This is a genomic window from Vibrio sp. 1401 (genome assembly GCF_033340295.1).
Genome location: NZ_JAWOWF010000036.1, coordinates 1 through 54,128 on the forward strand (window position 1 = coordinate 1; position 54,128 = coordinate 54,128).

Annotated in this window: 57 protein-coding genes; 28 read left to right on the plus strand and 29 right to left on the minus strand. The window is 44.6% G+C overall.

The features are described from left to right. Nucleotides 1–192 precede the first annotated feature (192 nt). Complete coding sequence (gene truC, locus R7Z77_RS16880) at nucleotides 193–963, minus strand: tRNA pseudouridine(65) synthase TruC (protein ID WP_213967769.1); 771 nt, start codon at nucleotides 961–963, stop codon at nucleotides 193–195. Nucleotides 964–967: 4 nt separating this feature from the next. Next, complete coding sequence (locus R7Z77_RS16885) at nucleotides 968–1,282, minus strand: YqcC family protein (RefSeq protein WP_005385342.1); 315 nt, start codon at nucleotides 1,280–1,282, stop codon at nucleotides 968–970. 76 nt (nucleotides 1,283–1,358) lie between these two features. Here R7Z77_RS16885 and R7Z77_RS16890 point away from each other — a divergent pair, with 76 nt between their 5' ends. Then, nucleotides 1,359–2,396 carry a DUF3549 family protein gene (locus R7Z77_RS16890; protein ID WP_213967768.1) on the plus strand — a complete coding sequence of 346 codons (1,038 nt, stop codon included), beginning with the start codon at nucleotides 1,359–1,361 and terminating at the stop codon, nucleotides 2,394–2,396. Nucleotides 2,397–2,409: 13 nt separating this feature from the next. Next, nucleotides 2,410–2,709, plus strand: a complete 300-nt coding sequence (locus R7Z77_RS16895; protein ID WP_005380315.1) for a DUF3301 domain-containing protein — start codon at nucleotides 2,410–2,412, stop codon at nucleotides 2,707–2,709. Here R7Z77_RS16895 and R7Z77_RS16900 read toward each other — a convergent pair. Beyond that, nucleotides 2,669–3,154 carry a GNAT family N-acetyltransferase gene (locus tag R7Z77_RS16900; protein WP_005385338.1) on the minus strand — a complete coding sequence of 162 codons (486 nt, stop codon included), beginning with the start codon at nucleotides 3,152–3,154 and terminating at the stop codon, nucleotides 2,669–2,671. The two genes, R7Z77_RS16895 and R7Z77_RS16900, sit on opposite strands and share 41 nt — an antisense overlap. Nucleotides 3,155–4,086: 932 nt before the next feature. Between R7Z77_RS16900 and R7Z77_RS16905 the strand changes: the two genes are divergently transcribed. The 8 genes from R7Z77_RS16905 (at nucleotide 4,087) to R7Z77_RS16940 (ending at nucleotide 11,251) form a co-directional block, all read left to right on the plus strand. After that, nucleotides 4,087–4,380 (plus strand): hypothetical protein, encoded by a 294-nt coding sequence (locus R7Z77_RS16905; protein ID WP_213967767.1) that lies wholly within the window; start codon nucleotides 4,087–4,089, stop codon nucleotides 4,378–4,380. Further along, the gene (locus R7Z77_RS16910) at nucleotides 4,377–4,826 is read left to right on the plus strand and encodes a YaiI/YqxD family protein (protein WP_005380310.1); all 450 of its coding nucleotides are present in this window, start codon (nucleotides 4,377–4,379) and stop codon (nucleotides 4,824–4,826) included. Before R7Z77_RS16905 ends, R7Z77_RS16910 begins: the two co-directional genes overlap by 4 nt. Nucleotides 4,827–5,020: 194 nt before the next feature. After that, the gene (locus tag R7Z77_RS16915; protein ID WP_017636033.1) at nucleotides 5,021–6,010 is read left to right on the plus strand and encodes a ketoacyl-ACP synthase III; all 990 of its coding nucleotides are present in this window, start codon (nucleotides 5,021–5,023) and stop codon (nucleotides 6,008–6,010) included. Next, nucleotides 6,007–6,993, plus strand: a complete 987-nt coding sequence (locus tag R7Z77_RS16920; RefSeq protein ID WP_017636032.1) for an NAD-dependent epimerase/dehydratase family protein — start codon at nucleotides 6,007–6,009, stop codon at nucleotides 6,991–6,993. The genes R7Z77_RS16915 and R7Z77_RS16920 overlap by 4 nt, the downstream gene beginning before the upstream one ends. Continuing rightward, nucleotides 6,962–7,825, plus strand: coding sequence for an MBL fold metallo-hydrolase (locus R7Z77_RS16925; RefSeq protein ID WP_017636031.1), 864 nt, complete (start codon nucleotides 6,962–6,964; stop codon nucleotides 7,823–7,825). Before R7Z77_RS16920 ends, R7Z77_RS16925 begins: the two co-directional genes overlap by 32 nt. After that, nucleotides 7,813–9,081: a F390 synthetase-related protein gene (locus tag R7Z77_RS16930; RefSeq protein WP_213967766.1), complete on the plus strand. Its 1,269-nt coding sequence runs from the start codon at nucleotides 7,813–7,815 to the stop codon at nucleotides 9,079–9,081. Before R7Z77_RS16925 ends, R7Z77_RS16930 begins: the two co-directional genes overlap by 13 nt. Beyond that, nucleotides 9,069–10,181, plus strand: a complete 1,113-nt coding sequence (locus tag R7Z77_RS16935; RefSeq protein ID WP_017636029.1) for an ATP-grasp domain-containing protein — start codon at nucleotides 9,069–9,071, stop codon at nucleotides 10,179–10,181. Before R7Z77_RS16930 ends, R7Z77_RS16935 begins: the two co-directional genes overlap by 13 nt. Beyond that, nucleotides 10,178–11,251, plus strand: a complete 1,074-nt coding sequence (locus R7Z77_RS16940) for a hypothetical protein (RefSeq protein WP_149191561.1) — start codon at nucleotides 10,178–10,180, stop codon at nucleotides 11,249–11,251. Before R7Z77_RS16935 ends, R7Z77_RS16940 begins: the two co-directional genes overlap by 4 nt. 104 nt (nucleotides 11,252–11,355) lie before the next feature. Here R7Z77_RS16940 and R7Z77_RS16945 read toward each other — a convergent pair whose 3' ends face one another. From R7Z77_RS16945 to R7Z77_RS16955, 3 genes are all read right to left on the minus strand, one after another. Then, on the minus strand, nucleotides 11,356–12,942 hold the full coding sequence (locus R7Z77_RS16945) for an AbgT family transporter (RefSeq protein ID WP_005380301.1): 1,587 nt from the start codon (nucleotides 12,940–12,942) through the stop codon (nucleotides 11,356–11,358). A 229-nt stretch (nucleotides 12,943–13,171) separates the two neighbouring features. Continuing rightward, complete coding sequence (ykgO, locus tag R7Z77_RS16950; protein ID WP_005380299.1) at nucleotides 13,172–13,297, minus strand: type B 50S ribosomal protein L36; 126 nt, start codon at nucleotides 13,295–13,297, stop codon at nucleotides 13,172–13,174. A 3-nt stretch (nucleotides 13,298–13,300) separates the two neighbouring features. Then, nucleotides 13,301–13,561 carry a type B 50S ribosomal protein L31 gene (locus R7Z77_RS16955; protein ID WP_005380295.1) on the minus strand — a complete coding sequence of 87 codons (261 nt, stop codon included), beginning with the start codon at nucleotides 13,559–13,561 and terminating at the stop codon, nucleotides 13,301–13,303. Between the two features lie 123 nt (nucleotides 13,562–13,684). On the opposite strand from R7Z77_RS16955, the gene tsaA reads away from it, so the two are divergent. From tsaA to R7Z77_RS16980, 5 genes are all read left to right on the plus strand, one after another. Further along, a complete protein-coding gene (tsaA, locus tag R7Z77_RS16960; protein ID WP_064354297.1) occupies nucleotides 13,685–14,380 on the plus strand; it encodes a tRNA (N6-threonylcarbamoyladenosine(37)-N6)-methyltransferase TrmO in 696 nt (231 codons plus the stop codon). Nucleotides 14,381–14,491: 111 nt separating this feature from the next. Further along, nucleotides 14,492–16,207, plus strand: a complete 1,716-nt coding sequence (locus R7Z77_RS16965) for a proline--tRNA ligase (RefSeq protein WP_064354243.1) — start codon at nucleotides 14,492–14,494, stop codon at nucleotides 16,205–16,207. Nucleotides 16,208–16,384: 177 nt separating this feature from the next. Further along, the gene (locus R7Z77_RS16970) at nucleotides 16,385–17,053 is read left to right on the plus strand and encodes a tellurite resistance TerB family protein (protein ID WP_005380291.1); all 669 of its coding nucleotides are present in this window, start codon (nucleotides 16,385–16,387) and stop codon (nucleotides 17,051–17,053) included. Nucleotides 17,054–17,164: 111 nt separating this feature from the next. Then, nucleotides 17,165–17,371, plus strand: coding sequence for a YaeP family protein (locus tag R7Z77_RS16975; RefSeq protein WP_005391765.1), 207 nt, complete (start codon nucleotides 17,165–17,167; stop codon nucleotides 17,369–17,371). Further along, nucleotides 17,371–17,562 carry a DUF4250 domain-containing protein gene (locus R7Z77_RS16980; RefSeq protein ID WP_005380289.1) on the plus strand — a complete coding sequence of 64 codons (192 nt, stop codon included), beginning with the start codon at nucleotides 17,371–17,373 and terminating at the stop codon, nucleotides 17,560–17,562. The genes R7Z77_RS16975 and R7Z77_RS16980 overlap by 1 nt, the downstream gene beginning before the upstream one ends. 104 nt (nucleotides 17,563–17,666) lie before the next feature. Here R7Z77_RS16980 and R7Z77_RS16985 read toward each other — a convergent pair whose 3' ends face one another. Then, nucleotides 17,667–19,031, minus strand: coding sequence for a sodium-dependent transporter (locus R7Z77_RS16985; RefSeq protein ID WP_005391763.1), 1,365 nt, complete (start codon nucleotides 19,029–19,031; stop codon nucleotides 17,667–17,669). Between the two features lie 378 nt (nucleotides 19,032–19,409). Between R7Z77_RS16985 and R7Z77_RS16990 the strand changes: the two genes are divergently transcribed. Then, nucleotides 19,410–21,956 carry an Ig-like domain-containing protein gene (locus R7Z77_RS16990; protein WP_064354245.1) on the plus strand — a complete coding sequence of 849 codons (2,547 nt, stop codon included), beginning with the start codon at nucleotides 19,410–19,412 and terminating at the stop codon, nucleotides 21,954–21,956. A 90-nt stretch (nucleotides 21,957–22,046) separates the two neighbouring features. Here R7Z77_RS16990 and R7Z77_RS16995 read toward each other — a convergent pair whose 3' ends face one another. Next, nucleotides 22,047–22,790: a YggN family protein gene (locus tag R7Z77_RS16995; protein WP_005385316.1), complete on the minus strand. Its 744-nt coding sequence runs from the start codon at nucleotides 22,788–22,790 to the stop codon at nucleotides 22,047–22,049. A gap of 61 nt (nucleotides 22,791–22,851) precedes the next feature. Beyond that, complete coding sequence (locus R7Z77_RS17000; RefSeq protein WP_053306727.1) at nucleotides 22,852–23,331, minus strand: GreA/GreB family elongation factor; 480 nt, start codon at nucleotides 23,329–23,331, stop codon at nucleotides 22,852–22,854. A 76-nt stretch (nucleotides 23,332–23,407) separates the two neighbouring features. Between R7Z77_RS17000 and R7Z77_RS17005 the strand changes: the two genes are divergently transcribed. Further along, a complete protein-coding gene (locus R7Z77_RS17005; protein WP_064354298.1) occupies nucleotides 23,408–25,333 on the plus strand; it encodes an ATP-dependent DNA helicase RecQ in 1,926 nt (641 codons plus the stop codon). Here R7Z77_RS17005 and dinB read toward each other — a convergent pair. Both dinB and R7Z77_RS17015 read right to left on the minus strand, forming a co-directional pair. Beyond that, nucleotides 25,330–26,394 carry a DNA polymerase IV gene (gene dinB / locus R7Z77_RS17010; RefSeq protein WP_025768236.1) on the minus strand — a complete coding sequence of 355 codons (1,065 nt, stop codon included), beginning with the start codon at nucleotides 26,392–26,394 and terminating at the stop codon, nucleotides 25,330–25,332. The genes R7Z77_RS17005 and dinB overlap by 4 nt on opposite strands. A 76-nt stretch (nucleotides 26,395–26,470) precedes the next feature. Then, a complete protein-coding gene (locus R7Z77_RS17015) occupies nucleotides 26,471–26,704 on the minus strand; it encodes a DUF2789 domain-containing protein (protein WP_005380277.1) in 234 nt (77 codons plus the stop codon). A gap of 187 nt (nucleotides 26,705–26,891) precedes the next feature. Between R7Z77_RS17015 and R7Z77_RS17020 the strand changes: the two genes are divergently transcribed. Then, nucleotides 26,892–28,109 carry a response regulator gene (locus R7Z77_RS17020; RefSeq protein ID WP_005380276.1) on the plus strand — a complete coding sequence of 406 codons (1,218 nt, stop codon included), beginning with the start codon at nucleotides 26,892–26,894 and terminating at the stop codon, nucleotides 28,107–28,109. Nucleotides 28,110–28,267: 158 nt separating this feature from the next. Here the strand turns inward: R7Z77_RS17020 and nqrM are convergent, their stop codons facing one another. The 9 genes from nqrM to bolA form a co-directional block, all read right to left on the minus strand. Next, on the minus strand, nucleotides 28,268–28,501 hold the full coding sequence (gene nqrM, locus R7Z77_RS17025) for a (Na+)-NQR maturation NqrM (protein WP_005380273.1): 234 nt from the start codon (nucleotides 28,499–28,501) through the stop codon (nucleotides 28,268–28,270). Between the two features lie 22 nt (nucleotides 28,502–28,523). Further along, nucleotides 28,524–29,528, minus strand: a complete 1,005-nt coding sequence (locus R7Z77_RS17030) for an FAD:protein FMN transferase (protein ID WP_005380272.1) — start codon at nucleotides 29,526–29,528, stop codon at nucleotides 28,524–28,526. Between the two features lie 157 nt (nucleotides 29,529–29,685). Then, nucleotides 29,686–30,909, minus strand: coding sequence for an NADH:ubiquinone reductase (Na(+)-transporting) subunit F (gene nqrF / locus R7Z77_RS17035; RefSeq protein WP_005380271.1), 1,224 nt, complete (start codon nucleotides 30,907–30,909; stop codon nucleotides 29,686–29,688). Nucleotides 30,910–30,942: 33 nt separating this feature from the next. Further along, the gene (gene nqrE, locus R7Z77_RS17040) at nucleotides 30,943–31,539 is read right to left on the minus strand and encodes an NADH:ubiquinone reductase (Na(+)-transporting) subunit E (protein ID WP_005380270.1); all 597 of its coding nucleotides are present in this window, start codon (nucleotides 31,537–31,539) and stop codon (nucleotides 30,943–30,945) included. Between the two features lie 7 nt (nucleotides 31,540–31,546). Beyond that, a complete protein-coding gene (locus R7Z77_RS17045) occupies nucleotides 31,547–32,179 on the minus strand; it encodes an NADH:ubiquinone reductase (Na(+)-transporting) subunit D (protein WP_005380269.1) in 633 nt (210 codons plus the stop codon). Further along, entirely contained in the window at nucleotides 32,179–32,949 is a 771-nt protein-coding gene (locus tag R7Z77_RS17050) for a Na(+)-translocating NADH-quinone reductase subunit C (RefSeq protein ID WP_005380267.1), read from the minus strand. The genes R7Z77_RS17045 and R7Z77_RS17050 overlap by 1 nt, the downstream gene beginning before the upstream one ends. Beyond that, on the minus strand, nucleotides 32,939–34,183 hold the full coding sequence (locus R7Z77_RS17055) for an NADH:ubiquinone reductase (Na(+)-transporting) subunit B (RefSeq protein ID WP_005380265.1): 1,245 nt from the start codon (nucleotides 34,181–34,183) through the stop codon (nucleotides 32,939–32,941). The genes R7Z77_RS17050 and R7Z77_RS17055 overlap by 11 nt, the downstream gene beginning before the upstream one ends. Nucleotides 34,184–34,188: 5 nt before the next feature. Then, entirely contained in the window at nucleotides 34,189–35,529 is a 1,341-nt protein-coding gene (locus R7Z77_RS17060) for a Na(+)-translocating NADH-quinone reductase subunit A (protein ID WP_005380264.1), read from the minus strand. Between the two features lie 473 nt (nucleotides 35,530–36,002). Further along, nucleotides 36,003–36,311: a transcriptional regulator BolA gene (gene bolA / locus R7Z77_RS17065; protein ID WP_005380262.1), complete on the minus strand. Its 309-nt coding sequence runs from the start codon at nucleotides 36,309–36,311 to the stop codon at nucleotides 36,003–36,005. Nucleotides 36,312–36,554: 243 nt separating this feature from the next. On the opposite strand from bolA, the gene R7Z77_RS17070 reads away from it, so the two are divergent. From R7Z77_RS17070 to R7Z77_RS17085, 4 genes are all read left to right on the plus strand, one after another. Next, complete coding sequence (locus tag R7Z77_RS17070) at nucleotides 36,555–37,709, plus strand: methyltransferase (protein ID WP_005380260.1); 1,155 nt, start codon at nucleotides 36,555–36,557, stop codon at nucleotides 37,707–37,709. 32 nt (nucleotides 37,710–37,741) lie between these two features. Then, a complete protein-coding gene (locus R7Z77_RS17075) occupies nucleotides 37,742–38,311 on the plus strand; it encodes a YajG family lipoprotein (RefSeq protein WP_005380259.1) in 570 nt (189 codons plus the stop codon). Next, on the plus strand, nucleotides 38,311–38,856 hold the full coding sequence (locus R7Z77_RS17080; RefSeq protein WP_053306731.1) for a peptidylprolyl isomerase: 546 nt from the start codon (nucleotides 38,311–38,313) through the stop codon (nucleotides 38,854–38,856). Before R7Z77_RS17075 ends, R7Z77_RS17080 begins: the two co-directional genes overlap by 1 nt. Nucleotides 38,857–38,927: 71 nt before the next feature. After that, complete coding sequence (locus R7Z77_RS17085) at nucleotides 38,928–40,280, plus strand: AmpG family muropeptide MFS transporter (RefSeq protein WP_005380257.1); 1,353 nt, start codon at nucleotides 38,928–38,930, stop codon at nucleotides 40,278–40,280. A 63-nt stretch (nucleotides 40,281–40,343) separates the two neighbouring features. On the opposite strand, the gene R7Z77_RS17090 is transcribed toward R7Z77_RS17085, so the two are convergent. The 4 genes from R7Z77_RS17090 to R7Z77_RS17105 are packed head-to-tail and all read right to left on the minus strand — an operon-like array spanning nucleotide 40,344 to nucleotide 43,580. Next, nucleotides 40,344–41,003 carry a ChrR family anti-sigma-E factor gene (locus tag R7Z77_RS17090; protein ID WP_213967763.1) on the minus strand — a complete coding sequence of 220 codons (660 nt, stop codon included), beginning with the start codon at nucleotides 41,001–41,003 and terminating at the stop codon, nucleotides 40,344–40,346. Next, nucleotides 41,000–41,584 (minus strand): RNA polymerase sigma factor, encoded by a 585-nt coding sequence (locus R7Z77_RS17095; RefSeq protein ID WP_005380255.1) that lies wholly within the window; start codon nucleotides 41,582–41,584, stop codon nucleotides 41,000–41,002. Before R7Z77_RS17095 ends, R7Z77_RS17090 begins: the two co-directional genes overlap by 4 nt. A 44-nt stretch (nucleotides 41,585–41,628) precedes the next feature. Then, nucleotides 41,629–42,987: a DUF4397 domain-containing protein gene (locus R7Z77_RS17100; RefSeq protein WP_053306734.1), complete on the minus strand. Its 1,359-nt coding sequence runs from the start codon at nucleotides 42,985–42,987 to the stop codon at nucleotides 41,629–41,631. Then, a complete protein-coding gene (locus tag R7Z77_RS17105; protein ID WP_053304081.1) occupies nucleotides 42,984–43,580 on the minus strand; it encodes an LON peptidase substrate-binding domain-containing protein in 597 nt (198 codons plus the stop codon). Before R7Z77_RS17105 ends, R7Z77_RS17100 begins: the two co-directional genes overlap by 4 nt. A 323-nt stretch (nucleotides 43,581–43,903) precedes the next feature. Here R7Z77_RS17105 and R7Z77_RS17110 point away from each other — a divergent pair, with 323 nt between their 5' ends. The 4 genes from R7Z77_RS17110 to csdA all read left to right on the plus strand — a co-directional run bounded on the left by R7Z77_RS17110 (nucleotide 43,904) and on the right by csdA (nucleotide 47,555). Further along, nucleotides 43,904–44,749 carry an outer membrane protein OmpK gene (locus R7Z77_RS17110; protein ID WP_005391741.1) on the plus strand — a complete coding sequence of 282 codons (846 nt, stop codon included), beginning with the start codon at nucleotides 43,904–43,906 and terminating at the stop codon, nucleotides 44,747–44,749. A 108-nt stretch (nucleotides 44,750–44,857) separates the two neighbouring features. Continuing rightward, nucleotides 44,858–45,748 (plus strand): 2-dehydropantoate 2-reductase, encoded by an 891-nt coding sequence (panE, locus tag R7Z77_RS17115; RefSeq protein ID WP_053306735.1) that lies wholly within the window; start codon nucleotides 44,858–44,860, stop codon nucleotides 45,746–45,748. Next, a complete protein-coding gene (locus R7Z77_RS17120; protein ID WP_006742560.1) occupies nucleotides 45,745–46,344 on the plus strand; it encodes a DJ-1 family glyoxalase III in 600 nt (199 codons plus the stop codon). Before panE ends, R7Z77_RS17120 begins: the two co-directional genes overlap by 4 nt. Further along, nucleotides 46,344–47,555, plus strand: a complete 1,212-nt coding sequence (gene csdA / locus R7Z77_RS17125; protein ID WP_054728421.1) for a cysteine desulfurase CsdA — start codon at nucleotides 46,344–46,346, stop codon at nucleotides 47,553–47,555. The genes R7Z77_RS17120 and csdA overlap by 1 nt, the downstream gene beginning before the upstream one ends. Nucleotides 47,556–47,588: 33 nt before the next feature. Here csdA and R7Z77_RS17130 read toward each other — a convergent pair whose 3' ends face one another. The 5 genes from R7Z77_RS17130 to R7Z77_RS17150 form a co-directional block, all read right to left on the minus strand. Beyond that, nucleotides 47,589–48,509, minus strand: a complete 921-nt coding sequence (locus tag R7Z77_RS17130; RefSeq protein ID WP_054728419.1) for a GGDEF domain-containing protein — start codon at nucleotides 48,507–48,509, stop codon at nucleotides 47,589–47,591. 309 nt (nucleotides 48,510–48,818) lie between these two features. After that, nucleotides 48,819–49,247 carry a cysteine desulfurase sulfur acceptor subunit CsdE gene (gene csdE / locus R7Z77_RS17135; RefSeq protein WP_213967762.1) on the minus strand — a complete coding sequence of 143 codons (429 nt, stop codon included), beginning with the start codon at nucleotides 49,245–49,247 and terminating at the stop codon, nucleotides 48,819–48,821. 19 nt (nucleotides 49,248–49,266) lie between these two features. After that, entirely contained in the window at nucleotides 49,267–50,076 is an 810-nt protein-coding gene (tcdA, locus tag R7Z77_RS17140; RefSeq protein WP_005391724.1) for a tRNA cyclic N6-threonylcarbamoyladenosine(37) synthase TcdA, read from the minus strand. Between the two features lie 99 nt (nucleotides 50,077–50,175). After that, nucleotides 50,176–51,279: a murein transglycosylase A gene (mltA, locus tag R7Z77_RS17145; protein ID WP_005391723.1), complete on the minus strand. Its 1,104-nt coding sequence runs from the start codon at nucleotides 51,277–51,279 to the stop codon at nucleotides 50,176–50,178. A 273-nt stretch (nucleotides 51,280–51,552) separates the two neighbouring features. Beyond that, complete coding sequence (locus tag R7Z77_RS17150; RefSeq protein ID WP_213896069.1) at nucleotides 51,553–52,008, minus strand: DUF2850 domain-containing protein; 456 nt, start codon at nucleotides 52,006–52,008, stop codon at nucleotides 51,553–51,555. Nucleotides 52,009–52,170: 162 nt separating this feature from the next. On the opposite strand from R7Z77_RS17150, the gene argA reads away from it, so the two are divergent. Together argA and R7Z77_RS28920 are read left to right on the plus strand one after the other, a co-directional pair. Beyond that, nucleotides 52,171–53,508, plus strand: a complete 1,338-nt coding sequence (gene argA, locus R7Z77_RS17155; RefSeq protein WP_213967761.1) for an amino-acid N-acetyltransferase — start codon at nucleotides 52,171–52,173, stop codon at nucleotides 53,506–53,508. A 401-nt stretch (nucleotides 53,509–53,909) separates the two neighbouring features. Further along, nucleotides 53,910–54,128 (plus strand): hypothetical protein (locus tag R7Z77_RS28920; protein WP_411913202.1); only part of this gene is annotated, 219 nt, incomplete at its 3' end.

Sequence of the window (54,128 nt, forward strand, 5' to 3'; positions counted from 1 at the left end):
CTACAGTGAGTTTAAAAGCGAGGGAGTAATCGCGCTGAGTTCTTTTAGTTGTTGATTTCATAACACTCTCCAATTTTTTTGGGGGAAAGTGTCAACCTTATTTAGGACGGCACAAAATTTTAAAAAAGGGTTAGCATTGATGCTAACCCTTTTTATTTGTACCCAATCATTATCTAGATCTAACTGCACCGATTATCTGTTAATCATCGATTCATCCCACTCAAATCGAGTGAACAATTGCTGCCAAGTTTCATCAAGATTGGCCGTCATGACAATCTCTTGATCGGTAAATGGATGGACGAACCGTAACTCTGAAGCATGCAGTAGCAGACGATGAGATTCAAACTCTGTGCGATACAGCTTGTTGTGCTTTCCATCCCCGTGCGTTGTATCACCCACGATCGGATGGCGTAGATGTGCCATATGACGACGAAGTTGGTGCTTACGCCCCGTTTTAGGTTTCATCTCAACTAAGCAATAACGCGTTGTAGGAAATTTACCCGTCGAATAGGGAACCTCCACTTTAGCCAACGGCTTATATTCCGTCACCGCTTCTTGCGCCTCTTTTTCTTGTGAAGCGAACTTATCCGCAATCTTGTCTAACTCGACTTTGAGCGCGTAATCCAAAACGCCCTCTTCCTCAATCCAACCGCGTACTATTGCGTGGTATGTCTTTTCCATTTTATGTTCAGCAAACATCGGCATGACTTGTGATGCGACTTCACTCGACAACGCAAACACGAGCACACCAGATGTTGGACGATCCAGACGATGTAATGGGAACACATGCTGACCAATTTGGTCGCGCAAAGTTTGCATGACAAACTGAGTTTCGTGTTTATCTAACCAACTGCGATGCACTAACATGCCTGCAGGCTTGTTGACCGCTACAAAATATTCATCCTGATAAACGATCTCCAGCTCAACTGGTTCTGAAGATCGCGCTATTTTTTGTTCTAGCATTAGTTTACTTACACAGTTCGTCAATGGTTCGGATTGTAACAAGCAGCTCTGCGAACTGCGGTTCCTGCTTCCACGCTTCAGAAAAATAGGGCTCGAGAGAAAACCCTCTTGGCAGTGGTTGATTGTTTTCCACTAGTGCGTGCATTCTGGCTATAAAAATCCACTGCAACCACTCATGAGGATGCAACGTATCAATCGCAAATGGCTCCGCACTTTGTAAGGCTTGCTCTGAAGGCATAGTATATTGCCATAAGTTATGCTCTCTAAGCTGCGCTTCAAGTTGGTGAAGTAAGTCGACCAATTGAGTATTTGTTACCATTAATTCTATCTCGAACCTTGAATTAGCCGAGAATGATACCATTTCTTGTGAAAAGAACGTTAGGACGTCGTATTTAATGGAAAACATTCAAACCCTCACTCAACTGTTGAACAACAGCCGCTGTGATTATCAAATCTTCGATCTTGGTCGTCGTATCAAAACCATCGCTAAGAAAGAGTTTGCCGATGTAGAAAAAGGTCAAGCACCGTACCCATTCCCAATGCAGCGTAAAGCACACCTTGCCATCGCTTATTGGAATGAACAAAAGCAACCTTGGATTTGGTTTCTAAAGTTTGAATTGGACGAGCGCGGTTTGTTAAAGCAAGCGGATATCGGCAATTTCATTAAATACGTAGTGGAGGCTATGGGAACACGCCTCAATGATGATATCACTGAAGAGCAACAGCAAAAGCTGTCTAACAACCCATACACTTTCAAACCTTCCGAAGATAAAATGGCCGTGTTTCATAGCCAGGTCCGCGCAAACCTCAATCTTCCTACCAGCCAATATTACGAGCATACCCAGCATTACTTCTCTGGAGGTTTAGGCTGGGATAATTGGCAAACTGTAGGTCTGCAAGGTATCACAGACATAGCCGCTCGCCTGGACAAAGAGCAAAACGGAGTAATGATACGCAAAGCGTTGAACCACCTACCAAATGAGCCACTTTATGCCCTATTAGGTGCGCTTGAGCATGTAGAGCTACAAGAGCGTTTAGCAGAACGTATCGCAGAAAAGGCACAGCAAGAAATCGCAAGTAGCGAACCTGATCTCTTCCTACTTTCAGCACTTATCCGAGCCCTTGCTGGTGCACCAACAGAAGTCGCCTCTCCAGTATTAGATGCGATATTGCATAGCCCTCGTTTAAGCCATCAGGAGGTATTGATTGGTGTGGCGGGCCGCGCTTGGCACTTACTCGCCAATGAAAAGGTAGCGGAACAGTTTTTGCTGCGTTTAGCTCAAACCGGTAATCAAGCCCTATTTAATCAGTTATTTGCCGATTTAGTGATGCTGCCAGAGTTAAGAATGGTGTTATTGCCTTTGCTGCATTCAAACCCATCAGAGGAACTAGCAAATGCGCTAGTAAGCTTACAACAAGCAACAAAAAGCTAAGAAAGGTTCAGGAATGATTGGTGATCTTTTAGCAATTTTAGGGCTCTGCTTTTTCTGTTACCTGTTTTGGCAACAGCGTCGCCAAGCCGAACTCGCAAAAGCGGCCATCACGCGTAAATGTGAGCAATTGGATCTCCAATTAATCAGCATCGCCTTTGGTGCCCATAAACTAAAAACGCCAGACGGAGTCTGGCGTTGGCATACGGTGTATCAATTTGAGTTTTCATCTCTTGGTGACGATTGCTACCAAGGAGAGTTAACCATGGTCGGTTTCAGGCCGCAGAACTTTCACCTACCACCGCATCGCTTGTAAATTCCATTTCAAAGTAAGGACCATATATATCCTTACTTTCTTTTGTTTTAACAAATCCCAGCTTTTTCAGTACCGCCATAGAAGCTTGATGATTGCTATTCACGTTAGCTTTCACCTTATTCAAGCCCAACTCACGGCACGCTTTGGGGAAAAATGCTTTTAGTGCTTCTGTTGCTAACCCTTTACCCCAATATGATTTATCAAAAATAAACCCTAATTCAGGTTCGGAATCGAGATTAGCAATAAACACGTGCCCCATATAGTCACGACTGGTGCTCTCTAGCACTGCCATACTATAAATGTTCTCATCATCCAGTATTTTCTCAAACATCTGTTTGGCAGACGCAACTGTATACGGACCATTCAATTCAGCACGGTTTTTCGCACAGCAATTCAGCATGACGAATTCTAGTTGCAACGACTCATTGTAGGGTAGAAGAAGCATTCTTCTGGTTACTATGGCCACATCTGTTCCTTGATTACAACAAACTTAATCTATCCGCAGATCACAAACTCGATGAGCTGAACATGCTCAATGATTGCGGGCATAACACCTTGTAGAGAAGCCGAAAGTTAAACCAACAGGTTGGAAAGGATATTGATCTGAGTTGTTTTTTATTAAGTGTTATTAGGAATTTATATATTTTGTGATATTGATATCCCCAAATAACATCGAGATGCTTAATTCAATGAGAACACTGGATATCGTTTTTATATAAGAAAGACCCCGACACATAAGTATCGGGGTCATGGTCTTACTCGCAGCAGTCCGGCTACTAAAAGTGCTCCATGCATCATCCATAATAGTGGCTGATTCCGTCAGCTTATTCCTTACGTCGCCGTCCTAGCGGTGTCCTTATCATCCTGACTGCTAACATTCCTCGTTAGCACACGTCACTTGTTCCTTGAGCGGTGTCCCTTGCATCTTCCTGATGCTGTCCATAACCTCAATCCTAGAGGGGTCCATTGTCTATCCTTAGTCATCAACATCCTATTGATGATCGTATCCTTACAATGTCCTACGCTCCATGCTTGATTAATCATCCTGACCAACCAAATCGTCTTCCTGACGATAACCAAATCCTTGGTGCTTTCCTGTTCCATGTCTGCTTCCTGCTGACAACTCTCAATTTACGCCTTTTCCAAAAATAGACAATCTATCCAAGATAAATATTTGGCTCTCACATTGGTTAACAAGTTGCTAAATCATTATTTATCAGAAACTTAAGCTCTTCAGCTTCTCTTTTTCCGCTTACGAAATCGTTTTCTCTCACAACCTATGTAAGAGATCTCTCACACTACACTCTCCAAAATGCCATTCGCCAAATTAGCGCACTCAACGTATGATGATAGATATATCGTTGTTAAGGATTAAAAATGTTAACTCAAGACGTTACTAAAGAATTAGAAGCGGCAATGGAACAGTTGCAACAACAAGGAAAAGAGCCAACCGTAGCGTTAGTGAAAGCACGCTTGAAAACGCCAGTTCCAATGCCAGCATTAATCACCGCAATAAAAAGTTGGAAGAGTGCTCAACGCGTACCCAAGGTTGAAATCGCAGCACAACACCACACCGATAATGATCGTCTTGAAGCCCTAGAACGCGCCGTAACAATGCTAGCCATTCGTATTGAAGAGTTAGAAGCGAAACTCAGTGAGAAGTCATCATGAAGTTATGGGTAGATGCAGACGCGTGTCCGAAAGTTATTCGCGAAACCATTGTGCGTGCCGCCGAGCGTACGGGGATTGAATGTACGTTTGTCGCTAACCACGTTGTCCCTGTGCCGAAAAGAGACAACATCCACTCGCTACAAGTCCCTGCGGGATTTGACATCGCAGACAACGAAATCGTCAAGCGTGTGGAAGCCAACGATTTGGTGATCACGTCAGATATTCCGCTTGCAGATGAGGTTATCTCTAAAGGCGCTCAAGCCCTCAGTTCTCGTGGCGAGCTCTATACAAAAGACACCATCAAAGCTCGCCTAAATATCCGCGACTTTATGGAAACCATGCGTTCAAGCGGAATTCAGACAGGTGGGCCCGCCGCGCTTTCTCAAACCGATCGACGCGAATTTGCAAACCATTTGGATCGTATTTTGGCGAAATTTAAGAAGTAACCCTCACTCTATTCAAATTGAGCCAGCAAATAAAAGCCTGGCTCATTCCTGAAAATTCATTCTCAGCATTGCACCCAAAGCGTGCTCTTACTCCCATTTGTTTTGTTCTGTTTATTTTTCATCTTGCTCGCCATAGCTTCAATATGCAACGTGGTTTATTTTGAACGACGTTTTTAATAAGTGTATAGAGAATAATGGGCTTTAACATCGTTTCCAGTGGAAGCTACCTGCCAACGAATCAATGGTCTGATCGAGAGATGGATCGCTTCCTAAAATTAGCGCCAGGGACCTGCCGAAATAAATTCGACGTTGAATATCGTCATGTAGCCAATACAAAAGAGACCGCTATTTACATGGCAATGCAGGCAATAGAGCAGTGTTTAGGAAACACACATACCTTAAGCTCCGTTGATCTTCTTATCTACGCTAGCGGCACACACCACCAGTCTCTACCCTACGACGCCTCAGCGGTTCTCGCCGCGTTAGACGCTCCAACATGGCTAGAAAGCTTTGATTTGAACAGCACCTGTTTATCCTTTCTCTCTGCGCTTGATCTTGCTCAGAGTCTATTCTTAGCAAAACGGTACCGTCGGATTCTTATTGTCACCAGCGAACTCGCCACTGGCATCACACTGAATCGAAATTTTACGCTCAAACCAGAAGTTGCAACCTTATTCGCGGACGGTGCCGCCGCATTTTTGCTCGAAGAACACGACGATGATGGATTGCTCACCAGTCACTTTGAAACGCATCATACCGGGTATTCATTTTGTCAAATTAAGGGCGGAGGTAGTCATATCAATCCGCATACCTCCGAGCATCAAGCCTATTTAAAAAGTTGCCAGTTTGAGATGGAGGGCAAAGCACTCTTTAAACATGTGCGTAAAGCCTTACCAGCGTTTCTAAAAAAAGGGTTTGACGCCTCTCCGGTAACACTCGGCGATATTGATTATTTTCTTCCTCATCAAGCCAGCGCGCATGGATTAAAAAAACTGCCTTCACTCACCGGGCTACCAACAGAGAAAACCGTTAATCACTTTTCGACTTTGGGAAACCAAGTCGCCGCCTCACTCCCAATTAACTTACACTGGCTGCGTAATCAGCCAGAAACCGCAGGAAAACATGTGTTATTAGCTGGCACCGCCGCAGGGTTGTCGCTAGGGATGGGAGTGCTAAAACTATGAAGATATTGGTCACTGGTGGCAGCGGGATGTTGGGTAGCGCAATTCTGAGAATGTTTCACCAGCAGCATGAACTGCATTTTATAGCACGAAATACAGTCATCGCTAAACAACTCGCCGAGCAATTCGATGTTATCCCACATATAGTCGATTTAAGAGACCACTCAGCAGTTCATGCGGTATGCCAAGGTATGGATGCAATCATCCATTGTGCCGCTCTCTCAAGCCCATGGGGAAAGTGGCAGGCGTTTTATCAAGCCAATGTAGATGCCACCAAAAACCTCGTCAATGCGGCTAATACCTATCAAATCTCGCGTTTTATCCATATTTCCTCCACCAGCGTCTACTTTGACCATCAAGACCGTTGGAATATTCGAGAAACCGACGCCATAGCTTCATACTGGTGTAATGATTACGCACACACAAAATACCTATCGGAAATTGAAGCCGTAAAAGGCCAAAGCAAAGCGATCATTTTAAGACCGCGTGGCATTTTTGGACCCAATGATCGCGCTATTATCCCAAGAGTGCTTAAGGCGATAAAAAACAACACTCTGCTTCTGCCATCGGGTAGAAATCCTGTGGTTGATCTGACTTATGTCGATAACGTTGCCCATGCAGCGATGCTCGCTTGCACTCAGGCAGACCGACTTCAGCATGGTGATGTGTTCAACATTTCCAACAACGAACCAATGCCAATTGAGACTGTTCTGCAAGCTTTATGTGAGGGGTTAAACCTAAAAGTAACGTTACAATCATTACCATATGGCGTTGTATCACCATTATTAAAGCTCAGTGAGCAAATACGAAGGCACTTACCACATCAGCCAGAACCAAGGCTCACCTCATACAGCGCAGGATTGTTTAACTATCATCAAACTCTGGATATCAGCAAGGCGAAACAAACACTGAATTACCAACCGCTTTTTTCAATTCAAGAAGGAATACAGCAGTATGCAAACTGGTCTAAAAATAAAAATCTTTGAGGTTGGACACTGCGTACACCCAGGCTTTGTTGTCAAACCAGGTTCTGGTATCAAGCCTAGAGCATTTCCGGCAGCCGTTGCGTTAATTCAGCACCCAACACAAGGCAACATCCTGTTTGACACGGGATATCACGAGCATTTTTTTAGCGCGACTCGTCCCTTCCCTGAACGTTTTTATGCTTGGACAACACCTTGTCGCTATAACAAAGAACACGGAATTGTTGCGCAGTTAGCAAAAGAAAGTCTCAAACCTCATGATATTGAACACTTAGTACTCTCCCACTTCCATGCTGATCACATTGCTGCCGTGTCTGAGTTTTCCCACTCTCAATTGCATTGCCAACAAAAAGGGGTGGATGCAATTACTAAGAGTGGTCGAATTGGAGGCGTAAGAAAAGGATACCTAAAAGCTCTACTTCCTCCACAACTTGAATCTAACTTATTCATTCATAGTGACTTTTCCGTACCAATCAGCCAAATTATTCCTCAGTGCCAAGGTGTTAATTTGCTCTGTAAAGACATGTTCGACGACGGATTCATTTATATGGTTAGCTTGCCAGGCCATGCTGCGGGTCAAGTGGGCTTGCTAGTTAAAAGAGACCAAAGTTGGCTGTTCTTACTCGCCGATGCATGCTGGTTAATCGAGAGCTTGAGTGAAAATATCGATCAACATTGGCTGGCGAACATGCTTTGCGATGATACAAAAGCCTATAAAAACACCCTCTCCGAGTTGAGAAGTTGCTACCAACAAACCCACCACTTTGTTCGCTTCGTGCCTTCACATTGTCAGGAAACTATCCAGCAGCTAATCAAAGAAGGATGGATGAAGTGAGAACGCTTATCTCAGAATTCTGGCGAACCCGCTACCGCCCCTTCGGCTCAAGGGAACAAGTCGAAACATGGCAGCAACAACACTTAACGCAACACTTGGATTGGGTATGCCGTCATTCACCGTATTACCGCTCACTTCAAGGTGCACCACTCAGTGATTTCCCTATCATGAATAAGCAAACCATGATGGAGAACCTTTCAGAGTTGAATACGAAAGGCTTAGATGCTGAACAGCTAATGCAACAAGCACTCGAAGCAGAACAGTCACGCAACTTCGCCGCTTCGAAAGTTGGCGATGTTACTGTTGGGCTTTCTTCGGGCACATCAGGCATACGCGGGTTGTTTCTTGCTGACAAACAGGAAACGCAACTGTGGGCTGGCAATATATTGGCTCGCCTGTTGCCCAACCTATGGCAAAAGCACCGAATTGCGCTAGCCTTGCGCGCCAACAGCCCACTGTATAAATCCGTCGCGAAAGGCCCTGTCACATTCTTTTATGCGGATTTAACTAAACCTTACCAAGAATGGATAAAAGAGCTAGATGAGTTCCAACCCACGCTTTTAGTTGGTAGTGCGCAAGCTCTTCAGCTCTGCGCCCAGTTCAGCGGTCAATTTGGTCAACCCGAAATTCAACCACAGCGGATCATTTCTGGTGCAGAAGTCCTAACTGAGAGTGACCGTCACTTTATTTCTCAACGGTTCGACAGCGAACTCCATGAAGTCTATCAATGTACCGAAGGTTTTCTTGCATGTACTGATCAGCATGGACAAATGCGCTGGAATCAGGATGTTATTTACATCGAAAAACATTGGCTGAATACCGAACGTACTCATTACAGCCCAATTATCACCGATTTTCGTCGTAAAACTCAGCCCATTATTCGTTATCAGCTCGACGATATTATTGAGAATAAACAGGATAATGGCGTATTTGAACCTCTTGGCGCGATTGCCGGACGATGTGGTGATCGCCTCACGCTAAACGCAAACCACGTCCCAGTTACGGTGTTACCAGATCTCATCTACCGCGCTATAACACTATCTGCCAAAGGTCGCGTGGATTACCGAATCACCCAAACAGGGTCACAAGCCATTCAAATTGAAGCGGATGTTCACCACCATCGGGTTATACACCAAGCCTTGATAAAGTTGTTTGACCAATTGCGGCTTGATCCTGTCAGATTTAGTTACCGCCCTGCGCCTATTTGGACGCCAATGAATAAACAACGACGTGTGGTGAACATATGCGGGTCTTAATCACCGGAGCCCGAGCACCAGTTGCACTAGAGTGGGCAACCATGTGTATGCATCATGGGCATGAAGTAATTCTCACCGATTCGCTAAAAAAGCCTCTGGGATCGTTTTTGCGAGGTATCGAGTCTTATATACCCACCGCTTCACCTCGATTTGCGTTTCCCACCTATCAACAGCAGATCCTAAAAATCATTACTCAGATGCGTATTGATATAGTGATACCCACTTGTGAAGAAGTTTATTACTTGGCTCATGTTGCCAAACAATGCCCAGAAGTAGATTTTTTTCTGCCCAATGTGGGACTACTCAATGCCCTGCACAACAAGTTGACCGTCTTTGAACAGCTTCAGGGTTTGCCAGAAATCACACTTCCAAAAACTCGTTTGGTCGCTGATAAAAGTGAGATTGAAATTAATAAGAGGACCGTTCTAAAGCCCGTTTACTCTCGGTTTGGCGGGCAAGTCATAAGAGATGTGACGACTCAGTCTATTTCTGCCGCCACGATATCGCCCCTTTTCCCTTGGGTTCAGCAACAAAAAATCCAAGGGACTCCGGTGTGTAACTATGCCATTTTTGAACATGGTGAACTTAAAGCACACCAAGCTTATGTACCGAAATACTGTGTAAACAGCTCGGCCGCCAGTGCTTTTCAGCCGATCTCGTGCGAACGACTAGATAGATTTATCGCAACTTTTGGTAAACGTCATACTTATCATGGGCAAGTGTCGTTTGACTTCATCAAATCACAAGATGAACTCTACGTGATTGAATGTAACCCAAGAGCCACCAGTGGTTTGCACCTACTCTCGTCTAGATGCAGTCAACTGCTCCCTAATATGGCATTTACTGCCCCTTCCAAACAGCGACTGCATCATTTAGGGCCAATAACACTCATCGCTGAAGGAGGGTTATCCCTGTTCAAGGCTCGAACTTGGCAAGATTGGTGGTCTGGAGTGAATGTAATGCAACAGCATAACTTGCCGGTAGGGAGCCAAATCCGGAGTGTGTTTGAATTACTCCGGTTAGCTAGGCAGAACAAGACGAAGTGGAGCAACGCTTCTACCGTTGATATTGAGTGGAATGGAGAGGCATTGAACTCATGACACTTTCCTCTCAAGAATGGCATAAAACCTTTATCACTCTTATGCAGTCGAATCCCATTGATGAATGCACAGCAAGCTTTGGTTGCTACTATATCGATGATGTTGCCATTCCCTACTCCGTAACACCAAAAATACCAAACAACTGTTATGCCGTGTCCCCTATGACACTACTTAGTGGCTACGCCGAAGAAGAGCTTCACAAAGTCAAAAATGTGGCTGTTCGATGGGTATGTAAGTTACTTATTAATATGACTAAACCAATCTTATCATTGGCTGGATTGGATCAAGTCCAAACGCTCAACAATCAGTGCTTGTCCACCAATATGTATAGCGAACAATGGGCAGCCTTAAATCTCGATGAACTGCGTCGCGTCGCACTCGATCAATACCCCACCTTTCCCTTGGTGCTTCGATCCCTCAACCAGCGTCAGCATTCACACTTAATTCAGCGATTGAAGCAGCCAAAATGGCAAAGCTTGGTAACACGACAAGTGTATTTACTTGATGATTGGCAAGCGTTCAGCTTCAACCGAGATTTAACGAAAGACTTCAAACTGCTTAATGATAAAGATTGGCAGTTTAGGCCACTGACCACTGATGAAGAGTTTCAGCGTGCCAAAGAGTTATATGACATGCTTTACCTTGATAAATACAGTCTCAATAACATCCAGTTTTCAAGCCAATATTTAAAACAGGCGAGCCAGAACAAATTAGTACATTTAGTGGGACTGTTTTATCAAGAAGAGATGCTGGCTACGTTAGGCATTGTAGAAATTGATAATGATATGACTTGCCCAATTTTTGGCTACGATACCAATAAGCCACAACGCCTCGCATTGTATCGTCGAATATCGGCCTATACCATCCGCCATGCAATGATATACCAGCGTCGCTTTAATATGAGCTCAGGCGCTCCGGCTTTTAAACGCAACAGAAAAGCCCGGCCAGAAATTGAATTTAGCTATGTGTATATTGCGCACTTACCTTGGTATAAACGCATAATTTGGAAAAGCTTATGCTGGCTCACTCAGCACTTTTATCGCCCTTTGTTGATGCGTTTTCAGCTATAAATCGACATCTATAATCAGGTAAGCGCGTACACAGTCTCAATCGACAAAAAAGCCTGCGACGTTCGCAGGCTTTTTATAATGGAGCTGTGTGAGGAAACCGTTTTCTACGGTGTGTAGTATGTTGCTGCGCCAGGGCCTACTGGTAAACCAAATACGAATACCCATAGGTAGAACAGCACACTCCAACCTACAATGAAGCAGATTGAGTAAGGTAGCATGGTCGCGATCAGCGTACCGATACCTAAGTTCTTCATGTAACGAGTCGCTACGGCAAGAATCAAACCAAAGTAGCTCATCATTGGAGTAATGATGTTTGTCGTCGAGTCACCAATTCGGTAAGCAGCCTGAATCGTTTCCGGTGCATAACCAACAAGCATCAACATAGGAACAAAAATCGGAGCCGTTACTGCCCACTGTGCCGATGCCGAACCAATCATTAGGTTGATAAAGCCACACATCAGGATGAAGGCAAAGAACAACATTGGACCAGTTAAGCCAATTTCTTGCAGGAAGCTAGCGCCAGCAACCGCGAATACCTGACCGAAGTTAGTCCATTTAAAGAAAGCAACGAACTGAGCCGCAAAGAAAACTAATACAATGTACATGCCCATAGAAGACATAGATTTCGCCATTGCATCAATTACATCGCGATCCGTCTTCATCGTGCCAACAACTTTACCAAACACAAAGCCTGGAATAGCAAAGAACACAAAGATGAATGCCACGATACTTTTCAGGAATGGTGAACCTGCAATTGTACCTGCATCAGAACGTAGAATGCCGTCTTCTGGAACAACCGTCCAAGCAAGCAGCGCTGAAACAACCAGTACAGCAACACCTGCTAGTTTTAGGCCTTTCTTCTCAATGTCTGTTAAGCCACCCATTTTGTCGTTCGACAAATCTTCTGAGGCTTCTTCTTCACTGTATTTGCCAAGCTTTGGCTCAACAATTTTTTCAGTAACAAACGCACCTGTGATTGCAATGAAGAATGTCGACACAAACATGAAGTACCAGTTAACTTCTGGACCAACAGTGTAAGTTGGGTCAATCATTTGCGCCGCCGTTTCAGTAATGCCTGACAACAGCGGGTCAACCGTACCAATAAGTAGGTTTGCTGAGTAACCACCAGATACACCAGCGAACGCCGCAGCAAGACCGGCAAGTGGGTGACGACCTAAAGAATGGAACAGCATTGCAGCCAGTGGAATAAGTACCACATAGCCAAGCTCTGATGCCGTATTTGAAATGATACCCGCGAAAACGACCGTCACTGTTACCATGCGTTGTGATGCACCCATGACTAAGCCACGCATTGCTGCAGATAGCAAGCCTGAGTATTCAGCAATAGCAACACCCAACATCGCAACCAATACCGTACCCAAAGGTGCAAAGCCGACAAAGTTTTTCACTAGATTGGTAACGATTAGTTCAAGGCCATCAGCGTTAAGCAAGCTAACGACATGAATCATGCCATCCGCGGCACGACCTTTTGCACCCTCAGGACGAGGATCAACTACGGAAACTTCGAAGTATCCTGCAATACCCGACATCACCAGAATGGCTAAACAGAAAATGGCAAATAGTGTGATCGGGTGGGGTAATAAGTTCCCCAAATATTCGACAGTATCCAAAAAGCGCGTAAACAGCGGCTTCTTAGGCGAGTTTTGTTTAATTGAATCAGATGAACTCATCTGTTCCCTCCTTGTTTTTATTCCTATGCAAATGTGACAAAAATGTCAAAAAGCGTGCGAAGGGTACTTGAGTAGAAGGTCAAATAAAAGCCCTAAATGTTACAAACTGTGACGAACGGAGGTATTTATAACCAACATTGAATAAAAATGTAGATATTTCATCCATGTAAGATAATTAACTCAACATTATCAATTAAACAAAACCATAAGTTAGATATATGCAGGTTGATTACTTTTGCACAGCTTTGAATCTCGGGTTCGTTTTACAAATGACATAAAGACGCCCTCTCCGTTTTACAATCTGGCAATCCGGATGACGACTTTTTGCACTTTTTAATGATTTTACTACCTTCATGATTTATTCCTTTTCGCTCTTAAATTGACCAAAACGACGGTTGAAGTTCGCAATGCGACCTTCGGTTTGTACAACGCGCTGTTTACCGGTGTAGTACGGGTGAGAAGCTGACGACACATCTAACGTAAAGTAAGGGTAAGTTTTGCCATCTTTCCATTCGATGGTTCTCTCCGTTTTCAACGTAGAACCAACGACAAAGTACTTATCTACACTGGTGTCGTGGAACACCACAGGACGATATTCAGGGTGGATTCCTGGTTTCATAATACTTTTCCTTTCAATTAAATTGTTATGTTATAACATTTTAATTAATAATCATTATCAAAAAGAAAAGCAAGAGAAATTTGTGATACTTTTCATCTCAATGAATTCTTAGAGATGTCCACCATGTATTCCATCGAACCCATCGGCGTCATTGAGACACCGTACAAAGAAAAGTTTGCAGTTCCGCGCCAACCACGCTTAGTACCAGAGGCTAAAGCACGCGTAAAACTGTTAGGTGCAGCAAATAGCCCTGAAGCAGTGCGTGGGCTAGAACAGTTCTCTCACGTTTGGTTGTTGTTTCTATTTGATCAGAATCTGGAAGCTGGTTGGAAACCAACTGTACGTCCGCCACGATTAGGCGGCAATGAACGAATTGGTGTCTTTGCCTCGCGCTCGACTTTCCGTCCAAACGGAATCGGAATGTCAGCCGTTGAAGTGAAAGGAGTCACTAAGCAAGGCGATCAAATCTATCTTGATTTAGGCAGTGTAGATCTCGTGGATGGGACACCGATTGTGGATATTAAGCCTTATATCCCCTATTCGGATTCTATTTCGGAAGCACAAGGCGGATACGCAGACCAAGAGCCAGAAAAGTCACAAGTCACCTTTTCTGCTCAAGCATTAGCAACGATAGAAAGTCGATCCGATACTGACTATGTAAGATCAGTCATTGAACAAGTTCTGGCACAAGATCCTCGCCCTGCATATAAGAAAAACAAACCGGACGACAAAGAATATGCGGTAAATTTGTTCGACTTGAACGTAAAGTTCACAGCAACAAGCAACTTAATAACGGTTACCGCTATTGAAAGCTTTTGACAAACGCAATTGGCTGATATTATAGACGGCTAACAAATTTCCCTTTCGGGAGCTCCCATACTCCTGCTTATTCAAGCTTGAGTATCTAACTTAAATAAACGGATAAATTTAATGCGTACCAGTAATTATCTTCTTTCTACTCTGAAGGAGACTCCAAACGACGCAGAAGTAGTGAGCCACCAGCTCATGCTACGTGCAGGTATGATCCGTAAGCTGGCTTCAGGTTTATACACCTGGCTACCTACTGGTCTACGTGTACTGCGTAAAGTCGAAAACATCGTTCGTCAAGAAATCGACAATGCAGGCGCAGTCGAAACTTTGATGCCCGTTGTTCAGCCGTTTGAACTATGGGAAGAGACAGGCCGCAGCGAAAAGATGGGCCCTGAGCTACTTCGCTTTACTGACCGTCATGTTCGTCCGTTTGTACTTAGCCCAACCGCTGAAGAAGTGATCACTAGCCTTGTTCGCAATGAAGTGAGCTCTTACAAACAGCTTCCGCTAAACCTGTACCAAATCCAAACTAAATTTCGTGACGAACGACGCCCACGTTTTGGCGTAATGCGTTCACGTGAATTCTCAATGATGGATGCGTACAGCTTTGACATTGATAAAGACGGACTACAAAAGTCATACGACGCAATGCATGATGCTTACTGTAAAGCATTCGATCGCATGGGTCTGGATTACCGTCCTGTACTTGCAGATAGCGGTGCTATCGGTGGTAGCGGCTCTCAAGAGTTCCACGTACTGGCTGAAAGCGGCGAAGATATCATCGCATTCTCTAGCGAGTCAGATTACGCGGCAAACATTGAAAAAGCAGAAGCACTAGCTCCAGCCTCTGAGGCTGCGGCACCAACACAAGAAATGACGTTGGTTGATACGCCAAACGCGAAAACAATCGCTGAATTGGTTGAGCAGTTCGAACTACCAATTGAAAAAACAGTGAAAACACTGTTTGTGAAAGCATCTGACGAAGTTGATACGCCAATCATCGCGCTTATTATTCGTGGTGATCATGAACTGAACGAAGTGAAAGCAGAAAACCTTCCTCAGGTTGCAGCTCCACTGGAAATGGCATCTGAAGAAGAAATTCGTGCGCTTATCGGTGCAGGCCCTGGTTCACTAGGCCCTGTTGGCCTTAAACTGCCGTTCATTGTTGACCGCAGCGTTGCGGTAATGAGCGACTTCGGTGCGGGCGCGAACATCGATGGCAAACACTACTTCGGTATTAACTGGGGTCGTGATGTAGAGCTTGGTCAAGTTGAAGACCTACGTAACGTTGTGGAAGGTGACCCAAGCCCATGTGGCAAGGGCATTATCCAGCTTAAGCGTGGTATCGAAGTTGGCCATATCTTCCAACTAGGTAACGCTTACTCCGCAGCGATGAACTGTGGTGTACTGGGTCCTGATGGTAAGAACGTCATCCTAGAAATGGGTTGTTACGGTATCGGTATCACTCGCGTAGTAGCGGCTGCTATTGAACAAAACCACGACAAATACGGCATCATCTGGCCAGATGCAATCGCACCATTCCAGGTAGCGATCGTTCCAATGAACATGCACAAGTCAGAAGAAGTGAAAGAAGCCGCTGAGAAATTGTACGCTGAGCTAACGGCAATGGGCATCGAAGTGCTATTTGATGACCGTAAAGAACGCCCAGGCGTAATGTTCTCTGACATGGAGCTTATTGGTGTACCGCATACCATTATTATCGGTGACCGCTCAATGAAAGAAGGCAACTTCGAATACAAGAACCGTGCTACTGGTGAGAAAACAGCAGTCGCAATGACTGACATTGTTGAGCACGTAAAAGCTCAACTAAAGTAAGTACTCGACGAGTTCGCATTTGAAGTAATTTCAAATAGTTAAAAAGGGTTGGCTTCGGTCAGCCCTTTTTATTACAGCTCAACGCCCCCCTCCACCTTTTTCGAACTATTCACTTTGTTAATCTTTGGTTCAGCTTCTTGCTATTAAACTGATTTCAACATCTAAAGGAGGTCAGTTATGGATTTAAAAAGTCTTCTAAACCAAGCACTCAAATCAGACTTACTTAAGCAAGGTGCAGATGCATTGGGCAAACAAACCAACAACATCAAATCCTCATCAAATTCAAGTAGCCTAAAAACGCTAGGAGCAGGTGCTGTAGGCGGAGGCCTCATCGGTATGCTGATGGGCTCAAAGAAAAGTAAAAAAATGACTAAAAAAATAGGGTCAAGCGCATTAAAAGTCGGTGGCGCAGCTGCGCTTGGAGCCTTGGCCTACAAAGTGTATAACGACTGGCAAGCCAAGCAATCCGGTCAAGGTGTTCAAGAAACCTTTGACCCCGATGACAGTAAACACAGTGTCTTAATTTTAAAAGCAATGATTGGAGCTGCAAAAGCTGATGGTCACGTTGATGAAGAGGAAATGGCGCGCATTGAACAAGCTCTCGCGGATATGGGCGCAGATGAGCACGTTCGTCACCTCGTTCAGCAAGAGTTAAACAAACCGCTTGATCCTGCTGAAATTGCTAATCAGGCGACCTCTCCTCAACAAGCGTCAGAAATTTACCTGGCGTCTTTGATCGTCGCTGATGAACAAAACTTTATGGAAAAAGCGTATCTGCAAGAACTAGCAAAACAACTTCAACTTTCACCAGAAGTCACCCAGCAGTTAGAAGCACAAATGCAGTGATTAAATCTCGCTCAAGCAAACCTTCAACTTGAGCCAAAACAACTCTGTACTTTGAGTTTCAAATCCGCTGTGTGTATATTGAGATAAGTTATCATTTAGTGGAAAGAAAACATGCAAGTATACGGCTGTTGTGAACTGGTTCGTGAGCTTTATGCTCAGATTGGTAGTGGCGATCAAGCTTATATTCCCCAAGCAATTTCATGTGCAGTTAAAGCACTGAACGATGTTGCAGCGGATGAGTCCCTGCCTAAAGAAGTGCGTGAAAAAGCGGCATTTGCTGCGGCAAACCTACTGATTTCAGATTTTGAGGATAAGTAATGAATCTAGCGAACTTTGAATCCATGGATCCTGTCATGCTGATGAGCATTGTGAATATGAAGCTACGCGACGACTTCGGTGGTGACTTAGATAAACTGGTGGCTTTCTTCGATATCGAACGCACAGCACTGGAGACAAAACTGGCTTCTGCTGGTTTTGACTTTCTTCCAGAAGCAGGACAATTCCGTTAATCAACACCATTCTTGGCGGATAACCGAAACGAGAATAACCAATATCAAAAAGGGCTTGATGAGTTACCATCAAGCCCTTTTCTTTTATTCGATAGGCGTCCCGGTTAGCCAAATGAAGCCCAGATGACTGTCGCCACAAGAATTGGACATACAAACTTCACATACGCAGGCCATAACTTACCAAACCAACCTTGCGTAAACTCCGGGCAACCTTGCTCAAGCTCTTTGATTTTTGAGTTGCGATTCCATACCCAACCACCAAATAAGCAGAATAAGAGCGCAGCGGTTGGTTGTAGATACTGAGTAGCAACCGTCGCGACCATACCAAACAGAGCGCCAAAGTTATAAACAATCACCACACTGAACAAGGCAATGAGACCACCTAAAACCCAGCTCGTTGCGCTGCGCTTAGTATTGAAGCGCTCACTCACTAAAGCCACTGGACACTCTAACATTGAAATGGAGGACGTTAGCGCCGCAATCGTCAGCAATAAGAAGAACACAATAGAGAACAATTGACCAAGCAAACCTAAGCTATCAAACATCAATGGCAATACGGTAAATACCAACGTATCAGAGCTTAATAGAGAGCCATCTTCTGCATAGATCTGAACGCCTTTTTGCATTGCCACAAACATCGCTGGCATCACCACTAATCCTGCAATGAAAGCAACGGCAGTATCTACCATGGTCACGTTCATCGCCATCTTTGGTAGGTTCTCTTTCTTACTCAAGTAAGAGCCATAAATCAGCATTGAACAGCCACCGATCGTAAGCGAGAAGAAGCCCTGCCCCATTGCAGCAAGAATCAACTTGCGGTCCCATACCTTTTCAAAATCCGGCACTAGGTAATGTTTCAGACCTTCCATCGCACCGTTTTGCGTCATGATGTAAGCAAATAGCAGAGCAAACAAAACAAACAATGCTGGCATCAAACGTGTGGACCACTTCTCAATACCTTGTTTTACGCCACCTTGTACGATGAGAATCGTCAGTACATAAAAAGTAATGGTTCCGAACAAGTTACGTTCAACACTAAAGCCCTTTAGCCATTGAGTTGCAGCTTCTAACCCCATTAGATCTGTGATTGCACCCAGTAAAAAGCAGATCAACCAACCACCAACAATTGAATAAAACGCTAAGACAGCGCTTGGTACGCTTAAACCAATCCAACCCACAATGCCGCCGAGCTTTTTACCGGCAGGGTTATCTGTGATTGCACGCATACTGTCTACAGGGTTGGCTTGACCATGGCGACCAATCGCCATTTCAACCACCAGCATCGGAAATGCGACGATAAGAATCATCACCAAATAAACTAACAGGAAAGCACCGCCACCATTACTGGCTGCTTGAGTTGGGAAGCCCCAAATATTGCCAAGGCCAACTGCGGCACCTGCGGCAGCTAAGATGAACCCGAGACGAGAGCCAAAATGCTCGCGAGGCTGAGAAGAGGTTTGCTGTGTCATACTACTCACACAAAAATATCATTGAACTAGCTAACTAGTACACTATAGCAATATTCACTATTCAACAAGAGCACCTCGGTTAAATCCTCGACAGTTGAAACAATTTGTAGTCATTCAGCTTGTAAATTTTAACGTACATCTCATATTCATCGCTCAAAAGCCTCGCGACTGTTGTTCGTTTTACGTGGCTGAATTTTACCAATCCTTCTGCCGTGAAGTGAGCCGAAAAATAATGAGCTCTGGTGTAAGGGACGAACTGTTCCTCGTGATACTGTGTCGAAAAGCAGAATATTGTGCTTCGCTTTTTCCCCCTAATGTCTATTTATCAGCTAGTTATTACTCTGTTCTCATTTATACCCATGATTCAAGGAGAGGAAAATGAAGGTCACCCTACTTCACGGAGCAATGGTTGTAGCACTCAGCGCCAGCTACCAAGCTCAAGCCTATAACTGTCAAAGTTTACCCGACTGGGACAGCACTGCGACTTATACATCGGGCGCTTTAGTAAAAACGCAAGGAGCCGCTTATGAGGCTGCATATTGGACGCAAGGCAATGATCCCGTGACCAACTCAGGATCTTGGGAAGCATGGAAAGCGTTAGGGCAATGTGATGGTGGAAGCAACAATTTATCACCAACGGTGTCGTTCTCCTCTCCAATAAACAACGCACAAATTCCCGAAGGCAGTGCGATCACTTTGTTAGCCAACGCAACTGACGAAGATGGCCAAATCACACAAATTGAGTTTGTTGCAGGCAACCAAACCGTTGCTGTGGTAACTCAAGCACCATTCGAAGCTTCTTGGACAGCTATTGAAGGGATCTCGCAATTGACCGCAATTGCGACAGATAATGAGGGAGCTGTTAGCACCACGACGATTTCTATCCAAGTTCAACCACAAGTCGAATTACCGCCACCAAGCATTTCATTGACAAGCCCAGTAGGCACAGAAGTGCTTAATGTAGGCGATAACCTAACCGTAGCCGCTCAAGCTGACGATATTGATGGTGTGGTCACACAAGTTGAGTTCTTCGTAAACAATCAATCTGTCGCCATTGATACTAGCGCACCTTACGAATATCAATGGACCGCTAGTCCAGGTACATACTCGTTCAAAGCACAAGCGACTGATGATACAAACCTCGCAACGATGAGCCAAGAAGTAGCGCTGGTTATTAGTAATTCAGAAACCGGAACGGGCGGATGTGCAGATGCAGTACCTTATGTGGCAGGCACAAGTTATCAAGCTGGCGACCTGATTTCTCACTTCAACCAAAAATATCGTTGTGATGTTGCTGGTTGGTGCTCCTCGGATGCGACATGGGCTTACGAGCCTGGTGAAGGGCTATACTGGCAAGATGCTTGGAGTGGCCTAGGTGCTTGTTCGACACCACCGCAAGTTACCATTACGGCACCAACGGATGGACAAGTCGTGCTCGCTGGCAGCAATAACGAAATCACGGCAAACGCAAGCGATGCTGATGGCACAGTCACGCAAGTTGAGTTTTTTGCGAACAACACCAGCTTAGGGGTCACCACTCAAGCGCCATATTCCGTTACTTGGAACGCCACACTTATTGGCGCTAACCAGCTTAAAGCCGTCGCAACCGATAATGATAACAACACGTCAGAGTCCCTGGTTGGTGTGGAAGTCAGCGATAAAGATTTGGTCGTCTCTCTGACTTCACCAAGCAGCGGTCAAACCGTCGGATTAGGCAAAAGTCTCGCATTAAGCGCCGATGCAACGTCTTTAACTTCAGGCATTAAACACGTTGATTTCATGATCAACGGCTCTATTGTTGCAACCGATACCACAGCACCTTACACAGCCAACTGGACACCAACTGCACTTGGTAACTTTACAGTTAGCGCCCAAGCTGTGGATTTGTCAGGAAGCAATGCACTGTCTGACGCCGCAGCAATAACGGTGGTTGAGCAAGTAGAGAAACGCCATAAACTCATCGGTTACTGGCACAATTTTGTAAATGGTGCGGGCTGTCCAATTCGTCTAGCAGATATGGCAGATGCTTGGGATGTGATTGATATTGCCTTTGCTGAAAATGATCGCAACAGTGATGGCACTGTGCACTTTAATCTATATTCAGGCGATATTTACAGCGATTGTCCAGCACTCGATCCAACACAATTCAAGCAGGACATGGCAGCGCTTCAAGCTAAAGGTAAGAAGTTTGTTCTCTCTCTTGGCGGCGCAGAAGGCACGATTACGCTGAATACCGACCAAGATGAAGCCAACTTTGTCTCTAGCCTAACAGGTCTTATCGCTGAGTGGGGCTTTGATGGTCTAGATGTGGATTTAGAGAGTGGTTCTAACTTAGTTCATGGCTCGCAAATTCAAGCTCGCCTTGGTCGTGCTTTGCTTCAAATAGAGCAAAACATGGGTGGCGATATGTACCTAACCATGGCGCCTGAGCACCCTTATGTTCAAGGTGGTTATGTGGCTTACAGCGGTATTTGGGGGGCGTACATCCCTGTGATTAACGAGACACGCAGCACGCTCGACTTGCTTCACGTCCAGTTATATAACAACGGTGGTTTGCCAAACCCATACTTGCCAAGCAGTGCACCAGAAGGCTCTGTGGATATGATGGTAGCGCAATCTAAAATGCTTATCGAAGGCTTTGAATTGGCCGACGGCACTCAATTTGCACCATTGCGCGATGATCAAGTCGCAATCGGCTTACCTTCAGGTCCTAGCTCGGCAAATTCAGGGCAGGCTCCAACACAGAATATTATCAACGCACTAGATTGTTTAACCAAAGGCACTTCATGTGGCACCGTTAAACCAGCGTACCATTACCCGAATTATGCAGGAGTAATGACATGGTCTATCAACTGGGATCAGCATGATGGCTTTAACTTCTCAAAACCTGTCGGCGATAAACTCACCGAGATGAATGCGCAATAAGCTATCAAAGAATAAGCGAGTAAAACGCAAAGAGAGCACAATAGTGCTCTCTTTCTTTATCTCATCGAGTTTTTACTTTTTAATGAGTAATTAAATCGTAAATACTCGGTAATCTTTTAGTTCAGGGATTTTCTTCAACAGATCGTCTTCTTGCCCTGCCATGTCATCCAACGAGTCACACAAGTCTTCAGCTTGTTGCTCTACCTCTTTCGAATGCTCAGCTAAACGCTCTTCTACTTTCGCGCTGAGTTCAGCCATACTCTCCGATAATGCAGTGAGGTTTATTCCCCCCTCTTCCTTCATTTTTTTCGATAAAGCATCCAACGAACTCGCTAAAAACTCTTTATTGAAGATCTCTTGTGCTTTTGCAAAGTCTTCAGTCCACCCTTGTGTCATGGACTCAAAACTTTCCGCTGGTAGAATGAAATCGCCATCTTTGTAGTAACGTGATTCAACATCAGCGAAAAAGTCCTGTACTGCGACTTTGACGTTATCAAACGCGCCAGGTGCGTCTAGACTTTCCGCGACATCATCGATGATGTCATTTGCAAGCGCTAAACCATCACTCGCCAACTGCTTTGCTTGTGGAATATACGCGTTCATTTTTTCGCGATAGTCTTCAATTGCCGCTTTTTGGTCGGCATTGAGTTCAATCAGCTCACCTTTGATGAATAGATTGTTATCTTCATCCACGACAGCTTTATCACCTGTCGTTTGGCGAATTTCCAAGCTTTGCCCATCCATACGGACTTCATTATTGATGTCCACACGACACTGCGCTGCATAACCAGTAGCACTGACCATCAGCAATGAGAGTGTAAAAAGCTTTTTCATGTCATTCTCTTTTATTTAACATTACTCGTGTTAAACATAACACTGAGTGATACATGAGATGTCAGCAAATCGTCACAACTTCGTAACAAGTTGTTTTATCTCCTATTTTTACGTCAACCTCATCACCTTCTTCTTTTCCGAACAACGCTCGACCCAGAGGAGATTTAGCTGTTAAGACAAAGACTTCCTGAGCCTGATATTGAACAGTCAAACCACCAGAGCAAGGGCCTACAAAGAAGTGCTTTTCGATCAAATTCTCATCTGCGAGAACAACGTAAGCACCAACACCAACAGGCGCATTCTTAAAGTCGCGAGTCACTAAAGAACGATATTGACGCAATTCCTCTTCACTATCTTGGATTCGCATGGCTTGTCCATGAGCAAGATACGCGGCTTCAAGTGCCAATGTATCGTACTTGTGCTCGGGAACAGTTTCTTCATCTGTCGCGGCATCGATAGCTCGCTGAGCCGATGCATGGGCAACTTGAAGTTTTTCTTCCAGATGTTGGATGATAATTTGGACTAAGTCAGCTTTGTTCATACTTTTAGGACGCGCGTTTGGCACTCAGAGTGTGTTAATGTACCTAAGTTTACCATCAAAGAAAGGTTTCCCTATTATGCAAAGTGACTCGCTGCATCAAACACTTCAATCTGTATTTGGTTTTGGCTCATTACGCCAAGGTCAACAACCTGTTATTGAAGCCGTTATGAATGGTTACTCTGCTGCGGCAATCTTTCCTACAGGCTCGGGGAAGTCACTCTGTTATCAACTACCTGCAACCATATTACCCAACCTTACGTTGGTGATCTCTCCGTTGTTGGCGTTAATGAAGGATCAACTGAGCTTTTTACAAAGTAAAGGAATCGCTGCCGCTTCTATCGATAGCAATCAAAGTAGAGAAGAAGCACAAAAGGTCATGGCTGGCGTGAAGAATGGACAAATCAAAATCTTGATGATTTCTGTTGAGCGACTAAAAAATGAGCGTTTTCGTGAATTCATTCGCCAAGTACCGATTTCTTTGATGGTCATTGATGAAGCGCACTGTATTTCCGAATGGGGGCATAACTTTCGTCCAGATTATCTCAAACTACCGCAATATCAACGTGAACTGAACATCCCACAGTCTTTACTTCTCACCGCAACGGCAACGCCTGCAGTTATTGAAGACATGCAAAAAAAGTTCGATATTGCCAGTGAACATATTACCGTTACAGGCTTCTACCGCTCTAATCTGGATATCTCGGTGATCCCGTGTGAGGAAACAAAGAAACAAGAACAGCTCAGTGAGATCATCGCCTCTTCACCTAAGCTTCCGACCATCGTATACGTGACGCAGCAGCAAACAGCAGAACGAGTAGCAAAGTCATTAATCCATATTGGCATTAACGCTCACGCATACCACGCTGGCATGAAAAGCGACGTTCGTGAACAAATCCAACAGCAGTTCATGGATGGCCAAATTGACAGTATTGTTGCAACGATTGCATTTGGTATGGGAGTCGATAAATCTGATATTCGCCGCGTCATTCACTTCGACTTACCCAAATCAATCGAGAACTACGCACAAGAGATTGGACGTGCAGGCAGGGACGGGCAACGCTCTGAGTGTATTCTGCTAGGCAATACGTCCGGCTTAACGGTGTTGGAGAATTTTGTCTATGGTGACACACCAGAGTTTACGTCAATTAACTATGTAGTCGAGCAAGCGAAAGAACATGCTCCACAATGGGAGGTAGTGCCACTGCGTTTGTCGCGTGAAAGTAATATCCGCCAATTGCCACTCAAAACCTTATTGGTTTATTTGGAGCTACATAACGTCATTGAAGCAAAGTACAGTTACTTTGCAGAATATCGGTTTAAGTTTTTGCACAATCAGCAATTTATTGTGAATCAATTTCAAGGCGAGCGACGTCAATTTGTGGAGGCTATTTTCTCTTGCTCACAAAAAGCCAAAGTGTGGTGCCAAGTTGATCTAGAATCGCTATGGATGAACTATCAATCGGAACGCAGCCGAGTTGTCGCAGCGCTCGACTATTTTCACCAGAATGGTTGGATAGAACTAGAGAGCAAACAACTGACGGACGTGTACTCAGTTATGCCAACCAAACAGAGCTCGGATGTTTTAATCCAACAACTGTATGACCTGTTCCAATCCAAAGAAAGCAAAGATATCGAAAGAATCCACACCATGCTGCACTTGTTCCAGTCCGAGCACTGTTTGAGCTCACAATTGGCGAACTACTTTGCGGATCACGATGCACCAAAGCAATGTGGTCACTGCTCCGTGTGTCGTGGTCACGTCGCCACATTCACAGCACCAGAACCTGAAGATATTGAACAATCTCAAGTATCGATATGGGCGCAGGAGTTTATTCAGCTTTCCCCATCAGCCATCAGTAATGATGCCGTTGCTCGCTTCTTGTGCGGAATCAGCACTCCTTTGATTAGCCAGCTAAAAGCCTCAAAGCTAGCAGGTTATGGTGCAATGGCAAACGTAAGTTTTGAGCAGGTATTAACGCAGGTAGAAACGGTAAAGGCCTAAAAAAAGCTCAATTGACGCGCTTGGTCTTCGGGCTTGAGCATCACGTTCAAGCCTAAAAGGCGAATTTCCCGTCCATTTTGGCGTTTAAGAATATCTCTTAGCAAGATCTTGAAGTCCTCAAGCTCTAATTGCGGATGGATGTGCTCAATTGTTGTCAGTTGAAAGTCGGCAAATTTGACTTTAATACCTTGTTTAATAATCGACTTATCTGGGCTTGCACGCTCTAAACGTTTCTCGAGTTCAGGATAAAGTTTCTCCTCAATCACTTGCCAACATTCATCATAGGTTGCGATGTTCTGGCTGAATGTCCTTTCCACACCGACGGACTTTCTCTCGCGCTCAACAACGACTTCTCGATTATCAATTCCATGGCTTCGCTGCCATAAGGAGGCACCCTGACGACCAAACTGCCTCAACAACTCTCGATAGTCACTGTTTTTAATGTCCTCACATCGATAAAAACCGGCTTGGTGGAGCTTCTCAAGACTCACCTTCCCCACACCAGGAATGTTCTCTAGCGGAAGACTATCGATAACCTCTTGGACTTTCTCTGGCGGAATCACAAACTGACCGTTGGGCTTGTTCATGTCTGACGCGACCTTGGCAAGAAACTTTATCGGAGCAATGCCCGCCGATGCCGTCAACCCAAGTTCACTCCAGATATCGCGGCGAATTGACTCTGCGATCAACGTAGCGGAGCCACGGCAAGCTGTCGAGTCCGTGACATCGAGGTATGCTTCATCCAATGAGAGAGGTTCAATGATAGGCGTATAACGCTCAAAAATAGCACGAATCTGCTGAGAGACTTGCTTATATACATGCATTCTACCGGGCACAACCAACAAATGAGGACAGAGTTGCAACGCGCGCGCCGTTGACATTGCACTGCGAACACCATATTTACGCGCATCATAATTACAGGTGCTAATCACTCCACGCTGCTTTTCATGTCCGCCAACAGCGAGTGCAATGCCACGGTAACTGGGGTTATCTCTCATCTCTACGGCAGCATAAAAACAATCCATATCGACATGAATAATTTTTCTAATTCGATCTGACATAGCCATCAAAGCACTGTTCAAAAAAACAGTATAAATCAAATCTACCTGAAGAGAAATGGGCGTGTTTAAGCGAACGTCAATCTCGAAGCATTACGTCCAATTGATCGACTAATTCGGCCCAATCTGCATCTTCTTCGATGGCTTGTTTTAGAAAGTTCGCCTGTGACATCGTCCAAAAGCTAGCTTCATGTAAAGGCGCAGAATCTCTTTTGTGTCGATGTTGATTAATAAAATCTTTCATTTCTTGAGGAGAGCTACCGAGGCCCAGTTGTTGAAATAGCTCAGCCATACCATGTTGATGCATTTCCATACTACTTTCTCCCTACGTTAGCTAAACATAATTATATAACTAAGACAGGAATAATGATGTGATGTTAACGGATGCGTGTCAAACATTTGAGTAGTTGTTCTACTTTTGGTTGACATGTGTTTTTTGATGGCGATAAGTTTAATTTTAGTTATCATTGATTTTAAACAATTAATTTTGGGGACTGCGCTTGAGTAATAAGATTCTGGTTGTTGAAGATAGTCGTGCATTTAAAAACTTTCTTTGCCAAACAATAAGCCAAGCTGGTTATGAGGTCATCGCAGCGGAAAGCTACGCGGAGGCAAAGAACTTGTTATCTTCAGCACAGGACCTCTTCTGTGCGGTTTTAGACTATTGTTTACCGGATGCTCAAGATGGCGAGATTATTGACCTCGTTTTGGAACATGGTCATCGTGTCATTGTTTTAACGGCTCGATTTCAAGAAGACACTCGCGAAAAGATGCTTGCAAAAGGTGTCCTCGACTATATTTTGAAAGACAGCATGGCGTCCGTTTCCTATCTATTACCACTCCTCAAGCGACTAACCAACAATCAACAACACAAATGTTTAGTCGTTGATGATTCACACACCGTAAGAAGACACATTGCCCAACTTTTGGAGCATCAATATATTCAGACGTTGGAAGCTGACAATGGGCAAAAAGCCCTAGAGCTTGTCGAGCAAAATCCAGATATCACTCTCGTTTTAACCGACCATGATATGCCCGTTAAAGATGGTATTACTATGGTGCGTGAATTACGTCGGAAGTGGGATAAAAATCAATTAGCCATTCTCGGCTTGTCGGGTAGTAACTCTAAGACCATGACGGCTAGGTTTCTAAAAGCAGGGGCCAATGACTTTTTATACAAGCCATTTAATCAAGAAGAATTTTTTTGCCGTATTCACCAACTGTTAGATATCAAAGACGCAACATCTGAACTGTTTAAAATGGCAAATCAAGATGCGCTAACGGGCTTATGGAACCGCCGCTTTCTGTTTGAGCAACCCCATGTAGAAAACGCTCAAAGAAACATCGCGATGCTTGATATCGATTTCTTTAAGCAAGTAAATGATACACACGGACATGAGGGCGGCGATGCAGTGTTAGTCATGATAGCGAATATTCTAAAAATCTATTTTCCAAATGATATTGTCGCTAGGCTTGGTGGCGAGGAGTTTTGTATTCAAGCCAGTGGCGACTATGACGGCTTTCTAACACGCTTAGAACAAATGAGACAGCGCATAGAAAAAACGCCAATAACTTATTTGGACAAAAACATTCTTGTGACCGCGAGTATTGGTGTAAGCAACATCGAGGGGGAGCTGGAACAACAAATAAAAGTGGCGGATGAGCGACTTTACATGGCCAAAGAGAACGGACGTAACCAAATCATTTCTTCGTCCTAATGACTATCAGTGTGGTCTTGCTCTGTAACATGAGAGAAAGAAACAACAAAACACGGTATTGGGCTCTTTCTCGGACATCTGAGCTTTGGTTAGCTGCCTAAAAATAAAGCTCAGCAGAACGCTGAGCTTTATCACTTTCTTAGTACGATTAACCAATACTAAGCAATTCTATCTTTTTCCCACGCAGCCAATTTCTCAGCACGCGCAGCCTCGCGCGCTTCACGTTTTTTACGCGCATCGCAGGGTTCTGGACAATTACACACTTTTTCGATGCCAACTGCCCCTAAGCCACCACAGCTACCTTTCACGACTTTCTTTTGGAAAATGTATCCGACAGCCATTGCAGTGATTACCGCGACAAACACAGCAAAGGTAATTAGAAATGTATTCATAAAAACATGCTCACTTCTGTTGTTATTTCTTCATGAATGGCTTGTATGCTTCCGAAGCCAACTCTTTAAAACCATCTTCCGTTTTCACAATCATGAAAACAGGAATATTATTTTCGTTCGCAATTGCCATGCCTTTGTCTTCACCTAGCACCATAAGACCAGTTGCAAGACCATCAGCAGTCATCGACGATTTATCTAATACCGTTACAGACACCACTTTATGATGAATTGGTTTGCCTGTTCGTGGATTAATAATATGAGAGTATCTCACACCATTACTCTCAAAGTAATTACGATAGTCACCACTTGTTGCAATTGCCATGTCGCCTGGTTCAATAATTTCTTGAATTGAACGTTCATCAACGGTCGGTTTTTCAATTGCGATACGCCAAGGCACACCTTCACGATTGACACCTTTGAGACGCATTTCACCGCCAACTTCGACCATAAAGTTCTGTACCCCTTCAGATTGAAGGTAGTCAGCAACCACGTCAACCCCCCAACCTTTCGCAATCGTCGATAGGTCGACGTACAAGTTAGGAAGGTCTTTGGACAGTGTATTACCATCAACAGATAGGTGGTGAATACCGGTATTTGCTTTGCGAGCAGCGAGTTCTTCATCGGTTGGAACTACATCTGGACGAGCTTCTGGACCAAACCCCCACAGGTTAACTAGAGGGCCGACCGTCACATCCAATGCACCTAAAGTAAGACCGTTAAGGCGAATTGCTTCTTTCACTACCGTTGCAGTTTGTGTCGAAACTGTAAATGGCTCGCTCGTTTGATGCTGATTAAAACGACTTAACTCTGAGTCGTCACGATAGGTCGACATTTGGTCATTAACCTCTTCCAATAAGCGATCAATTTCTGTCTGCATCGCTTTTGGCGTTGGAATACCATCTTGCTCGATATACTTGATGTTGTAAGAAGTCCCCATGGTAGGGCCACTTAAATGAATTTGATCGGCAGGCTGCTCACAGCCAGCCAAAATCAATAGAGAAGCAAATGCAACAAGCCACTTTTTCACTTGTTAACTCCCAATGTTGTTGAATTGATATGGGAAATAGGATCAATCCTTTCAATCCGATTACCTATATCAACTGTTGAGTATCAGTTTTATGTCTATAAAAAATAATGGCTAGCTCTCTTGGAGAGCTAGCCATAGATTCAATCACTTGGAGGAATTAACCACCGAAGTCATCTAGTAGGATGTTTTCATCCTCTACACCTAGATCTTTTAGCATGCCGATTACAGCAGCGTTCATCATAGGTGGACCACACATGTAGTATTCACAGTCTTCTGGCGCTTCGTGATCACGTAGGTAGTTCTCGTAAAGAACGTTGTGAATAAAGCCAGTGTAACCATCCCAGTTATCTTCTGGAAGTGGATCAGACAGTGCACAGTGCCATACGAAGTTGTCATTCTCAGCTTGTAGCATATCGAAGTCTTCTACGTAGAACATTTCACGCTTAGAACGTGCGCCGTACCAGAAAGACATCTTACGCTTAGAGTGCAGACGCTTAAGTTGGTCGAAGATGTGTGAGCGCATTGGAGCCATACCAGCACCACCACCAACGAATACCATTTCTGCATCTGTATCTTTCGCAAAGAACTCACCAAATGGACCAGAAATAGTACACTTGTCGCCTTCTTTTAGAGACCAGATGTACGAAGACATGATGCCTGGTGGTACGTCTGGGTTGTTCGGCGGCGGAGTTGCGATACGAACGTTAAGCATGATGATACCGTGCTCTTCTGGGTAGTTAGCCATAGAGTATGCACGAATGGTCTCTTCATTAACTTTAGACTCGTAACGGAAAAGGTTGAACTTCTCCCAGTCTTCACGGTATTCCTCAGGAATATCGTAGTCTGCGTATTTCACGTGGTGAGCAGGAGCTTCAATCTGGATGTAACCACCAGCACGGAAAGGTACTGATTCGCCATCTGGAATTTGTAGCTTAAGCTCTTTGATGAATGTCGCTTTGTTATCGTTAGAGATAACAGTACATTCCCACTTCTTAACGCCGAAGATTTCTTCAGGAAGCTCGATATCCATGTCAGTTTTCATTGCAACCTGACACGCTAGACGCTCACCTTCACGCGCTTCACCTTTAGTAATATGGTCAAGCTCGGTTGGTAGGATGTCGCCACCACCTGATTTAACTTTTACGCGACACTGACCACATGAGCCACCGCCACCACAAGCAGAAGATACGAATACGCCAGCACCTGCTAGAGCACTCAGTAGCTTACCACCTGGTTGTGTAACGATCGCCAGAGAAGGGTCATCGTTCACAGAAATTGTAATGTCACCTGTTGGTACAAGCTTAGACTTAGCGAAAAGAATCACTAGTACTAGTGCTAGTACGATCAGAGTAAACATCACTACACCAAGAATAATGTCCATTGACTATTCCTTAATTGTTGCGGTTTACCCGACTTACAGTTGAACACCAGAGAAAGACATAAAGCCTAACGCCATAAGACCTACAGTGATAAATGTGATACCAAGACCACGTAGACCTGGAGGTACGTCAGAGTACTTCATCTTCTCACGGATACCTGCAAGAGCAACGATTGCTAGCATCCAGCCCACACCAGAGCCGAAACCGTAAACGATCGATTCAGCAAAGTTGTAGTCACGTTGTACCATGAAAGATACACCACCGAAGATTGCACAGTTTACTGTGATCAGCGGTAGGAAGATGCCTAGCGCGTTGTACAAAGGTGGGAAGAAACGGTCTAGGACCATCTCTAGAATCTGTACAAGTGCTGCAATTACACCGATAAAGGTGATGAAGTTTAGGAAGCTAAGGTCCACGCCCTCAACTAACGCGTTCTCTCTCAGAACTAGGTTGTATACCAGGTTGTTCACAGGAACAGCGATAGTCAGAACTACCACAACTGCAACACCTAGGCCGAAAGAGGTCTTAACCTTCTTAGATACGGCAAGGAAAGTACACATACCTAGGAAGAAAGACAGAGCCATGTTTTCGATGAAAATCGATTTAACTAACAGACTAATGTAATGTTCCATGACGTCCTTACTCCTTCGCTTCTACTTGTTCTGGTTTCAGAATACGGATTACCCAGATAAGGAAGCCGATTAGGAAGAATGCTGATGGTGCTAGTAGCATTAGGCCGTTAGGCTGGTACCAACCACCGTTGCTCACTAGAGGTAGAACTTCTAGACCAAATAGTTTGCCTGAGCCAAATAGCTCACGGAAGAAACCTACAGTGATAAGAACGAAGCCGTAACCTAGACCGTTACCAATACCGTCAATAAGAGATGGTACTGGCGCAGACTTCATTGCGAATGCTTCAGCACGACCCATTACGATACAGTTAGTGATAATCAGACCAACGAATACAGATAGCTGTTTAGAGATATCGTATAGGTAAGCTTTTAGCACTTGGTCTACCACGATTACTAACGATGCGATGATTGCCATCTGAACGATGATACGCACACTGTTAGGAATGTGGTTACGGATCAATGAAACAGAGAAGTTAGACAACGCAGTTACAAATGTTACCGCTAGTGTCATTACAAAAGCTGTTTCTAGTTTAGTTGTTACTGCAAGAGCAGAACATACACCAAGAACTTGTAGCGCGATTGGGTTGTTATCCAACACTGGCGCTAGGATGCTCTTTTTAACGTTTTGTGCACTAGACATTAGTTAAGTTCTCCGTCACGAACTTTTGCTAGGAAAGGACCAAAGCCCATATCACCTAACCAGAAGTCAAATGTGTGTTGAACACCATTACTAGTGAGCGTCGCTCCTGATAGGCCATCAACACCGTGCTCAGAACCTTGCGGTGCGCCGCCTTTCACGACCTTAATCGCTGGCTGGTGATCTTCATTGTACAATTTCTTGCCAATGAATTGATCGCGCCATGAAGGGTTCTCTACTTCACCACCAAGTCCAGGAGTTTCACCTTGCTCGTAGTAAGTAATAGCAGACACAGTGTTACCATCAGTTTCAACGGCTACAAAGGCATACATCATCGACCATAGTCCTTTACCGTGCATAGGCAGGATAACTTTTTGGACTTCATCTTGATCTTTTACAAGGTACACCACTGCTGTATTCGCGCGACGACGGATATCAGCTACATCTTCTTCTGGTGTCAATGCGATTGAACGTTCTGCATCTTTTGATGCTTCACGTTGATCGTACGTAGATGCATTACCCTCAGTAAAGTTACCTGTTTCAAGGTCTACTAGACGAGGTTCGATGTACTCAGCAAATAGCTCTGGTACTTTCTTACCGTTTGCGTCAATGCCTGCAACTTCAACGATCTTTGATTGCTTATCTAGGACAGCGTTAGCTTTTTGCTTATCACGCAGACCTACTGCTGCTGTTGATACGATGATTGAACAAACAAGGCTCAACCCGATAACAACACCCAGCGTCTTTTTAATGCTGTCGTTATTACTTGCCATAGCGTGCTAGTCTCCGCTTGATGTTCTTCTCAATCACTACATGGTCGAACAGAGGTGCGAATAGGTTCGCGAATAGAATCGCCAGCATCATACCTTCTGGGTACGCTGGGTTAACTACACGGATCATCACACACATTGCACCAATCAGGATGCCGTACCACCATTTACCTTTGCTAGTAAATGACGCTGATACTGGGTCCGTTGCCATGAAGAACATACCGAATGCAAAACCACCTAGAACTAGGTGCCAGTGCCATGGCATATTAAACATTGGATTAGTGTCAGAACCGATCACGTTAAACAGAGTCGATACTGCGATCATACCGATCATCACACCCGCAATGATGCGCCATGAAGCGATTCGCATGTAAACGATCATCGCTGCACCGATCATTAGAGCTAGAGTCGATACTTCACCAATAGAGCCAGGGATGTTACCGATGAACGCGTCCATCCAAGTGATAGGAGCGCCAGTTACTGTGTTAACTAGAGCACCGTTACCACCTTGAGCCCATTGGCTAAGAGCAGTTGCACCAGAGAAGCCGTCAGCTGCAGTCCATACTACGTCACCCGAAATTTGTGCTGGGTAAGCGAAGAATAGAAATGCACGACCTGCAAGTGCAGGGTTAAGGAAGTTACGACCTGTACCACCGAAGATCTCTTTTGCTACAACAACACCAAATGTGATACCTAGTGCCGCTTGCCATAGAGGTAGCGTTGGTGGAACGATAAGTGCGAATAAGATAGAAGTTACAAAGAAACCTTCGTTAACTTCGTGTTTACGCACCATACAGAACAACACTTCCCAGAAGCCACCAACAATAAATACTGTTGCGTAGATTGGCAGGAAGTAAGTCGCACCTAGTAGCATCTTACTGCCAACACCCGCTTCCGCACCGATAGTGCCGCCAAGCATTTCTGTTAGCCAGTAGTGCCAGTTACCTGCGATAACTGTCGCTAGTTGGTCACCAGCGTACATGTGGTTAAGTGCTGCAATAGCTTGGCCACCTGCGTTGTACATACCCCAGAACATTGCTGGGAATACCGCAAACCAAACCATGATCATGATACGTTTTAGGTCAACGCTATCACGAACGTGCGAGCTTTTATTTGTTACGATACCTGGGGTGTAAAAAACTGTTGCTACAGCTTCGTACAGGGCAAACCATTTTTCGTGTTTGCCACCAGGCTCAAAATGATGCTCGATGTCTTCAAGAAACTTTTTAAGAGCCATGAAAATTACCCTTCCTTCTCGATAGTATCTAGGCATTCACGAAGTAACGTACCGTACTCGTACTTACCTGGACATACAAAGGTACACAATGCTAGATCTTCTTCATCCAGTTCAAGCGCACCCAGTGCTTGAGCACTGTCTGTGTCGCCGGCACATAGATCACGAAGCAGCAAAGTAGGCTCCATATCTAGAGGCATTACGCGTTCGTAGTTGCCAATTGGAACCATTGAACGATCACTACCATTGGTCGTCGTTGTCATATTGAACAACTGACCTTTGAATACGTGACCAAGGAAAGAGCGAGTTACCGAGAACTTATTCTTACCAGGCATTGCCCAGCCAAATAGTTCTTTTTCACGGCCTTCACGTAATACAGAAACCTGTTGATGGTAACGGCCAAGGTATGCGTGTGGACCAGTTGCATGTGTACCTGTTAGTACTGAACCAGAGATCACACGAACTTCGCCAGGCATCAGCTCGTTATCTGTTAGGTCATCTAAGCTTGCACCCATTACGGTACGAACTAGACGAGGGTTATTCACAACTGGGCCAGCTAGAGACACAACACGATCTGTGCATAGCTCACCAGTTAGGAACAGCTTACCGAACGCGATAACGTCTTGGTAGTTGATGCTCCATGCCACATTCTCTGCATTTACTGGGTATAGGAAATGCATGTGGGTGCCAGCAAGACCTGCTGGGTGAGGGCCATCGAAGACGTGTTCTTCTACGTTAGACTGTGAAGAGCGTGGCAGGCTAGTGCCAGATTTACATACGTAAACCTTGCCTTCTGTCAGGGCTGAAAGAATGTCTAGACCAGCAATGAATGCTTCTTGTTGCTCATTAATGATCAACTCAGGCTTAGCTGCTAGTGGATTAGTATCCATTGCAGTTACGAAAATAGCCTTAGTAGAAGACTCGATTGCAGGAACCTTGCTAAACGGACGAGTACGTAAAGCGGTCCATAAGCCAGAGTCAACCAACTGAGTCTTGATCACTTCACGATCTAGACCTGAAAGTTGAGCGGCTTCGAACTTATCAAATGTCACCTGCTCTTCACCTGCCACTTCAATCACTACAGATTGAAGGACACGTTTAGCGCCACGGTTAACTTCGATCACTTTACCGGCTGCTGGTGCAGTAAATTTCACGCCTGGGTTCTTTTTATCTTCAAAAAGAACTTGCGCTTTTTTCACTTCATCACCAACGCGGACATGCATGGTAGGTCGCATGCCAACGTACTCTTCGCCAAGCAAGGCGACTTTTTTGATGGTCTTACCATCATTAATCACCTGGGATGGAGTTCCTGCGATAGGAAGATCCAAGCCCTTCTTTATTGTAATCATACGCACTTGCACTACTTTTATCGGGAAAAAGATTCTTTTGATTGCGTAACTTTTAGACACGACATCAGTGTCCGGTTTTGATGTTGTTTTAAACATCAAAATCGCAACATCCTATTAAAAATCTCGTCACAAGGAATACGCGAGATTTATCAGGTGCCGTAGTCTAGCATTTTTTAGGAACTTGATGCCATGATCAATCATTAGAATAGAGGGGTTATTTCGGTAGAATCAGGTCTAAAAGGTCAAAGAATAGTCATAACTTTGACCCATCGCACAAATGCCATATTCCATACATATCTTATGGAAAAGTGATATTCATCGCCTGAAATATTCTGCAATTTCCATTCATTTGTTGAAACACTGTTAACACATTTTTTAACCAGAATTTGTGCCACGTTAACGTCCCTAAAGAATGTAAAACGAAAAAAGATGGCCTTAAGCCACCTTTCTCTGCACCTTTATATCTTGCGTTTTTAGTGACCACCACCCATACACATCGGGCTATCAGGGGCGCCATCTTGTTCACGCTTCCACTCTTCATCAGTATATGTATGAATAGCTAATGCATGAATGTGGTTGTCCAGTTCATCTGCCAAAATTTGATGAACTTGACGATGGCGCCCAATCAAACGCTGTCCCGCGAACGAATCACTCACAACAATCACTTTGAAATGACTCTCTGAGCCTGGTGGCACATTATGCATGTAGCTCTCATTAATGACTTTGAGATAGCTGGGTTGCAGCTCACTGTGTAGTTTCTTCTCTATGATTTCTTGGATCATATTCGTTCCTCATTGATGCGAATTCCATAAGTATATACCTAAGTAAAGCAGACATGCATCACTCAAACGTCACTCTCATTATTGACGCACTTTGTAGACATATTGTCTCAAGGCGCTTGACTCCACGAACATGTCTAAAGAGCAGCCATCACTGAACTCGTAAAATTTGACAGCTTTTTGTATCTCGACACGTCATCATTTGCGACAATAACACTTAATTTCTAAATCAACTTACATTTAGCTATGAAAACCGAACTGAACCTTCACGAGCGAAGCTTAACACTTCATCGTTTCCCAAAACGTAGTAACGAAACGCTACAAGCGTGGGATGCCGGTGATGAGTATCTTATTAATCATGTTGAAGAGCTTGCTTTGCCAGACAATCAAAACATCCTCGTGATTAATGACAGCTTTGGTGCCCTCTCCTGCTGGTTTTCGGAAAAGCACCATGTAACGCTAATGAGTGATTCATTCATCTCACATAAAGGTGCACAGCAAAATCTCGAGCAAAACCAGTGCAATAAAGTAGCGTTTGCCACCACGATGGACCTCGTTCCTGCCAATATTGATCTCGTCTTGCTGCAACTGCCCAAAAGTAACCGCCATCTAGTGTGGATACTAAGCCAATTAAGAAAGGCGCTACCGGCTTCCTGCCCCGTCATTGCAGTCAATAAAGCGAAAGACATTCATACTTCGACGCTAAAACTGTTTGAAAAATACTTAGGCGAAACAAAAACATCTTTGGCCTGGAAAAAGCACAGATTGGTGTTTTCTCAAGCAACAGTTGAGCCTACGATTGAAGTAATGCCTTTCACGACTTGGCGCGTTGATGGCGAAGATATCGAACTCAAGAACATGCCAAATGTCTATTCAGGAGAAAGTTTAGATTTAGGTGCACGCTTTATGCTGCAGCACCTGCCTCAAGACCCTTCAATAGACAATGTCATCGACCTCGGCTGCGGCAATGGTGTTCTGTCTGTTAAATTTGGTCAGTTGAATCCAAATGCTCGGCTAACATGTGTTGATGAAAGCTTTATGGCGCTTGAGTCGGCAAAACAGAACCTACGCGACAACCTTGGTGAAAATAGAGACATACAGTGCATAGCGAACAATTGCTTGGACGGTTTTAAACACAGCAGCAGCTCTATGGTTATGTGTAATCCACCGTTTCATCAACAACAGGCAATCACCGATCATATTGCTTGGCAAATGTTCTGCGATGCTAAACAAGTATTAAGTGAAAATGGCCGTTTACTGGTTATCGGAAATCGTCACCTCGGGTACGACGCAAAACTCAAACGTCTGTTTGGCGATAAAAATGTGAAACTTATCGCTTCCAACAATAAGTTTGTGATTTTACAGGCTACAAAAAATCCTGCTAAATTAAGCGCAAAATAAGCTTTAGCAAAATAGTTAAAAGGAATAATAAAATGAGAAAATTGGTACTTGCGGCTTCGGTTGCGTTGCTTGCTGCGTGTTCAGCCCCTCAACAACCTCAGCTGAACCTGATGCCAGAAAGCACATTGAGCACCAATCCAATTGTTCAAGGCAAGACTTACAGTTTGACCAGCAAAGATGTACGTGCAGCGCAGTACGTGGCGTTGGTGGATAACGGCCGTTCGAACATTCTTCCTCTTCATGCTAAACAGAATTTACGTATTGCGTTAGAAGAAGCATTAGAGAAGCAATTCTCATCTCAAGGTTTCCATGCGGATCTAAACAGCAACAACGCGATTGAATTGAGCGTTCAAGAAGCGTTGGTCAACGTGAAGCATTCGGTGATGGAAAATGAGATGGATGCTAAAGTTGTGCTGGAAATCACAGCAGAGACACCTGAGGGCAAGCTAGTCAAAACTTATACAGGTACAGCAAAGCGATCTGGCACATTGAGTGCTTCTGATGCCGATATTGAAGAGACATTGAATGATGTGGTGACATTGACGCTTAAAGAGATTGCCAATGACCCTGAGCTTCGTCAATACATGCAGGAGCGTTTCTAATGTTACGCAAAGCGATTCTGTCCTTAGCACTACTCAGCTGCAGCGTTTGGGCTGGACCAAAAGTAGCGTTTGAAACGACACTTGGTTCATTTACGGTTGAGTTAAACGAAGAGAAAGCACCTATCACTGTCGCTAATTTTCTAAAATATGTAGAAGATGGGAGCTACGAGGGTACTATTTTTCATCGTATTATCCCAGGCTTCATGACACAAGGTGGCGGCTTTAACCAAGATATGCAGATGGTGAAAACATACGCGCCAATCAAAAACGAAGGAAATAATGGTCTAAACAATAACCGTGCTACCATCGCCATGGCACGAACCAATGCACCAAACTCTGCAACTCGTCAGTTTTTCGTCAACTTAGTCGACAATGACTTTCTCAACTATGGCGCTCGACCACCAGGTTATGCTGTATTTGGTGAGGTTACTGAGGGGTTCGACGTTATCCAGAAAATGGCTCAGCAGCCGACCACGACGGTAGGCCGAATGCGTGATGTACCAGAGACGCAAATCGTCATCACCAAAGCTACACTACTTAAATAGCCAAAACGATAAGCCCTTTGAATAATCGAAGGGCTTTCTCTTTCAACGGCTTCATTTTATTGGATTGATTTATGTCTTCATTACCTTCCATCACTTGGTTGGAAACGGTAAAAAGTTACCTCGATAAACGACTCATGTGGGTTTTCATGCTGGGCTGCTCTAGCGGCTTTCCGTGGGTTCTTATCGGCTCAAACATGTCAGGTTGGCTAAAAGATGCCGGCTTGACCCTCTCCGCAATTGGCTATTTTGGTAGCGTTTTTGCGGTCTATGCGATCAACTTTCTGTGGGCACCTCTGGTTGACCGCGTGAAGCTGCCAGTCCTCTTTAGACTGCTGGGGCAAAGACGTAGCTGGATTTTCTTTTGTCAAAGTATCGTACTCGTCGCTACCCTATTTATTGCCGGCGTAAATCCAGCGGAAAACTTGGTGTTTGCGTCACTACTCGCCTTGTGTATTGCAACGGCTTCAGCGACACAAGACATCGCAATTGATGCTTTTCGTATTGATACTTTCCCAAAATCAGAAGAATCTAAGCTGCCACAAGCTTCTGCAATGGCGGTCATTGGCTGGTGGACAGGTTATTCACTACCGGGTTATTTAGCGTTTGTTAATGCTGATAGCGTCGGTTGGAATGGCGTGTATTACGGGATGGCGGTGATAGTCGGCATTCTAATGGTCTTTACGATTTTAGTCGGAGAACCGAAGACTCAACGCGAACAACTTCAGTCTGCCGCTGAACAACGCCACAAAGAAGTGGTTGGTTCAAAAGTCGTAGCTTGGTTTACCGTGACTGTTGTAGAACCTTTCCTTGATTTCTTTAATCGCAATGGCGTCCGTGTCGCGATTACTCTGTTGCTGTTCGTTTTCCTATTTAAAATTGGCGAAGCGTTTTTGGGCAGGATGTCGATCGCGTTCTATAAAGATATTGGTTTTAGCAATGAACAGATTGGCTATTACTCCAAACTAATCGGTTGGGGAGCCACCATCTTCTTTACTTTTGTCGGAAGCATGTTCAACGTTAGGTTTGGTATTGTACGTGGATTAATGATCGGCGGTATTGCTATGTCTGCCAGTAACTTGATGTTTGCTTGGATTGCTTCGGTAGGCCCAAACGAGCACTTGTACTTAGCCACGATTATTGTCGATAACTTTACGACTGCTTTCTCAACTGTCGCTTTTGTTTCATTTTTGACGATTCTAACCGGGCAAGCATTTTCGGCAACTCAGTATGCGTTGCTTGCCTCTCTAGGAAACTTCGGACGGACGACTCTTGCTTCTTTCAGTGGCGAGCTAGTGGATTATCTTAATGATTGGAGCACATTCTTCGTGCTTACCGCTGTCATGGTCGTGCCAAGCTTGATTATGTTGTACTCGCTACGACATTACTTTGATGCTCTATTGGAAAAAGCACGTCACAAACATTAACGAAACATATAAAAAACCACCGAATTCGGTGGTTTTTGTTTTGCGAGATATAAGATAAGAGGTCTATGGGTATAACCCTTTACCAAACATATTAAATATACGTGCCACGCCTTGAGTAAAGATCATCGGCTCAGTCAATACGGTTAAACACAAGCAGTCTTCTCCGGTCTTAGTGTAAGGGCTGTGCTTCACTGATGCGTCTCTAATCATCAAATCGCCTTCTTCATATTGGCCATCCTCGTCACTAAATCCACCATGTAGGATCAATGTAGACTCCAGGCCTTTGTGCGTATGTTGAGGAATTTGCACATCTTCCTCGATGTACATTAAGCTGACACGAGCGTCTTCCCCTAGGTCAATCTGAGCACTGAAAACCTTGCCTCCGTAACTTCTCCATGACCCTACAAGGTCAGAGAAACGCGCTAGAGTTTTAGGAAGAGCGAAACTTTTTCCTGCCACATTAACAGCAGCAGAGTCGCGGATCACGATATTATCAGTCGCTGGCTCCGCATTGATGATGTCATTAAACATGTCGTCAAATTCAGAAACATACTCAGAAGGTATGTCACTTACGATGTTCGCTTGACTTGCTTCGACTTGGTTCACATAAGCTCGGCACTTGGTGCATGTTTCTAAATGGGTTGCGACCACAAGACCAGAAACTGCATCAATGCTTCCCGAAGCGTATGCTTCTAACAAGCTGTTATCTGGGTGTTTGTTCATAGTTGCTCCGTATGCATTGAATGCCTTAGCTTTTCTACTGCAAGCCTCAGCCTGGATTTTACAGTACCGAGGGGTATATCAAATAATTCCGCGACCTGTTGATGAGGTAGCTCTTCAAGATATACCGCTTGTAAAACATCTCTCTGGTTTTTCGGTAATATATCTAAAAACTTAACCACCTGTTCTTTCAACATATCTTGCTCTGGTGAATAGTGATCAACAAGATCAGGTGGATAATACTCTGACGGCCAAATGTCATCAGAATGAATGTGTAATTCCTTACCTTTCTGTTTTCTCAGCAAATCAAAACAAAGGTTTCGGATTATGGTATATATCCAAGTCGATAACGCGCTCTTTTCACCATCATAGAGGTGCGCTTTCTGCCAAACTGTCGCCATGGTCTCTTGCACCATCTCCATAGCAACTTGCTCATTACCAACATGTTTGTAAGCGAATTGCTTCAGCTTGGGTGCGTAAAAACGGAATACAAAAGCGAACGCGTCTTTGTCTCGAGCCTTCACTTTATCCATGTAATCGTTCCAATCACTGCGCCCCAGTTTTTTCGGGCTATCACTCATCATAATCGGCCTTAATTTTTGGGAGGAGTTTCCTCCTCCCATTCTTCCTAATCGGTCACGTCATCGACCAACAAGTTGAAACCACCGTTGTTCCCATCATCAATGGCAACGACTTGGTACACAACACCGTTCATTACATTGACTGGTGCTGAGTCAACCGCAACAATACTTGGGTTACCAGCCACTGTTACCGTTACATAATATGTACCTTCAGCGACATATAATCCTTGTACACTGTTTTTATACGCAAAATTAGCAATAGTTGGATCACTTCCATCTATTCCTGCACTAGTAGTGAGGTAAATATCCACCATTTCCGCTATAGGATTAGCCGCGGCGTGTGTCACATTCAATGTCGCGCTAGTCGCCACAGCGCGTCTCATATCTTCAACAACCAGAGCTTCGATATCAATCGCTGGGCTAACAACACCGACTGCATAAACACTGTAATCCATTCCACCTGCAACCATTAACCCGCCAACATCTATGATCGGATTGGTTGTTGTGCCATCCACGTAAACGTCAATATCGTAAGCGCTAGCAGCAAGATCCAAATAACCACGAATCTCTTTGAACGCTAAGTCGGCAAGAGGAGCGAAGGCCGCCCCGTTAACGTTAACATCGACGACTGGCGCTCCATCGACAAGGTGTCCGACTCTTACTTCAGCTTGGCTGCCCATATCTTCAATTATAGAAGAGCCCGAACCGTCCAACACCAAGAGTTTGACAGGTGACGTGCTATTCGAATCTCCTGTGCCGATAGCGGCAATCGTCAAGTTGGAGTTAGCCGCAAGAGATACTTTGCCCGAGTCAAAAGCAACGCTGTCTCCTACGGCAAGTCGAACTTGATACTCACCAGCTGGGATGTTCAATACGTCGGTAGAAGCTTTGTAAGCAAGGTTAGTTATTGGAGTCGCGCTAGCAAGAGCAACACCTGGCTCAGTGACATAAAGATCAACAGCAGGAACGCCTGAAGCTGCATGAACAACTTGAACATCTAGACTATTGGCATCAGCCATTGAATCGGCGCTGCGAGTCACAACTAAAGGCTCAACTGGGTTTGGCGAACCATCGGCATCGCCAACAACGAACACGTTATAATTGAGGTCGGAATCAAGATCTAGTTCTGTTTTAGGTACTACGGTCGCGGTTTCATTACCTGGGAGCTGTACATCGACCTGAATCGAATTCATCCCCTCTCGCAATTTAACGTAGCCAGATCCCACACCATAATCAACATTCGTTAAAGATGGTTTATCGTTGATCCACACATTTGCAAGCGGCGCATCAGAAGAAGCGTGCACTGCTTGTAAATTGGAATACTCGATAGTGTCACTGTCGGAGCCACACGCCGCCAGTCCTAATGTCGCAACAATAGTTAGCGCAGCTTTATTAAATCCTTTCATATCCTTGCCTCTTTGTTAGTCGGGGCTTCTATGGCTTCTGTCAGAAATTGCAACGCAGGAATACAGTCCTCTGCGCCGACTAGCTGTTCGAACAGATTGCAGTCTAGGGGTAGTAACTCAAGCCAACGCTGAGTAACCCAAGCAGAGTCATCGTAAAAACGATGCTGGTAGAGGCTTCCAAGTTGAGGAAACTCTTCATAAACATGGGATAACTGCTGGCTTAAAAAGAAGAAATCTGGTGAGTTGTCTAGATGTTGCCAATTGTCTAACCATTCAACCTCTGCATGACGTAAGCCATCCGCATCTGCACGGACGCGTTTGACAATAAAGCGTTGCTCACCAGCAACTGTAATACCAAGAAGGCCATCACTGAGTGTTTCAAAATCAACGATCCTGACCAAAGTTCCGATAGATGAAACGTTACCCACGTCTTTAGGGTCACCTTCACTTCCTACCAGGCAAACTCCAAAGCCCACATTTTGTAGGCTGCATTCCTTTACCATTCGCTTATATCGTGGCTCAAAAATGCGCAGATTCATTTTACCCTCAGGGAGTACAACTGAAGTGAGTGGGAATAACATGACTTCTTTCATTCAAACGTCCTCTTTGATTCACGGATACATACGAATCCCTTATCACTCCGATCACTAACGATTTATGTTGGTTAATCGACTGGCTTAAAAAGTCATAAAATCGCTTACGCAAACGATCCAAATCACACATTTATTGCAATCAAATGCAACAAACAAAAAGTTCCGTAAATAAAGATAATTTCGTGACACAACTCACCAAAAACGTTCAGTTTTGCACCCTTTATCACTTTCATTTGGGATTTTTATCGCTATTATTCCCGCCAATTGGAAAGCGCAGCATAGATTGCGTGTTCTGAATCATTACAAACATAGAGAGTCCCCTTATGCGTAAATCACTTTTAGCTCTTAGCCTTCTAGCGGCTACTTCAGCTCCAGTTATGGCGGCAGATTACTCTGACGGCGATATCCACAAAAACGATTACAAGTGGATGCAGTTCAACTACATGTACTCAATTGATGAAATGCCACGAGTTAAAGGCGCTGACGACAACGCTCACGATTACCTAGAAATGGAATTTGGCGGTCGCTCTGGTATTTTCGACCTATACGGTTACGTAGACGTATTTAACCTAGCGACTAAAGATAACCAAGATAAGTCAATTGAGAACGGCGCTCCTGACAAGATGTTCATGAAATTTGCACCACGTATGTCTCTAGATGCCGTAACTGGTAAAGACCTATCTTTCGGTCCAGTTCAAGAGCTATACATTGCATCTCTAATGGAATGGGGCGGTAACAACGGTGGTGTAAACAACCAGAAAATCGGTTTAGGTTCTGATGTAATGGTTCCTTGGTTAGGTAAAATCGGCCTAAACCTGTACAGCACTTACGATGGCAACAACAAAGGTTGGAACGGTTTCCAAATCTCGACTAACTGGTTCAAACCATTCTACTTCTTCGACAATGGTTCATTCATTTCTTACCAAGGTTACATTGATTACCAATTCGGTATGGATGATGATGCTGGTAACAAATTTGGTACTACCGCGTCAAACGGTGGTGCAATGTTCAACGGCATTTACTGGCACTCAGATCGCTTCGCGGTTGGTTACGGCCTGAAAGCATACAAAGAAGTATATGGCGTAAAAGACGGTCTACAAGTTGCTCCAGGTGTTGAGCTAGAATCGACTGGTGTAAGCCACTACCTAGCTGTAACTTACAAGTTCTAATTGAACCACTAAGTTTGCTCAAAAATGGCGCCTTTCGGCGCCATTTTTATTTGCTTTCCTTTTTTCCCTCATTATCCTTGCAGCAAACCTTTTTAATGAGAGCGTTTGGTGAATATCCTTATCCTCGGTCCAGGTGCGGTGGGCTCACTCTGGGCAACAAAATTTAAGCTTGCCGGGCACAATGTTTCATTGTGGGGAAGAAGTTCAGAGAGACAACAACCACTTCAGTTGGATGACACACCCGCAATCGTATTCAGTAATCAAGATATTTCCTCCGTAAATCAAGCGGACCTCATTTTGATCACGGTAAAAGCTTGGCAAGTGGAAGACGCCATTCAGCCTTTGCTCCCTCATATCAATACAGACACGATTATCATGCTGATGCACAATGGTATGGGTACTGCCTCTGCCTTGGAGAAGGTTGTGCCAAACAATCCGATAGTGCTCGCAACAACGACGCACGGCGCATACAAACCAGATAACCAACACGTATTGCATACCGGTCACGGAACAACGCAAGCGGGTGGTTATAATGACAAAGGAATGCAGTGCACTTTTCTGAAAGATGTTATGCATAATGCCCTTCCAGAGGCCATTTGGAATCCACACATCCAATCTGCGTTATGGACTAAGTTAGCGATCAACTGCGCGATTAACCCACTGACTGCGATTCTCCAGTGTAAGAATGGTGAACTTGCGAAGCCCGAGTTTAAGATACAACTCGAAAGCATCACTCAAGAACTGGTTGAAGTAATGAGTAAAGAAGGTATTGCTATCGAGTTTCGCTCTCTTTTCGATACGGTAATGCAAGTGGTGAACGCCACAGCTGAGAACTATTCTTCAATGAGACAAGACGTATTCCATCAGCGTCGAACGGAAATTGATTTTATAACCGGATACTTGTTAAAGGCTGCCGAGAAACATCGCATCAATACGCCTGAGAATTTAAAACTTTACCAACGCATCAAACAAATAGAACAAAGCTGGACAGAACAATGAGTAAGAAAATCTTAGTGCCAATCGCTCCGGGCACCGAAGAAATGGAAGCCGTCACCGTTATCGACATGATGGTTCGCGCGGGTTATGACGTTACGGTAGCGAGTGCTGCTTTTGATGGCTCATTGACGATGAAAGCTTCTCGCGGAGTCACACTAACAGCCGATTGTAAACTGGTCGATATTGCTGATGATGAGTTTGACGCCATAGCGCTTTCTGGTGGTGTTGGTGGTGCAGAAATTTTTCGTGATAGCACGGTGATGATAGAAATCCTTAAGCAGCACATCTACGAGGGAAAATTGGTCGCTGCTATCTGCGCAGCACCGGCGTTGGTATTGCAACACCATGATCTTTTCCCACAATCACTGATGACCTGTCACCCGAGCTTTCAGTCACATATCCCGGAAGAGAAGTGGCGCAGCAAACGCGTGACCTTTGATATCAACCACAACCTGATCACTAGTCAAGGTCCGGGTACAGCTTTAGAGTTCGCGATGGAAGTAATCATTCAACTCTCAGGTAAAAAACACGCATGGTCAGTTGCTGAACCAATGATCCCTCTGCCTACTCTGCACTACCACAAGCTTGGTGAAGAATAATGTTTGACGTAAATGCTGTACGCGAGCAATTTCCTGCTCTAAACCAATCCGTCAACGATACGCCCTTAGTGTATCTAGATAGCGCAGCGACAACGCAAAAACCGCAATGTGTGATTGATGTCATCAGTCATTACTACAGTGCGCAAAATGCCAATGTTCACCGTGGCAGCCACAGTTTAACGGCTAATGCCACCAGCCAATTTGAAGCGGCACGAGAACGAGTGGCAAGCTTTATTGGTGCAAACAGCTCTAAAGAGATCATTTGGACACGGGGCGCAACCGAAGCACTGAACTTAATTGCTCAAACCTACGCCCGTAGCACGTTACAACCAGGTGATGAGATCTTAATTAGCGAGATGGAGCACCACGCCAACATCGTGCCCTGGCAAATCGTGGCAGAGCAAACGGGTGCTAAAGTCATTAAAGTTCCGATGACATCAGATTGCCAGTTCGACATCAGTGCATTTGAGGCGCTTCTGTCTGACCGCTGTAAAATTGTTGCTTGCGCACAAATAACCAACGTAACAGGCACACGCCAACCTATCGAAAAAATCACTGAACTGGCGCACAACGTTGGCGCGGTTGTTGTAGTTGATGGCGCGCAAGGCATCGTACATGAGCAACTTGATTTATCGGCATCAGATATCGATTTCTACGTTTTCTCAGGTCACAAACTTTATGCACCAGCAGGCATTGGGGTTTTATACGGCAAGCTTGAACTTTTGGAAGCCATGCCACCATGGCACGGCGGCGGTAAAATGGTTGAACGCGTTTCTTTCGAAAAAACGACGTTTTCTGCACTTCCTGGTAAATTTGAAGCGGGCACACCAAACGTTGCGGGCGCGATTGCTCTAGCGAAAGCCATTGAGTGGTACCAAGGTTTTGACCATCACGAAGTAGAGACTCATCTCCATGTGCTTCAGGATAAGGCCTACCAAGCACTAAGCGCTTTGGATGACATCCATATTCTAGGCTATCAACCGAATGCCTCTGTACTGACGTTCGTCATGGACGGCGTTCATCACCAAGACATGGCGACGCTGCTCGATCAACAAGGCATTGCGGTACGAGCAGGACACCACTGCGCTCACCCATTGATGGATGCGCTAAACGTTAAAGGCACGGTACGCGTTTCTTTTGGTATTTATAACACGGCTGAAGATGTGGATAGACTCATCGCCGCCGTAGAAAAAGCCGTCGACATGCTATAACGCCAACAGTTTGATTTGGAGTAACCAACAAGGTTACTCCATCTGCCTATCCAGAGTCGCCACGCAATTTCTGCCATTTCTTTTCGCAGCATAAAGCGCTTTATCTGCATGCGCATACAAACGTTTGGTGGTTTCATTTCTGCCTATTTCCACCACGCCTACACTCACCGTGACCGGAATTTCAATCTTTTCAAATTCGAACTGACAATTTTGAATGTGGGAACGTACTTCCTCTCCTACCTCTTTCGCCGCCGACAGAGAAGTTTCTGGCAAAATAATCGCAAACTCCTCCCCTCCGACTCTTGCAAAAATTTCGTCTTTGACGAGTAAGTGAGAAACCAAATCAGCTAAGGTCTCTAAGACATAATCCCCCGCATCATGACCACGTTTATCATTGATGACTTTAAAAAAGTCCAAATCAAACAATAACAACGCGGAGTGATAGTTCGGCTCTTGAGCTTTAATGACCTCTTCTGTGAGCTTTTCGAAAAAGACACGTCGATTGTAGATGTTAGTAAGAGCATCAATTTGGCTTTGATGGCGAAGAAGGGTTTCAACTCGGTGGCGATTGGAGATGTTGCGTGTAAGAATAAGGACAACGCGACGACCTCGGTATTTTATAGCGAGTGGGCAGATCTTGCCTTCGTAGTATAGGTCGCCTCTTGGCCCACTGTTAGCATCTATTCCCTGAATGCTGTCGGCGCACATCTTGTACTCGACCGTCACAATACTGTCTTGTTTCAGTGATCGATTGATCTGCTCGATAAACCAGTCAGCTTTATCTTTCTCGAGTACGCTGTGCAGCGTCTCACCTATCAAATTGCTTCCATCGTGATAGGCTTTTTTATCTGTTCCTCCAAAAACATCAATATAGATACCATCTTCACTCAGAATAAAAGTGGGGTCTGGCATTCCGGATAACACGTCTTGCGCATGTTCCAAGGTGAATTGCATATAGGGAGGTTCCTAGCATTTGTATCTAAGTAACCCAATCGCTTCCAAGTGTGTTTCCACATTGGGGAATAGGAGCGGATGGGGCATATGTCTATTATCTAATATAGACAAATTTTAAATACAATTGAGTTTATAAAAACCAAGTGGGCAATATAATGAACCAGGATCAATAGAATGGTTAATTAACGCTAAAATAGTCGACCATTTGCATACTTTTTATCCATATGCAAAAAATATCTCAACTCAGATACAAAAAACGCCAAACAGCTAGGCTATTCGGCGTTTTTTAAGAGTTGGAAAAATAACTCGTTACACGGCGACTTGCTTAATCTGCTCTACAATAGCTTTCAAGCCATTACCACGTGACGGGCTTAAATGGGAGACAAGCCCCAGCTGATTAAAATAAGCATCAATATCAAATGCTTGAATTTGATCGGCCGTTTTACCGTCATAAGCTGCCATTACCAAGGCAATCAATCCACGGACGATACGCGCATCGGAGTCCGCACAAAAATGCCAAACGCCATCTTGCTCTTGGCTCACTAACCACACCAAGCTTTCACAACCCGAAACGGTAACTTGTTCTGATTTCAGCTCTTCTGGCATTTGTGGCAGCTTTTTACCCCACTGAATCACCTGACGGTAACGATCTTCCCAGCCTTGAAATTGCTGCATAGTCGCTACAATGTCTTCGCTGGTGATATCTGTACCAAATGGAGAAACGGGAAAATCTGTCATGATGCGCTCTTCTTCTAGTTTACTGCTTATATTTTGAAATCAACTTCTCAACGATTCGCGATACCGCGACAAAGCCAAACGTTGCAGTTACGACAGTCGCCGCACCAAAACCGCTAGCGCAATCCATACGTTTTGGACCTTCCGCTGTCGACTTCACACCACACACTGAACCGTCTGCTTGAGGGTACTTCAGCTGCTCGGTTGAAAACACGCAATCAATACCAAACTTACGAGCCGGATTCTTAGGGAAGTTATGATGACGACGCAAGGTGTCTTTGATTTTCTTCGCTAGAGGATCTTGGATCGTTTTCGTTAAGTCAGCGACCATGATCTGCGTTGGGTCAACCTGACCACCAGCGCCCCCCGTGGTGATCACTTTGATCTTGTTGCTGCGGCAATACGCCAACAAAGACGCCTTCGCTTTTACGCTGTCAATCGCATCTAGCACGTAATCAAACTCTTTGCTTAAGTACTCATGTTGATTGTCTGGCGTGATGAAATCATCAATCAGATTGACTTTACACTCTGGGTTGATCAATTTGACACGCTCGGCCATCACTTCAATTTTGCTTTGGCCAACGGTGCCCGTCATCGCATGAATTTGGCGGTTAATATTCGTGACACAAACATCATCCATATCAATCAGAGTCAACTCACCGATCCCAGTACGGGCCAGCGCTTCGACCGCCCATGAACCCACGCCACCAATACCAATAACACAAACGTGTGCAGCGCGAAGAATGTCCACTTCACTGTTGCCATAAAGACGACGAGTGCCGCCAAAGCGTTGATTGTAGCTGTCAGATGCTGGGGTATCGAGTTCACGCATATTGAAGTCCAGATGATCGATAGAAAAACAAAGAGTGCGATTTATACGCACTCTTTGATGAAATGTCTAGATAAGAGGCGGTTCCTCTTTCTTGGATGGCTATTGTAGCTTTTCTGGCGGCAAAGCCCAAGGCGCTTGAGTTGGTGAGTTTTCCAGCCCAAGTTTCCAAACTCGACCAAAATGCTTGTAGTGCCCTGCTTCCGTTCCTGCTCTCGCACCAATGCCATGATACAGATCCAAATGGTTCTGTTTTACAGCACCACCAGTGTCTAAAACGATCAGCATTCGCAGTTGATGCGCACCACTCCACGTACCATCGGCATTCAGCAGTGGCACTTCCGCCAAGATTGGAGTCCCCATTGGTAAGATAGAACGGTCACCCGCGACCGCGGCCATTGGCAACAAAGGAATACCAGCCGATCCCGTTACTGGCGCTTCCGCTTTTGGCGCAAAGAAGACGTAAGAAGGGTTTTGCTCCAACAACTCGCGTACTGTTGCGTCGTCGTTGTCCATTACCCATTCTTTAATCGCTTTGAGAGACATTTTTTCACGCGGCACTTCACCACGTTCAATCAAAATGCGGCCAATACTAACGTAAGCTTTATTATTTTTCCCTGCGTACGCGAAGTACTCCAACGTATCATCATCTTCAAAATGCACATAGCCACTGCCCTGCACTTCCATCATAAACGGGTCAATACGGTTAGGTGCATAACCTAGCACTAAACCTTGGCCATCTAATGCCCCGTTGTAGATCTCCGCGCGAGTCGGACAATCTGATGAGCAGTTTGGCTTGCCATAAACTGGGTACTTAAAAATGTCGTTTGGTGTATGACGCAGTTCCATCACGGGAGAAAAGTATCCGGTAAACAGCACATTACCTTTTTTATCACCACCACCCAATTGCGCGGCTTGAATGCCAAACGCACTCAACGCACTGGTATCTCCGCTCTGTTGCGCCCACTCACTTAATCGTTGATATAGCGGTTGGTATATCTTCGCCATGGATGGTGACTTTATCACCACTTGCTCAGCTTGCTTGTTAAATTCAGTAAAATCGCGTGGTTTGTTAGACTCAACCACATCCACTTGATTGAGGATCTGAGGAAACTCACCATCAAGATATTGCTGAGCACGATCATTTTGTTGAGCACAGCCAAAGAGTAGGCTCAAAGAGATAATAGGAAGGAGTTTTTTTAACACGTGTCTTTTCCGTAAAAGAGAATAGCAAAAGGATGGCAAACAAATGCATACGGTGCAATTGAAAAGCAACGACAAAATGTTTCAACGCTAAGCCAATCCGTTTACTCGTTGTAAATTCATTCAGTTAATGCAACATGATAACAGCGGAAGAATTACGGAATTGTCCGGATTATGTTTGGAAGTAAAATTTACTGATTGAGAGATGAAATTGTGATCATCCATATGGCTCACAGACGCAAGAGAGCTCTGCTTAAAAGACAATAATAAAAACGACTATCTTACCGCTATCCTTGCACGTCCCTCTAAACGGAATACAGGTAGATAATGAGCATTGGCATCCAGCTTCATTTCTGCATGCTGCTTACCCACAAAATTGAAGTGCCGCTCATTTGAACCCACTCGATACGAAAACGAATCCCCATCGAATTCAAAACTGGTCGCCACTGTAGAACCATTTACGGTAACACCGCGCTCACTCAACACAAATTCTTCACGAGCATAAGGCGCAACATCTTGCTCAACCCAGCGACCATAAATTGTCGATTTGGGAATGGGCGGATTAATGGTTCGAGTAATCAAATCACTATACAGCATGCACACGACAACGGTTCCAACTATCGCTATAAGCATGAGAGAACGCTCTAGCCACTTACGAAGAATTGATTTAGATGACGTTTTTGACAGATTTGAAGCAGTGATCGCAGCATTCTTATTAACAGCAGAAGACATGAGGTTCACGTATTGAGGAAAGACGCCACCATTGTAACCTTCCCTCTTAACGGGACCAAGAACCTACCTCAATATGTTTGTGCTTTATTCCAAAATTTCGCCTTGCCACTCAATGAATAAAAAGGCATTATTTTAACATAATTAAACAAAGGGATGGCTGTAGTGAAAATTCGTAGTACTGCTCTCGTAAAAGGATTCCGTCAATCAACACCTTATGTCAATGCTCACCGCGGAAAAACCATGGTGATCATGCTGGGCGGAGAAGCCGTCGCACACAAAAATTTTGGCAATATTATTAATGATATCGCACTCATGCACAGCCTCGGAATCAAAGTCGTGGTGGTGTATGGTGCACGTCCTCAAATTAATCAGCTGCTAGAAAAACAAGACCTCACTACGCCTTACCACAAAAATATCCGCATTACGGATGAATCGGCTTTATCTGTTGTTATGCAAGCTGCCGGACAACTTCAGCTTGCGATTACTGCGCGCCTATCAATGAGCCTCAACAATACTCCGATGGCAGGTACCCAGCTCAATGTCGTTAGCGGAAACTACATCATTGCCCAACCACTCGGCGTTGATGATGGTGTGGACTATTGCCATAGTGGACGTATTCGCCGCATTGACACCGACGCGATTAATCGCACTCTTGATCAAGGTTCAATTGTTCTGCTAGGTCCCATTGCTAGCTCTGTGACTGGCGAGTGCTTCAATTTATTATCGGAAGAAGTCGCCACCCAACTAGCGATAAAGCTGTGTGCGGATAAGCTGATTGGTTTTTGCTCCGAACAAGGTGTCATTGATGACAACGGCAATGCTGTCGCCGAGTTACTACCAATTGAGGCGGAGCATGTCATCAAAACGCTTTCTGAAAATACGTCTCCTGACCTAGATTACAACACTGGAACACTGCGCTTTCTTAAAGGCTCTATTGCCGCTTGCCGTGCCGGAGTACCTCGTAGCCACTTGATCAGTTATAAAGTAGATGGCGCCTTAATTCAGGAGTTGTTCTCTTTCGACGGTATCGGTACCCAAGTTGTTATGGCGAGTGCTGAACAAGTGAGGCAAGCTAATATTGACGATATTGGCGGTATCTTAGACCTCATTCGCCCTTTAGAAGAACAAGGTGTACTCGTTAGGCGCTCTCGAGAGCAGCTAGAGCAAGAGATAGGAAAATTTACCATCATCGAAAAAGACGGCTTGATTATTGGCTGTGCTGCCCTTTATCCATACCCAGAAGAGCGTAAAGCTGAGATGGCTTGCGTAGCGATTCACCCTGACTATCGTGATGGAAACCGAGGTTTGTTACTGCTCAACTACATGAAACATCGTTCTAAATCCGAAACCATTGATCAGATTTTTGTCCTCACGACACACAGTTTGCATTGGTTTAGAGAGCAAGGTTTTTACGAAGTCAGTGTCGACTATTTGCCTGGAGCCAAACAAGGGTTATATAACTTCCAGCGTAAGTCCAAAATCTTAGCGTTAGATTTATAGCTTAACCTTAAATCAGGGAGCGAAACTTAACGTTCCACTATACCAACTAACCTCAAAGGGCAGGATTCAGTTCATTAACGCTCAACCCTGCACATCGAGCTTGTTTAGGAGTAAGGCCACACATAAACCCTACTCCGGACTAGCGGGTAATCATGTAAACCCAACTTAGAAATGCGCAAACCATTGCTTGATTTTCGTTCCAATTTTATCTTTTAAATATACATTTGGTTGGCTATACTCTGCTCGCTAGTGATTGGTTTTTAACCAATACGAATGGATCTAGGTGATGTAATGTAGCCTTCACCCTAAAATACTGGGCAATTGAAAAACTAGTTAGCTCCGTATTGCACACCAAGGACAGTTGTTAATCTGACTTTAAATAAGCCGAGACGAGCACTGTTATGAGAACAATCATTTGTAATTCGCTTCAAAGCTTCTGGGATATGGCTGACAATCAGTTTTTAGAAGGCCTAGACGTCCACTGTGTTTTCCCCGTAAATGACGCTATCCGAGATTTTATTCTTGCTTATCAACAGCAATACAGTAAGCGCCCCATGAACACACGGGCGCTTTTTTATGTGTGGGAGAAGTTCCAGGGAAGAAGTGAGTCGATATCAGGC

Coding starts and splice junctions, on each gene's coding strand:
- truC (WP_213967769.1), bottom strand. CDS start 963: ATGCTAGAACAAAAAATAGCGCGATCTTCAGAACCAGTTGAGCTGGAG.
- R7Z77_RS16885 (WP_005385342.1), bottom strand. CDS start 1,282: ATGGTAACAAATACTCAATTGGTCGACTTACTTCACCAACTTGAAGCG.
- R7Z77_RS16890 (WP_213967768.1), top strand. CDS start 1,359: ATGGAAAACATTCAAACCCTCACTCAACTGTTGAACAACAGCCGCTGT.
- R7Z77_RS16895 (WP_005380315.1), top strand. CDS start 2,410: ATGATTGGTGATCTTTTAGCAATTTTAGGGCTCTGCTTTTTCTGTTAC.
- R7Z77_RS16900 (WP_005385338.1), bottom strand. CDS start 3,154: ATGCTTCTTCTACCCTACAATGAGTCGTTGCAACTAGAATTCGTCATG.
- R7Z77_RS16905 (WP_213967767.1), top strand. CDS start 4,087: ATGTTAACTCAAGACGTTACTAAAGAATTAGAAGCGGCAATGGAACAG.
- R7Z77_RS16910 (WP_005380310.1), top strand. CDS start 4,377: ATGAAGTTATGGGTAGATGCAGACGCGTGTCCGAAAGTTATTCGCGAA.
- R7Z77_RS16915 (WP_017636033.1), top strand. CDS start 5,021: ATGGGCTTTAACATCGTTTCCAGTGGAAGCTACCTGCCAACGAATCAA.
- R7Z77_RS16920 (WP_017636032.1), top strand. CDS start 6,007: ATGAAGATATTGGTCACTGGTGGCAGCGGGATGTTGGGTAGCGCAATT.
- R7Z77_RS16925 (WP_017636031.1), top strand. CDS start 6,962: ATGCAAACTGGTCTAAAAATAAAAATCTTTGAGGTTGGACACTGCGTA.
- R7Z77_RS16930 (WP_213967766.1), top strand. CDS start 7,813: ATGGATGAAGTGAGAACGCTTATCTCAGAATTCTGGCGAACCCGCTAC.
- R7Z77_RS16935 (WP_017636029.1), top strand. CDS start 9,069: ATGCGGGTCTTAATCACCGGAGCCCGAGCACCAGTTGCACTAGAGTGG.
- R7Z77_RS16940 (WP_149191561.1), top strand. CDS start 10,178: ATGACACTTTCCTCTCAAGAATGGCATAAAACCTTTATCACTCTTATG.
- R7Z77_RS16945 (WP_005380301.1), bottom strand. CDS start 12,942: ATGAGTTCATCTGATTCAATTAAACAAAACTCGCCTAAGAAGCCGCTG.
- ykgO (WP_005380299.1), bottom strand. CDS start 13,297: ATGAAGGTAGTAAAATCATTAAAAAGTGCAAAAAGTCGTCATCCGGAT.
- R7Z77_RS16955 (WP_005380295.1), bottom strand. CDS start 13,561: ATGAAACCAGGAATCCACCCTGAATATCGTCCTGTGGTGTTCCACGAC.
- tsaA (WP_064354297.1), top strand. CDS start 13,685: ATGTATTCCATCGAACCCATCGGCGTCATTGAGACACCGTACAAAGAA.
- R7Z77_RS16965 (WP_064354243.1), top strand. CDS start 14,492: ATGCGTACCAGTAATTATCTTCTTTCTACTCTGAAGGAGACTCCAAAC.
- R7Z77_RS16970 (WP_005380291.1), top strand. CDS start 16,385: ATGGATTTAAAAAGTCTTCTAAACCAAGCACTCAAATCAGACTTACTT.
- R7Z77_RS16975 (WP_005391765.1), top strand. CDS start 17,165: ATGCAAGTATACGGCTGTTGTGAACTGGTTCGTGAGCTTTATGCTCAG.
- R7Z77_RS16980 (WP_005380289.1), top strand. CDS start 17,371: ATGAATCTAGCGAACTTTGAATCCATGGATCCTGTCATGCTGATGAGC.
- R7Z77_RS16985 (WP_005391763.1), bottom strand. CDS start 19,031: ATGACACAGCAAACCTCTTCTCAGCCTCGCGAGCATTTTGGCTCTCGT.
- R7Z77_RS16990 (WP_064354245.1), top strand. CDS start 19,410: ATGAAGGTCACCCTACTTCACGGAGCAATGGTTGTAGCACTCAGCGCC.
- R7Z77_RS16995 (WP_005385316.1), bottom strand. CDS start 22,790: ATGAAAAAGCTTTTTACACTCTCATTGCTGATGGTCAGTGCTACTGGT.
- R7Z77_RS17000 (WP_053306727.1), bottom strand. CDS start 23,331: ATGAACAAAGCTGACTTAGTCCAAATTATCATCCAACATCTGGAAGAA.
- R7Z77_RS17005 (WP_064354298.1), top strand. CDS start 23,408: ATGCAAAGTGACTCGCTGCATCAAACACTTCAATCTGTATTTGGTTTT.
- dinB (WP_025768236.1), bottom strand. CDS start 26,394: ATGTCAGATCGAATTAGAAAAATTATTCATGTCGATATGGATTGTTTT.
- R7Z77_RS17015 (WP_005380277.1), bottom strand. CDS start 26,704: ATGGAAATGCATCAACATGGTATGGCTGAGCTATTTCAACAACTGGGC.
- nqrM (WP_005380273.1), bottom strand. CDS start 28,501: ATGAATACATTTCTAATTACCTTTGCTGTGTTTGTCGCGGTAATCACT.
- nqrF (WP_005380271.1), bottom strand. CDS start 30,909: ATGGACATTATTCTTGGTGTAGTGATGTTTACTCTGATCGTACTAGCA.
- nqrE (WP_005380270.1), bottom strand. CDS start 31,539: ATGGAACATTACATTAGTCTGTTAGTTAAATCGATTTTCATCGAAAAC.
- R7Z77_RS17045 (WP_005380269.1), bottom strand. CDS start 32,179: ATGTCTAGTGCACAAAACGTTAAAAAGAGCATCCTAGCGCCAGTGTTG.
- R7Z77_RS17050 (WP_005380267.1), bottom strand. CDS start 32,949: ATGGCAAGTAATAACGACAGCATTAAAAAGACGCTGGGTGTTGTTATC.
- R7Z77_RS17055 (WP_005380265.1), bottom strand. CDS start 34,183: ATGGCTCTTAAAAAGTTTCTTGAAGACATCGAGCATCATTTTGAGCCT.
- R7Z77_RS17060 (WP_005380264.1), bottom strand. CDS start 35,529: ATGATTACAATAAAGAAGGGCTTGGATCTTCCTATCGCAGGAACTCCA.
- bolA (WP_005380262.1), bottom strand. CDS start 36,311: ATGATCCAAGAAATCATAGAGAAGAAACTACACAGTGAGCTGCAACCC.
- R7Z77_RS17070 (WP_005380260.1), top strand. CDS start 36,555: ATGAAAACCGAACTGAACCTTCACGAGCGAAGCTTAACACTTCATCGT.
- R7Z77_RS17075 (WP_005380259.1), top strand. CDS start 37,742: ATGAGAAAATTGGTACTTGCGGCTTCGGTTGCGTTGCTTGCTGCGTGT.
- R7Z77_RS17080 (WP_053306731.1), top strand. CDS start 38,311: ATGTTACGCAAAGCGATTCTGTCCTTAGCACTACTCAGCTGCAGCGTT.
- R7Z77_RS17085 (WP_005380257.1), top strand. CDS start 38,928: ATGTCTTCATTACCTTCCATCACTTGGTTGGAAACGGTAAAAAGTTAC.
- R7Z77_RS17090 (WP_213967763.1), bottom strand. CDS start 41,003: ATGAACAAACACCCAGATAACAGCTTGTTAGAAGCATACGCTTCGGGA.
- R7Z77_RS17095 (WP_005380255.1), bottom strand. CDS start 41,584: ATGATGAGTGATAGCCCGAAAAAACTGGGGCGCAGTGATTGGAACGAT.
- R7Z77_RS17100 (WP_053306734.1), bottom strand. CDS start 42,987: ATGAAAGGATTTAATAAAGCTGCGCTAACTATTGTTGCGACATTAGGA.
- R7Z77_RS17105 (WP_053304081.1), bottom strand. CDS start 43,580: ATGAAAGAAGTCATGTTATTCCCACTCACTTCAGTTGTACTCCCTGAG.
- R7Z77_RS17110 (WP_005391741.1), top strand. CDS start 43,904: ATGCGTAAATCACTTTTAGCTCTTAGCCTTCTAGCGGCTACTTCAGCT.
- R7Z77_RS17120 (WP_006742560.1), top strand. CDS start 45,745: ATGAGTAAGAAAATCTTAGTGCCAATCGCTCCGGGCACCGAAGAAATG.
- csdA (WP_054728421.1), top strand. CDS start 46,344: ATGTTTGACGTAAATGCTGTACGCGAGCAATTTCCTGCTCTAAACCAA.
- R7Z77_RS17130 (WP_054728419.1), bottom strand. CDS start 48,509: ATGCAATTCACCTTGGAACATGCGCAAGACGTGTTATCCGGAATGCCA.
- csdE (WP_213967762.1), bottom strand. CDS start 49,247: ATGACAGATTTTCCCGTTTCTCCATTTGGTACAGATATCACCAGCGAA.
- tcdA (WP_005391724.1), bottom strand. CDS start 50,076: ATGCGTGAACTCGATACCCCAGCATCTGACAGCTACAATCAACGCTTT.
- R7Z77_RS17150 (WP_213896069.1), bottom strand. CDS start 52,008: ATGTCTTCTGCTGTTAATAAGAATGCTGCGATCACTGCTTCAAATCTG.